Below are 57,671 nucleotides of genomic sequence, written 5' to 3'. Positions count from 1 at the left end.
AGGGTCACGGAGCATACCGTAATTAAGGGTAACAATATCCGAGTTGTCTGCCGCCATATTCATACCAGCCATACTTTTATCATTTGCCATCTGCATAGCTGGCATAGCACTTTTTTTATCGTCGGCCTGTGGTTTATCCGCCCCGGTTATTTCAGGATACATTACGGCATTCATGTCCATGGTTTGGTTCTGCATCTTCATGCCATCCATTTGTACCATGTTACCGCTCATGTCCATCATGTCATTCATCATTTTCATACCGGCGAAGTATTTCAGTTTCGGCATTTTTTCTGCATAAACCTTTTCCCCCTTGCCTAACCAAAGTGAAGCTGATTTGGTGCGGTCTTCAGGAGTAACCAAAAACTCATAACTTTTGCTGTCCGGAATAGTAACTACTACATCATAGGTTTCAGAGGGTGCAATAATCAGTCTGTCCACTTCAACCGGATCAACGTCATTACCATCAGAGGCAACCACTGTAACTTTACCACCGGCATATTTAAGCCAGAAGTAGGAAGTGGCGCCGCCATTAGCTATACGCAGCCTTACCTTATCCCCGGCTTTATATTGGGGCTGTTCATTTTGATCTTTACCGTTGATCAGAAATTTATCATAGTAAACATCGCTCACGTCCATCGCATTCATGTGCTTCCACTCATTAGCTACTTTAGTTTTAAAATGGCCTGCTTTGATCGCCTCCAGATAACTTTGGGTAGTGCCTTTTTGGATAGCGAACCAGTCGGATGCGGCGTGTAAACTACGGTCAACCTCTTTAGGGTTCATGTTTGTCCATTCGCTTAACACCACCGGTAAGGTTGGGATATTCCATTCTTTCCGCTTATTCATGATAAAAGCACCGTACATACCGATCTGCTCCTGCAATCCGGTATGGCTATGGTACCAGTGGGTGCCATGTTGTTTGATCGGAAACTTGTATAAGTGCGTTTCACCCGGCATGATCGGCATTTGTGTCAGATTAGGTACGCCGTCATAACGGTTGGGTAAATAAAGCCCATGCCAGTGCAGGGATGTTTCTTCTTTTAGTTTATTATGCACATAGATCTCGGCGGTATCGCCTTCAGTGAAGGTCAGGGTTGGCATGGGAATGCTGCCATTCACCGCAATTGCCCTTTTTGGCTTACCCGCATAGTTGACGATAGTATCTGCTATATAGAGATCATAACGAACAGTGCGTGGCGGCACATTATTGACCAGTGTTTTGATGGGGCCTAACTTTGCTTTTGCGGTTTTCATATCAGTGGCCATTTCACCGGCGTCATCCATTTTCATCCCGTCCATTTTCATCCCGCCCATATCACCTGCTTTTTTACCGGTATCTTTAGACATATGCATACCATCCGGCTTTTCAGTGGGTGACTTTTTCTGATCCATTTTCATCCCGTCCATCTTCATTCCACTCATATCATCCGCTTTCTTTCCGGGTGCTTTCGAGGGCGTACCCGCCGCCTTTTTCGCCATAGCTTTAGGTTTTTCTTGAACCAGTTTCATACCGCATTTAGGGCAATTACCCGGCTTGGTCGAATGGATTTCCGGGTGCATGGGACAGGTATAGGTGACTGGTTGTTTTTTTTGCATACCAGCCATATTTTGCATATCGTTTTGAGCGAATGCGACCTGCTTAAAGCAAAGCATCATCGCTACAAATAGTACTTTTTTCATCTTTAATTTTTTAGTAAGGGGCTATCGCTGTTCTGTTTAACCCAATTCATGAGTGTTGCTTTATCTTTTGTTGAAAGAATGGCAGTCCTGTGAATTAGACTATAGGAAGATAATGGCATCGAGCCTTCGTCTAAACTTTCACCGATAGCCCTTAATTTACTTCTTTGTTTCCTGGAGGAATAGGTCCCAAACTCATTAAAATTCAGTTCTTCCTTCCCCTTGCTGACGTGCCTGTCCATCATCAGCCTGATTGGCTGGAGCCAGGAATACAGCGGATATTCGGTATGATTGCTATGGCAGTCATAACATGACGTTTTAAGAATGTCACCAACGTTTACCGGAACTGCATACACCTTGCTGATGTCATTTGCAGGCATAGCTTCGCTTTCATTATGATCGCGGGGGATGAATTGGATAATGATCAATAGAACCACAATTACAGTTAGCGAAATCTTAATTACACGTTTCATAACGGCTATTTTAATTCTTCCTGGATGGTACCACAGGTTGACATACCTGAACCCATATAGGGGTTTTTGATTTCCTTTGTCTCACTCAGCCAGATGGCACCCTTTTTATCATTATACATAGGGCAGTGATCTACAAACAAAGGTTGTGCTGCGCCGAATAGTTTAACCAGGTCATACATATCCTTGCTTAACATATCAAAATGCTCCCGCTGGTGAGGTAGCTTACCGCCACTCATCCCGATATGCTCTGCCATTTCTTTCGCATCATCAGCGATGTCAGTAAAGGATTTCTTTTGCGTTGGTGTTAATACCGATTGATCAAGTTTTGCAAAACTCGTTAATAGCGCTTTTCCAGTGGTAGCCGCATCCGTGCTATTATCTTTGGTCAGCGCGTTTTTTAGTTGTAAATAGTTTCCCACCATTTCTTTAACAGAAGCAGTAGTTTTGGGATCAACGCCTCCTTTTGCAGTAGTTAATTTAGCATCGGCCGGTGCAGCATTTGTTGAAGCGGCCGTGTCCTTTGTGCTGTTAGCAGCTGATTTATTCGTGTTATTACAGGCGATCATTGAAAATGAAGCCAGGCTGATCAATGAAACAATGATTAGATTTTTCATGGTATGATTATAAATTTATTGACCACCATGTACAAAATGAAAGCACAGGGTGATCGAGTTATAAAGAAATAATTAGTTGACTTATTTGTTCAGGGTTTCGGTAACCTTACCGCAAGTAAGCATTTGGCTGCCGTAGTAAGGGTTTTTGATCGCGTCCTCAGAAGATAACCAATAGCTCTTTTTCATCGGGCAATAAGCATAATAAACAGGCTTATCGGTTAATTTTACAGCTTTAGCCAGTTTAAAAAAGTTAGCTGAAAAATTAGCGAAATGCTCTCGCTGATGGGCGATATCCTTACTCTCGGAAATATGCCTGACATCGAACGCCAACCTTTCTTGTGCGGCCATAAAAGTGGACATATCCGCTGCGGCAAGCGATTTCATATCCACGCCGTTAACCGCTTTTAAAAAATCTCCGGCATGGGTAGCAGCATCGGCACTGTTTGATTTGATCAAAGCATCTTTAATATCGTAATAAGATGCCAATAAAGGTGTAAGCGAGGTTGACTTAGTATCCTGCGCAAAAAGTAGTTGGGTAGAAACAGTTGCCATCAGGACAACCAATAAAAATATCTTTTTCATGATCTGAATTAATTATTAATGTAATAGGAAAATTGGAACATGGCAGAGCCATATAGTTCTGGTGATCTATTAATTAATCAAATCTGAAAGCTTTTTAGCGCGATACGGATAGGATATGTGGGAGGCCGTCGTCGTCCGTCAATCGATACGAATCGATTGGTTTGACTAACCGAAATGGGCTTTAAAAGGAATTGGTGATAAGTACCAATGTAAGTAAAGGGTGCCAGTAAAATAATGTGGCTTGACTGTGGAGTTACCTTGGCTAAAGTATTAAAATTGTTAACTGATCCCTGACAACATGGATCGTTATTAGAGATAGCGGTTTGATTCGATAATGGTTCTCCATGAACCAAAGGCTGGGATAATTTGCGATGTTCATGATGATGTTCGGTAGCTTCATCGCCATTGTGGTGATGATCGGTAACTTCAGCACTTGTATCATGGTGTTCTGTAGTTTCCTCCTGTTCATGAATAGACATACGTATAGCGCAAGCAAACCCGGTAACGGTGTTTAGCATGAATATGAATAATAATAAAAGCGCTTTACTTTTCATCTTCAATACAAAGTTAAACAACAGACCCTTAAATTGTTTTACATAATTTCGTTTTATATTTATATCCTATTGCGACAACTTATTAAACGACTGTACGGGCTATCTTTTGCATGATGGAATGATCATCACCAAATTTACATAAGGCATCACAGTGTTGCCGCAGATCGCTAAAGCATATATACTTCATTTGCATATTTCCTTGCCTGATTGACGGACGCGACAGCTGCATGATCACATCTTTCTCCCGCTGGTCCGGAACCACGAGGTATAAAACCTCTTCTTTGTTGTTCACGCTGCAACTTAGATCTGTCAGCCTTAAAATACCGGAATAGATACTGGTACTCTTTTCCACCTCAAAAGCAGCGATGACTTTAGCCGTTCCCTTTTCAAACCATAGCACATCTATTAATTTAACGGTATTCAATACTTCTTTTTCCAATGCCAGGTCCGGAAAGTCTGCCAGTGAAATAAAAGTAAACTTGTTGCCACTCCATGATTTGGAACGGTCATTTGAAGCCGCGATCACATCATATCCAAGGGAATGGCCGATTTTCAACAAATGGTACTGCATTTCATTATGCAAGTGCTCGTCCTCCGTTTCAACCCGTTTGTCTTTATGCCGCTTTGCAATCAACTTTTCAAGCCTTGTCCGTTCCGTTTCCGAAAGGTATTCATCTTTACCTAACAACAACTTTTGTGTGCCGACCTCGAATAACAAGCCTGCGAATGCACCCGTGTCTAAAGACAATTCATTGCAATGCTTGCGGTTCATATCCATGATAACTTCCCTGATCTTGAGGTATTCGCTCCAACTCCCCAATTTCTTTTTGTCTTTGAAAAGATAATTAAACCCATTGATGATTGCCGTATTAAATGGAGGCATCAAAGTTGGATGTAAAAAATAAAGGATACTGGCCACAGCAGGCCCCAAACCTTTAATCTTTAAAGCATCCAGTTTTTCAATTTCCCTAATGAGCTGTTCTTCATTTTTTGCGTTGATACAGTTCTCTAAAAATTGGCCGAAGGCTATCTTGTTAGTCTGGTTCTCATAAATATCAGGTATCCGTAATTTGGGTTTCCAATAAAAAGGATGCGATGCCCCTTCAAAAACCTGTTTTTGCTCTGTAATACAACTTAAAACAAATTCAAGTGATGTTCCTTTAAAATCGTTCCCAAATCGTTTGGTCTTAATATCATCGATAACTTGTAACACTCCCCTACGGATAGAGCGAAATGCTTTTAACCGTTCTTCGTTATTGATGAACCAGGTGTTATAAACTGATTCCTGATCGTTTTTGTATTGTGTGATGATGGATTGTAAATGTTCACTCATGAATAAAAAATATGTATATCTGCATCAAACAGACTCCTAAATTAGCCAAGTTCAAACAAGCTTTATCAATTTGATCAAAATAAACCAATTCGTATAAAGCCCTATACCATATTGCTCTTTTTTACATCAGAATTAACGGTTACTGGCACCGGTAATAACTGTAGCAAGATATTACAGATAGCGTAGTAATAGAATTATCTGTCATTTGTAGCTCAGTTATAGTTCAATTATCAGATTCCATTGTTATTCGAGAAAGTTAGGAGGAATATCGCCTTGGTTAAACCACTCTTTTATATCTTTTTCAATGATTTTAACTACTTGCTTGACTTCTGCTTCTTCGAAAGTCTTACCGTCGTAATGCCATTCGTGAAAACTTTCATTGAGAAAGTAGACACTACCTGCAAAACACATATACGCGTCCATATCCATATTAGCAGGTGGGGAAATTGCGCCTTTCAAAATTATATGGAATAAGTGAAAAACACCGGTTATACAGATACCCGAACTCTTTTTTGGTTCTGTCTCCGGAACAATCTTAATTGTTCTTTTTGCACCAAACTCATTTTGGATGCTATAAATAATATCCTCTTTCATTGCTGTAAGATTTTTATTGTCTGAAGAAGTGACCCCTACATTAAAATTATATAAGGGCTGTTATAATAAAAAAGTAAGCGACACCCGTTTCTTGAATTAAGAAATTTGGCGCGTTAAAATTGCGGGCGGTTACCATCACTTTTTTCTGAAAAATCCATGATAATATTGATTGCCGTATAAACAACTTATTACTTCGGGTTTATCTTTTAAAAATTCATCGCAAGCCATTTTAACTCCGGGATGGGCATCAAAACCGGCTTCATTAACGGCTTCATCATAATAATCCATTAAAATGCAAACTGCACCTTTTTGCATTCTGGGATATACTGCTTCAAGGCAATAGGTTATAACGCTTTTATGTTGCTGCGGATCGCCACCAAAACCACAGTCAATATGTACAAATGAAATCTGTGATGGTAACTGGCCGGGTATCGTATCCTCGAATAACCCTTTGTGTAAAATCGGCAGTGACAGTCCTGCACTTTTAAAGTTCTGAATAAGTTGTTCTTCTACGCTTCCTTTTATGGTGTATTTCGATTCGAAAGTGTCATAAAGGTGAAGCGCTTTACCGGATTGATTTTGTTCAAGTACCTTTTGGAACAACATGGCGCATTGCCCTGTAAAAGTGCCGAGTTCTATGACATCCCCTGTTATTTCAGCGCTCAACACGTTGTCTAATAGATGATAATAGTTAATTCGCTGTTCAATGGTGTTCATATCAACGATGGTGTCAACAGGACTTACCGTGTAACCGGTTTTCATATATCTAAGTACTTTATTGGCGAAAGCTATAAGTGATGACTTTCCTTTTAATTTTCCAAAAGGTGGACGAGTAATAAAATAGTTGCTCATGTAATGTGAGATTAGGATAAACTTTATACTTGATTTATATGCAAAGTATTATCTTACAGACATTTAAATAATTTGATATAACTATGTCCAGATCAGATGGCGGAGCTATATAGCATCGCTAATCCGATTGAACATCCATATTCAAAATTGGCTAATAGAATAATACGGGAAATGGTGATATTAGAAATGCATCGCATGAGCGATATGGGAATAGCATTCCAGGGCCGCAGATTTGCAGCAAATTAAATCAGATAAGAAGAGTCCTATTGGAAATATAAAGAGGGCTGCTGCGTGGGAAAGGTGGCCCGGTGGATCTTGGCCAACTAACGTTGGCGGTGATCTTTAAGGGTATATAGGAAAAGCCCTCCGTATGAAAAAGAACAATGGCTAAAGCTGTTGGTGAAAAAATAAAATGGGTGGTAATTTTTGCGTTTTCCTTCACTACATAGGTGCCATGATGATAGCAGCAGTTACAATCACCTGTCGCGCAGTCTTCATCACTTTCACTTTCGTTGTGCGGATGGTCCTTACCTGTAACATGAGCTTCCTGCTTATTTTCCAGTTGGGTTGCAAGGTAATCGGTGGTGCAATGAAGCAGACAAGCGTATCCACCTGTTGAAAGCAACAAGTAAAATGATGTCATGATTAAGGCACAAATTCTCTTCATGTAAGCACGCTGACTAAAGATCTAACGATAATATATATTTATCAAAACATATTGCGGATGATCGGGATAATCAAAAAACAATTGATGGTATAAAAACAATGTTCAACGGTGGCTGTCGAACAATGTTACTTCATCCTGGCTAAAATTGCTTTCATCTCGGCGATCTCTTTCTCCTGGGTTTTAATAATACCATCTGCGAGCTTTCTGACTTCCGGATCTTTGATATTGGCATTTTTGCTGGTCATTATAGCGATAGAATGGTGCGGGATCATTCCCTTCATGTACTGCACATCGCTCACCAGCGTTTGCGTTCTGACGCCGACAAGTGAAAGAATGAAAACTACCATACTTGATAAAATAATGACCAAATTTAGTTTTCGATTTTTATACATCATGCGCATCATCGCTAACATTAACAATGCCATTGACGCTACCATCATTAACGTCATGTAAAGTCGTGTCATGCTTAAATAAATATGATCGGCTTGGTCAACATTTAAAAACATCACGCCATACATGATGATAAACGACAAGGCCAGCATCCATACAAATGTTTTGTAATTTCCCTTTTCCATGGTTAAAGCTTTATTATTAGACCTGAAGCCTAATGCGTTTGTTTCCGTGTAGCTTAAATTTTGTCAATCGCTTTTCTGTTCATTTTTTCAGAAGCCTTGAACTGACTGGGTGTTAAACCAGTTGTAGCCTTGAACTGGGCGGATAGATGCGCACTGCTGCTGTAACCCATTTTCCAGGTGATCTCGTTTAAATTTAACTGTCCATATTCCAGCAGTTCTTTAACTTTTTCTATCTTTTGCTGGATAATGAATTTTTCAATCGTTGTGTCTTCCGCATCAGAGAACATCCGGCTGAGGTAAGCATAGTCCTTATTAAGGCCGTCCGATATATACTGCGAAAAATTCAAATGGGAATCGGCCAGGTCGCTATGGTGTACTTTTTCAATGACCAGGCTTTTAATACGTTCCACCATTTGATCCTTCTCATTGTCCAGTAATTCAAAGCCTAACAATTTAAGCTGCGATGCGATCAGGCTCAATTGGTCAGCGTCCGGTTCGGGCTGAACAGTAGCGGCACCTAAGTTAACCTCGCCAACGTCCAGCCCAATATTTTGTAGCTGTTGCCTGACCACCATAATGCAGCGGTCACAAACCATATTTTTGATGTGCAGTATCATCTGTTTATTTAAACAATATTACGATTAAATTTTTTCAGCATGATATCCTTTGATCTTTAAAGCGCCGATCACCTCATCTGATGTTAGTCCGTCACTGGATTCAACAGTTAGTATCTTGTCCGGGTTAGCAGTATCTACGTTCCATTTAGCTACGCCATCAAGTGTATCTAAGGTTGTTGTAACCGCTGCGATACATCCGCCACATTTGATATTGGTTTTGAATTTTAAAGTTTCCATGTTTATGATTTATTGTTTGTTTATAAATTAATTGAGTTTTGCCCATTTTAGCCGCAAGCTGTTGCTCACCACCGAAACAGAACTTAACGCCATTGCCGCGCCTGCGATCATCGGGTTTAATAGAAAGCCGTTCACCGGATATAAGATACCCGCTGCAAGCGGAATGCCTACGAGGTTATAGATAAAGGCCCAGAACAAGTTTTGCCGGATGGTTTGTACCGTAAGCCTGGACAACCGCAGTGCTTTTGGCACCTTTAGCAGGTCGGAAGACACTAAAGTTATTCCGGCCACATCCATGGCGATATCAGAGCCTCTTCCCATCGCGATAGAAACGTCCGCCTGTGCCAGCGCCTGACTGTCATTGATGCCATCACCGATCATAGCAACGGTTTTTCCCTGTGCCTGCAAAGCTTTGACAAAGTCGGCTTTCCCGGATGGTAAAACATCTGCCTGGTAATGGTCAATGCCTGCTTCTTTAGCAACAGCCGCAGCCGTAACCTGGTTATCCCCGGTTAGCATATAAACCGCAATGCCCTGATCTTTCAAGGCTGACACCGCTTTGGCAGAACCCGTTTTGATTTGGTCTGCGATAGCCGCAATAGCCAGTACCTGCCTGTCATCGCCAAAGTATATCACCGTCTTTGCCTGTGACAACATGCCTTCGATGCGTGATTGCAAATCAGCCGGGATAATCATTCCGCTTTCTTCAACCAGCTTATGACTGCCTGCCTGGTAGTTCCTGCCCTGATATTGTGCTTTAACGCCCCGGCCGGTTAGGCTTTCAAAGCCGGTGATCTGTACGGAGCTGCGTTGTTCTATTTGCAGATATTCGACAATGGCACCCGCTAAAGGGTGTTCAGATTGCTTTTCTATTTCCCTGAATATGTACTTGTTGCTTTCGATCTCTGTCAGCTTACTCGTCCAGATCAGGTCTGTCACTACCGGATTTCCTTCGGTGAGTGTGCCCGTTTTGTCCAGGATAATCGCATTTACTTTATGCCCTTGTTCCAGTGCTTCTGCATCTTTAATCAGGATACCGTTTTCAGCACCCTTGCCGATACCTACCATCAGCGCCGTCGGCGTAGCCAGTCCTAACGCGCATGGGCAAGCAATCACCAGCACCGTAACCATTGCCAGTAAGCCTTGTGTAAAAGCATATTGACCGCCAAAAAAGAGCCAGATCACTAAAGTTACCAGCGCAATTCCGATCACAATGGGCACAAATATACCGGCTATTTTATCCACCAATTTTTGCACCGGTGCTTTGGAGCCTTGCGCATCCTGCACCAATTGAATGATCTGCGCCAATAGCGTTGCACCACCTACTTTTTCAGCAGTAAAATGAAAACTGCCTTTTTGATTGATCGTACCCGCAAATACCCGATCCCCGGCTTTCTTTTCAACCGCAACGGGTTCTCCCGAGATCATGCTTTCGTCTACAAACGAATGGCCATCGTAAAGCAACCCATCCACGGGTATCTTTTCACCTGACCGTACCAAGATTTGATCACCGATCTGAACGTCAGCAATAAGGGTTTCTTTCTCACCGTTAAGTGTGATCAAAAGGACGGTTTTAGGCTGTAGCCCGATCAGCTTCCTGATAGCAGAGGAAGTATTGGATTTTGCCCGTTCTTCTAATAATTTGCCGAGCAGAATAAAGACAATCACGACGGCTGCCGCTTCATAGTAAACATGCGGGTGCAGTCCTCGGCTATGCCAGAATTGAGGGTACAGGGTGTTGAAAACACTAAATAAAAAAGCGATCCCCGTAGAGAGTGCCACAAGGGTATCCATATTTGCCCTGCCGTGGCGCGCCTGCTTCCAGGCTCCGACAAAGAAGTTCCGGCCAAAAAGAAATAATACCGGGGCAGTTAAGGCGAGCATGATATAGTTGGCATACGGCAGGTCCATGAAGAACATACCGATCATGACTACCGGAATGGTCAGCATAGCTGACCAGGTCAATTTAGTTTTTAATTGCTGATAATGGTTTTGCTGCACTTCTTCCTGCAAAGCTTTACCGTTGTCGGTATCTAAAATAAGGTCGTAGCCTATAGACTGAACCGCTTTTTGAAAGTCGGAAGGCTTTATGATCTGGGGATGAAAAGCTACTTTAACAGACTGGCTGGCATAGTTCACTTCGGCCTTATCAACGCCTTGTTGTGCGCTGATCATCGATTCAACGCTTGCTGAACAGCCGGCACAGGTCATGCCGGTAACCGGGAAAGTAAGCGTTTGTGTATCTGGTTGCATGATTTATTTTTTACAATACAAATTTACGCCATGAACACAGCCCTGCTTTACAGGATTCTGTTTAAGATTTATAGAATACCGTTATTTCAAGAAGATTTAAGGCAAATTTCCTTATTATTGAATATTGGTTTATAGTATCAACTAATGTCTAAACACATTATTTAATCGAAGCATATGGACAATTATTTCCTCGTTAAAAAACCTTACGCTGTAAAAGAAAAGAAGCGCTCCGCTTTAATTGAGTTTGTAAATAAGGGATTGCGGTTTATGCAAACCGGTTATCAGGTAAAGCAGCTGGATACCAACATTGACATGAACACGGCTGAGCAAAGGATCAATTATTACCATTTACTGGATTCGGTGATTTTTAACGGAGTGTCCGGCGATGTTGTTGAATTAGGCTGTTTTACCGGCCAATGCGCACTGATTTTTGAAAAGGTGATCGAACTGAATGCCTCTGATAAACAATTGCATCTTTACGACAGCTTTTTCGCATCGTTTAAAGTTAAAGGGAGTGTTGAAGAAGAACTGAAAGCCAATTTTAATAAGGCCAAATTAAAACAGCCTATTGTGCATAAGGGGGACTTTGGAACGACCCTGCCAAATGAGCTGCCCAAAGAAATTGCCTTTGTGCATATCGACTGTGGGTTTGGCGGCGATAAACTTGAACATAAGGCGGTAATGCTGCATTGCTTTGAAAGTATCTATCCCCGGATGTCAAAAAATTCGATCTGTATCATGATGGACTATTTTGATTCGGCAACCGGTGTGGAAGGCCTTGATATTAACCCTGGCGTAAAGTTAGCCTACGATGAATTTTTTGCCGATAAGCCGGAGAAGATCGTTTGCCTTTGGGGAAATCAATATAATCATGCTTACTTCCGTAAGGTTTAATCCATTCATTACATCCGGCGGCATTTGATTTGGTTGTTTTGTTCCCAAACGAAAAGGCTGACGGCCGAGTTAACAGGCACAGCTTTTAGGTATCCGCCTGTTCCGACCATCCTTGGTGTTTTTTGAGGGAACTCGATCATATTCAGGGTGTCGCTGTTCTGGTAAGTGATCAGCGGATTTGTTCTACTGCCTGAAATACTACAGGTTCTTCCTTTGGCCAGATAGGTTTCCGGTTTATTCGGGGTAGCATAATAGATGTTCCCCTTTCGCTGCCATACCGTCTGCACCGCGTTGGCCGGGGTGATACGCAAGCCCCCGCCATCCATTGGGCAGCCGTTCAGTTTCCAGGTATCCAATCCCATCTTTTGGGCTGCTGAAAACGTTTGCCCCATGTTGGCTGAGCGTGTTACATACAGATCCCGCAAACCACTCAGCCAGTTCCGGAACATGATAGCGACTGAAGGGCCCTGTACCGCTATGCTGGGTTTACAGCACTCACAAACATGCTGATCGGGTGAGTGATATACCATCACATTTTTAGACCAGTTAACAGTTTTCCCCGACAAGGATGCAAAATAGATCTGGTTTTGTTTGCCGGTCCGAATGTCAAGCCATGCAGCATAAAAATGATCCTGGCTGTCAGCAGCAATGCTCATCAGTCCTTCAGGTGCTGATCCGGAACGGTCATTAATTACACCCATTTTTTTCCATTGATCTGTTCCATGGTTCAGTCGAAACCAGTGTATTGCTCCGCTTTTATCTATTGCCGAGATTACAGAATAGTTTTTTGAACTGGCTAATTGCGGCCCCCGGGACATGCCGAGGTGCATCTCCGGAACTTTGGCCACAAGGACGGGTTGACCGAAATGTAATCCATGATCCCTGGATGTAGCGCAAAATATTTGCTCACCTGATCCAAATACAACTCTTATCGTTCCTTTATTGTCCACGCTGACCTGAGGTTGCTGTCCCTCTCCGATTGAATTCAAGTCATCCGACAGCGAACTTAAGGTAAGTATCATCATGAACGATAAAAGAAAGAGGGCCATTTTTCTCATTGTATGAAAATATAAGTTTTGGAAAGTTACAATATTAAACTTAAACGATTATACGCAGATAGAAATACGCCAGGCAAAGATAATCAGGAGTTTACTTTAATTGAAACAGGAATTTATTAGCTCGCATTATAATAAAAGATAAATAGATCAATTATCAGTGTTTAAAATGATAAGATATTGAAGCTACGCAAGGCCGCGGCCAGCTAATTAGGACTACACGCGTAAATGGGTTGCGGAAAAAGTAGTGTTCCTATTGCGCAACAAACAAAAGCATTTAAAGACTAATGATTTTTTTTGCTCTTTTAGTAAATAACAAAGCAATTCCTAAAAGGAAGAATGAGACGACCCCACCATATAAAAAATCCTTGCCCGGATAATGGCTGCCCATAAAGCCCGCTATAGGATAAGCGACGGCCCACCAAAGGTGCGAAAAGGCAAAGTGCGATCCATAAACCTTGCCCTGTTCATTTTCGGCAATATTTTCACCGATCAGGGTTTCTGACGGCATTTCAGTCAGGCTTTGTCCTAATCCGGCAAAGAGCCATAATACCAGCATTAACGGGTACCCAACGAAATTGGTGATAGATATGGTGATCGCCAACACCGTCGCGCCAATGATCAATGATAACCTGCGTGATTTGGTTTTATCTAAACTGCCGGCCACAAATGCTGCTATACTGGCACCGATCCCAAATGCCGCCATCACCCAGCCGTAATGCTTATCGTCTAAATGTAAGCCGCTCTTAATATGTCCTACGGTATTCACCAATATTTGTGCTCCCGCAATCGCGGAAACAAATTCTATGAGCAATGCAAAGCGGATCAGCGGATTTTTAAATAATAGCCGTATCCCTTTGATCGCGTCATGCCAGGCGGTGAATGCCTTTTCATTTTTCTTTATGGCGTGTTGTAATTTGGCTGCCGGAAGCATCAATATCAGAATAGCGGCGATAACGAACGAAACTGCATCAATAAAAAAGATATCTCTTGCGCCAAACCACACCGCAAGTATCCCCGCTAAACCGGGCCCCAATACGCCTAAGATCTGAAACGTTGCTGTAGACAAGCCTACTGCCTGCCTGTAATTAGCATGATCTACCACTTGCGGTATAACTGCGCGATAGGTAGGCGTAAAAAAGGCATTAAATATGTTAAGTAAAAAAACGAGCACATAGATCTGCCACTCCTGATCGACAAAAGGCAAACACGCAACAATCGCCATTCGGATAAAGTGAGTCACGTATAGAATAATTTTTCGACTCATGCGGTCAGCCAAAACGCCCGCGAAGGGCGAAAAGATAATAAAGGCAGTAACCCGCAGGGTTAGCGCTGTCGCTAAAATAACAGCTGATCTTTCTTTACCAAACTGATAGGATAATAAAGCCAGTCCAACCCAGGTAAAAGCGTCACCCAGTAAACTAATGGATTCAGCAAAGTATAATAGTGAAAATATCCGATTTTTTAAGACCTGAAAAGATTCTTTTAGCGCGTTTAGCAATGACCTGGACCTAACTGCTTTATTCATTATTTTACCTGGGATCTTTTGGATAAAGGCAGCCGGATTTATATCAGCTTCCTGCTAACGGATAACCTTTACCGATCCAATTGGTTTGCAGGTTAACGGGAAGGTTTAACAACTTAACACTGGTAAACCCCATTTTCTTTAACTCCTGGAAAGCCGGCCTGATGTTAGGGCATTTAGAAAAAGGGCAGCAACCGCAATAAATAACGATCCCTGTATTTTTAGGCAGCGTGGCCACCATACTTTTTAACGCTTTCAGATTTTCTGATTTACCAGCCGCACCAATATGTTTAGCTCCTTTAATATCTTCAACCGCACCTATATTTATTATTAACGGAAGGGTAACCGTGTTTGCTTTGATACTGGCAGCAAGTGCAGCAGGCTCTATTAGTTCACTGTCTGTCCAGGGATAATTATTCAGAACGGCAGGTAAAGCTCCCGGGGATGTCTGCGCTTTAGCTGTTGACACCCATAGCGCTGCTATGATAAGACAAAAAAGTGTTAGGCGTATTTTATTTTTCATTTAGGTGAAATTATGATGACCTTTATTACCGAGATCGGATTTTATTCATGAAAGATAATCAAAAAGCACACTGGGATAATGTTTATTCCAATAAAACTTCTGAAGAGGTAAGCTGGACACAGGCAGTGCCCCAAACATCTTTGGATTTTATTCACGGGTTTAAGCTATCTAAAAGTTCGAGTATCATTGATATTGGTGGGGGCGATAGTAAACTGGTAGATTTCCTTTTACAGGAGGGTTTTCAGAATATTACTGTTTTGGATATCTCCGAAGCCGCGATCAACAAAGCAAAAGCCAGGCTTGGCGAACAAAGCAAATTGGTTAGGTGGGTAGTTTCTGATATTACCGAATTCAAAACAGACGAACATTTTGACCTGTGGCACGACCGTGCCACTTTCCATTTCCTGACCCGGGAAAGCCAGGTAGCAACTTACCTGAAAATAGCAGGCAATTCAATCAGTAGCTATATGGTTGTAGGTACATTTTCAGAAAACGGGCCGGAAAAATGCAGTGGCCTGCCCATAAAACAATATACAGAAGATCAATTAAGATCCCGGCTACAAAAAGACTTTGAAAAGATCAGATGTATTAATGAAGATCATATCACGCCTTTTCAAACCAAACAAAACTTCCTCTTCTGCAGCTTTAAAAAGCAAGGTGTCAATTAACAAATTTAGACCACTGTTATTAATGTCCGGTTGTTTAGAGGCTCCAACCAACCGATAGGCTCCAAATTATGCTCTATGCTTTTTAGTTCCGCCTCAAACGCCGCAGCACCCTCCTCCGCAACGGCTACCAGCAGGCCGCCGCTTGTTTGCGGATCAGCCAGGATATATTTCTGTTCTTCGGTCAACTGCCCAATTTTGCTTCCATAGCTTTTCCAGTTACGCTCAGTACCGCCCGGAAAGCATTTTTGTTCTAAGTAGCCCGCTAACGATGGGATCACCGGGACTTTATTAAACTCAATGATCGCCGCTAAACCACTGCCCTCGCACATTTCTGAAAGATGGCCTAATAAACCAAAGCCGGTAACGTCAGTCATGGCTTTTACATGATCCATTCGGCCAAATACTTCGCCCAACTTGTTTAAAGTGGTCATGCTCCTTAATGCAATCGCTGCATCTTCCGGTAACAGCACACCCCGCTTTTGAGCAGTTGATAAGATGCCTACACCCAAAGCTTTTGTGAGGTATAACCGGCAACCCGCAGTGGCTGTTGAATTTTGTTTAAGCTGTGAAATATTCACTATACCATTAACCGCTAAACCAAATACCGGCTCGGGGCAATCAATACTATGGCCCCCTGCTAATGTTATACCTGCTTCGGCGCAAATAGCGCGGGAGCCCTCCAATACTTTTTGAGCGACTTCCGGCAGCAGTTTATCAATCGGCCAGCCCAAAATAGCAATGGCTAATACCGGTTTACCGCCCATAGCATAAACATCGCTGATCGCGTTAGCAGAAGCGATACGCCCGAAGTCATAGGCATCATCCACTATCGGCATAAAAAAGTCTGTCGTAGAGATTAAGGCCGTACCGTTACCCAGATCTAAAACCGCTGCGTCGTCTCTTTTATCATTACCAACCAACAACCTCGTATCCGGAATTGCAGCGATAGGGCTGTGCAGTATCTTGTCGAGAATTGCGGGGCTGATCTTACAGCCGCAACCTGCACCGTGTGAATATTGAGTAAGTTTTATGGTTTGATTATCCATTAGTAATATGCGTATTGACTGTAAAATTTAATAGGTGATAGGCCTGGTTAGCGATAGCGGAATCGTTTAATTCTAATGAAAAGACCTTCTCCGGGTTTCGCTTATTTAAACCGGTACGATAGGTTTTATCATAATAAACCAGCACTATCTTCACAAAATCTCTCATGCGGCCTTCCATAATGGCTTCAATAGCGTATTTGGTTTGTTCGGGGCCAAGCCGTTTTCGGATATGTTCGGTAGATTCCATCAGGAAGTTTTTATCTAAAGACCCGTATTCAGCAGCCAAACTGTTAACACGCAGCTGCAAATTAACCTTTATATCAATCATCGGAGCACCCCGCATTTGGTGCCAGAATGAATTGGGTATAGAACGTTTGCCTATGGTTAAGCTTTCATCTTCTACCCAAATTCTTTGATGATTATCCAATCCTTTTAGCTTATCGGCCAGGTTGTTTTCAAATTGTTCCTGTGTTGGCTGCACCATTTTATTCATGCTGCCATAGGATGAACCCTGATGCTGTGCCAGATCTTCCAGGTCTATCACTTGTTCGCCCATTGCTTTGAGCTGTTGCAATAGCTTTGTTTTACCTGAACCGGTCATCCCACCCAGAATTTGAAGCTGATAGGTTTTCTCAAATTGCTGATGCACCCAGCCGCGATATTTTTTGTAGCCACCTTGTATCAGATAGACATCGAAGCCGTAGAGATCAAGCGCCCAGGCCATTGCCCCGCTGCGCATACCGCCGCGCCAGCAATGGACTCCTATCTTTTTGTCCGGTGCAATAATCAAAGCCTCTTTAATAAAGCCCGACCATTTAGAACCCGTGAGATCAAAGCCTAAAAGGATAGCTTCTTCACGGCCGACTTGCTTGTAGGTCGTACCTACGCTGACCCTTTCTTCATTACTGAACAGCGGAAGGTTGAATGCGCCCGGCACATGCCCGTGTTCAAATTCAGCCGGTGTGCGTACATCAACCAAAGGGACGATGTTACGGAGAAGCAGGAAATCATTAACTAAAATCGGCTTGGTCATTCAAAGCAAAGATACGTTACAAATCAAATAACGGAGGCGGCTAACTAAGGAAAGCAACTAACGCTTATATTTTTCATTTTTATAGCTGTTTTTAGTGCAAATGATTATCTATTGGTTCCCCTTTAATCCGTCCGTTAACTTAGCCTGTATGAGGCAGCCCGCTATGTCTTGTTTTGAGTATTTAAGGGGCCGGGCTGATCCGCTGTATCTTCAGTAGAAGGATGCGGCTGCCATCCCTGCTGCATCTACCCACGCCCTCTCATCAGGCTCCTCCATTTGCCTTGCTGCATTCCTTCGCCAGATTCCGGGCCGCACAGCAAGAGCCTGCCTGCCGTATGCCCCGCCCGCTTTCCCGAATAAGACCGTACGCTCCGCTTAACCTGGCTTATTCCTCCCGCTCATCCGGCAGGCAGGCACTTGCTACCCCCTGGAATAAATTGCTCCGGTTTTATTTTGACATGGATTTATTTGCCTTGATAAACCAGGGAGGTGATGCGGGGCATTTGTTGATTTAATTTTTACGCGAACGGGTAAAAAGCGCAGCTAAATTGTTGACCGTTTTCTTTTTTGGAGGATGCCAAAAGCTTACGGCATAATGAATAAGCTCGTACCTCACCTATTCAGCCTCCGGCACTTATTCCGTTTCCTTTTGTCTTGCTGCGGTCAACATGTGCGGCTTTCTTTTTCCCCTTTTTCTTTTAAAAATATTAATCAGGACAGGCGGGGCGAAGAAAGATGCGAAACAGATTTATTCACTCAACAAACAAGACATGGCAAACTGGTGCAGTAACACGGTAGAATTTATTGGCGAACACAGCCAATTTGAGTATTTGGAAGTGCTTTTTACAGCGATGGCTGCAAAAGAAAAAAAAGAATGCAAAGGGCAGTTACCCGCCTTTGTAAACGAAAAAGATACAGGATACCTTTTTGAAACCCGATGGGAAGGGGGCATCCTGTATTACGAAACGAAATGGTCACCCAATTTTGGGGTAATGAAGCACATAGCTGAACATTTCCGCATAGGCTTTATTCACCGCTACGCCGAACCGGGAAATATGGTCTATGGCGAAGCCTCCTACAAAGACGGTGTATTTACGGATGTTTTCTTACAACCTGTAGACTACGACCTGTGCGGATTTGATGAAGATACGGACACCTATACTTTTGAAGGCAATACTTACGAAAGTAACGACGAGATACTGGAAATCCTTTTGGAAAGGAAAAAGGAGGCTCAGGCATTGCAGGATTTGAACAACAACGAATACTAATATCCCATCACTTTAAAATCAAATAACATGACACGTGCTAACATACACATCACCCTAAGCAACGGCAGAAAACTCAAATGTGTTGCCGACAGCAGCTGCGCACCTGAACAGGGTTATATCGTGGAAGATTTAATACTCCCGCTATTGGCGTTAGCCGATAGCACAGCCGAATTAAAGCTGTTAACGGAACATTGTACAATGGGTGAACAGCGGGTAAACGCCACATACCGGTATGAGATTAATTTGCTGAAAAAGCGGGTTTCATTCTTTGAAGAAAAGTATGACTTCGGTAAGGACAAGTTTGAGCGGAGTGATGATATTACCCAACGCTACAACGACTACCTATACCTGATAAAGACCTGAAAACAAGTATTTAAACAGAATTACAAATCATTAAAATCAATAACATGACCACTAACTTTTTTGAAATCATAGCCGGGATGAACCTCCCCGGCAACTGGAAAATCACCATCCAAACAGAAGACAATATGGAATTTACCGTATCCGCCTTGTTTACCGCCTTACAATGCGGGGATCATGCTGCTAAAGCTATCCCGCCCATGCTGCTTAAAGGCGCGGCATCCGAACTGAACGATGGCTTTTTTGAAACCATAACCGCCCCTGTACAACAAACCGCAGGTTTGTACACGAATATGGAAAGCTACCTCAAGGGTTTGGAGGCTGCTAAATTGGCATCCAAACAGGAGCAGGACAACATGGAAAAAGCAAAAAAACAAGCTTCTGCCAGTAAAGATAACGGCGACATTATCGTTCCCGATGCCAAAATCAGTAAAGAGGAAAAAAAGAAAGCTTACGATGATGCCATGCAGGAAGTAGCGGAACTGATTAAAAAACTAAAGTTCAGCGATGCCTTGAACATCCTGCCATCCGTAACCGATTACCCGCATAAGGAAGGCGAGTTGAAGAAAAAGACCGACTACCTGAAAACGCAAATAGCACTTTACGAAAAAGCCCTTATCAATTTTAACGCAGAATAAACCATATCACCATGTTATTAACCAGCATATTACCACGGGTGTTTTTACACAAAGAAAACGGGCAGGAAGTCCGTTTAACCGACCCCAATAAAAAGTTCAGCCCCGAAGCGGTGCTGAACTTTTACTCGGGAACTTATCCCATTCTCACCACTGCCAAAATAAACGGCCCGGAAATTAAAAAGGATGAGATACAATACTGCTTCGTTTCCACCATCGGCACGAAAGGCTAAACAGATGAAAATAATAAACAGCAACGGCAGGGTACAACCGCCTAAAACTTCAAAACAATGCAAACTCTATCAGCAACTACAGGCATTCAGCAAGGACTTAGACCGCTTACCCGATGCACGAGAAGTCAGCCGGAACAAGCCCCGGTCAGCCCCTGCGGATTTACTGCCGATGGTTTTTTGAACCACCGCTTTTTACCGCTATACGAACCCGCTGCGGAACTGCCAGAGATCAAGGATTTGGAAACGGGGGTGTTTAACTCCCTTTCCATCTTTGAAAAACAATACGATATAAAAGTAATGGATGTCAGCGACAAGCCCCATCCCTACAATATCTTACTGGCTTACTGGAATGCGGAGCAACAGGTTTGTAAAGGCAAAAGCCATACAGAACTGTGCATCATCAGCGATGATGCCGACAAAGTTAAACTGGCGACCAAAGAATATGTGTCCACAGGCCATACCCTTTACTATATCCCTATACTGCCTCTTTACCGCTTGTTGAAAAGCGGTAAAGATAAACGGAGTGCAGAACTGTTAATGTCCGTTTGCGCTTACCTCTATCATATCACCGGTATACCTTATTACCGGGATGAGGACAGTTTTCTGTTTTACCACTACGAAATACTGGAGGACTGGATTGAGAATGACGTAGACCAAATGGATGAGCGGGATGTTAATTCAGAACGGTCAGCCCTGTATTCTGCAAACTATTACGGCGACATCATGCAGCGCAAGCTGCATAACCAATACCACCTCGAACATTTTGCGGAACGGGTGCAGCAATACCGTGCGCATACCGATTTTGAGGAGGGGTGCCTGAAACTGGCGAAAGATGCCTTAGACCTTTGGTCATCCTTTCCGAATGGCATTTTATTCCGTCACGTTAATGATAGTTTTCCCGAAAAGGAAGACAGCAACGGCGAAGATAATGATGATGGGTACTATGATGAAATGGATAGTACCATCCGCTTATCCGAAATTGTCCACTTTATAGCGGAGAATGAGGGTAGCCTGTATGACAGCCTTTCCGAAATGGTCAATAGCGAGTTCAACGAAAAGAGCAGCACCCAGGAGCCCGTATTGATCAGGGTTTATGACGAACAACTGGCCGGCAACACGGACACCCTTGATTTTGAACGCCGTCTTTTTGAACTCATTGATAATCTATGTATCCTCTTAAATGATTTACCATGAAGAACCTGACCCATGTCTTTGGCTCGCTCTACCATCCCCAAAAAGCCTTACTGATCTATCAACAGGAAAATAGCGGTAAACAGGTGTATATTGAAAGCTACGATATAGACCCCCAAGGTTACCCCATCAATGCTCATCCGCTTTCGGTAACCGAAGGGGCTGCTTTGGCGAAAGCCTTGCATACGAATCAAAGTAAGCATACCGCTTTTCTAAAACCTGCGGGTTTGTTACCGAAGAACCTGCTGTATCTTGATACCGAAAGAAACGGTTATGCGATCTGGCATACACCCAAACAAAACAGGAAGCTGTTTTTTAAAGCGGGATTAGGTATTAATAACGGCTTCGCCCACATCCCCGCTTTAATATGGAAAGCGACGAAGCAAGGGCTTGCCATTTATGCGCTGATCGATGATAAGGATGTTAATTTAGATACCGAACTTTATCATGCCCCTTTCTTTAATACCTACCATGATGGCAGGGTGTGCATGGGCAATGTCGCCATATCTATCAGTAAGAACTGTGGTTTGGAAGATTTTATAGCGCAATGGGAGCAGGCCTTTTTTGACAGTTATTTCAGCCACATAATGCAAAACCATAACCCCGTCAAAGGGAACATGGTGCAGCTGTGGCAAAGCCTTATCGATACTGAAAAGCAATTTCCCCTCAAATCCTTAATACCTCATCAAAAAACACTTAAACACCTCATCCGATGAACATCCTGACCGCTATTCATATCACCGACAATTACCTCATCAACCCGACCAATCCCATTACCGTCAACCTCATCGGTGCAGGGGGTACAGGGAGCAACATGGTCATGGCTTTAGCTAAAATGAACCACGCCCTGACGGCATTAGGGCACCCCGGCTTACAGGTTTACCTCTATGATAATGACCGGGTGAGCGAAGCGAACCAGGGCAGGCAGCTATTTGCGGATAGTGAACTCGGTATGTTTAAATCCGTTGCGCTCATTAACCGTATCAACCGCTTTTTTGGCACGAACTGGAAAGCGGTAACGGAACTATTCCATCAAACAGCGTTGCGTACATTTCCCAATAATGGTAAGGCTAACCTGTATATCTCTTGTGTGGATAAAGTAGCGGCCCGTATGGACATAGCGGAGATATTAAAAGGGTTCTCTGGTGACTCCCGCTATGAGCGCAATAAACCGCTTTACTGGATGGACTGCGGGAACAGGAAAGATACCGGGCAGGTGATCCTATCCACGATTGAAGCGGTTAAGCAGCCGGAATCTGAACAGTACCAAACCGTAGCTAAACTACCGATGGTAACGGATGAATTTAAAGGCTTACTGGAAACCTCGGAATTGGATGACGATACCCCAAGTTGTTCCGTAGCGGAAGCGCTCACTAAACAGGACTTGTTTATCAATTCTACGTTAGCTAACCTCGGCGCATCGCTGCTTTGGTCACTATTCCGTGAAGGGATGCTGTACAACAGGGGTTTCTTCCTCAACCTGAAAGAATTCAGGACACAGCCCTTGAAAGTAGGTTGAGTGGGGTTTAGACAACGAGCTTTGGGGAGCGCCTATAATGCCCCGCGGCAACGGCTTTGCCGTTGCCCTTCACCACCTGTTTATTGTTTTGATAGGGGATCAAACAGGCGGTGCTTTAAAAAATGCGGAAGGGAATTATAAATTTAGGCGGCAAAACTCGGATAAAATGGTAACCCAACTCCCTCGCACCGATTACCGCAAAGTCCAAAAAAATTATCAAGATAGTTGGCATCATTATTTAAAGAATGGGAGCCTTATTTTAACAGGCTATAATCAATACATTTGTATCTAATGTAAGATAGCTCTTTTTAAGTGCTCTTTTTTTAACAGATAGTTCTACCTTTAAATAGTAGTAAGATATTTGCCCCATATAAATTTGATGGAAGAAATTAAACCAATCACTAATAAAGTACCATTTAAAGTATCAGCAAGAACTGCCAGGTTGATAGGCAGGGAGAATATTGCTACATCAAAAGGTGCTATTATTGAGTTGGTTAAAAATGGTTACGATGCGGACAGTAAGGTTAGCATTGTATTCTTTGACAATAAACATTCCAGCTTCCAAGCGGAAATCTCAGAGGACCATTTTACGGAACTTGAACTGATGGAAGTCCCTACGGAACTACTTTTAAGAGTCTATCAAAAAACAGACGAAGGATATAAAGTCCGAAATGACATAGGTGACGGTGTAAAAGCCGAATTTAGAAAACATATTTCAAAACTGAACATACCAGCGAGTTTGACGCCGAAGAATGGCTGACTGAAAATGCTGAAGAAGGCAAGAAATATATATTAGTCCCAGTTTACAGCGCTTAACGAGTATAATTTGTTTAGTTATTTATTATCTATAACCTTAATAATATTACGTGTTAATCTCTGAAATAAAGTGGCATCCTGTGTAATAATCTCGGCATCGGCAATCATGCCTTGCTTTAACGTTACAGTTTTTTTTAAATCGGATGCAATATTAGATTTAAATTCAACTTTCGATATAAATATGCTGTCGCGATAAGGCACATCGGAGATATAGGATATTTTTCCTTGCAACATTCCATACTCTTCAAAAGGATAGCTTTTTAATTTTACCAAAACTTCCTGCCCTTTTTTGACTTTACCCAAGTTATTTTGCGGCACAATCATCTCGCCAAAAAACTGCCCGGGACCTGCGTTTATGTAAAAAACAACTTGCCCGGCGGTAACTATCTGGTTTCGCTGAATAATACCCGCGAAAGAAACTTTACCGGCTTGTGAGGCCGACAACACATAATTGCTTTTCCAATTCTTAACTTGGTCAATCAAGCTATTGAGCGCCTGCAACAATTTAGAGCACTCTTTGTTCGCCTGGTCGTCCAACTCTAAAATTCTCATCCGTTTGGCTAATAAATTGCTGCTTGAGGTTATCATCTCGGCATCACTATGCAACAACGATGCCTTTCGGCATAAGTATTTACGTTCCTGAGTGCGAAGTTTGGCGGACATTTTTACTTTTTGTTGCTCCTGCTTGTTTAACAATAAGATATCTTTCTGAAGGAAAGCGCGTTTCCTAATTAACAAGCCATTTTCGATAAATGAACGATAGGTTAAATAGGCTTTAGCAAAAGACAGATAGGCCCCCTGTAATTCACCTAATTCGCAGTTACTGGAATTATCAAAAAATATCCGATCAATTGCTTGGCCATTGTTTAGCCGCGCCTGTACTTTTTCTAGTTGAATGAGCAACTGCAAAACTTTGTCATGGCTGGCTGTACTTTCCAAATAAGCCAATGGCTGGTTGGCTTTAATTTCTTCATTGTTAATAACTAATAATTTAACCAGTTTACCACTTACTTTTGACACAACTTGTTTAGGCATATCTGACGAAGCAATTTTAAGCTGTGTTTCAACAATGTCCGGATATTTTATAAGCGCAGATAAACCAAACAATAAAATGAAAATATAAAGAAATAGAGTTATTCCCCATCGGAGTATCCATGACGGTACAGATGTAATGATATCCTGCAACTCGTCGGTGTGTCGTTGATGGGATGTTGTGTTATTTGTGTTCGATTTTAAGGGCATAATGCGAAATCTAAATGTTCTAAGAAGGGCAGAAAATAAATCACGACCCTAACTCCAACTGGTTTTTTACTAACTGATAGTATTCGCCTTTTAAGGCTGTGAGTTCTTTGTGTGTTCCCTGCTCTGCTACCCTTCCCTTGTCTAGAAGTATTATATTGTCGGCATTACTTACGGTGCTTAACCGGTGTGCAACAATCACTACGGTACGCCCCGTAAAAAAATCTTTCATGTTATCCATTACCACACGCTCGTTGTTAGCATCCAACGCATTGGTGGCTTCATCAAAAAATAAATATTGCGGGTTCTTGTAAACGGCGCGGGCAATTAGTAAGCGTTGCCGTTGCCCTTGGCTTATGCCGTTACCCTCGGCACCGATCTTAGTGTTTAATCCCAATGGTAACGCACCTATAAAATCTTGAATATTAGCCACTTGTATGGCATGGAATAGTTTTTCCCTGTCGGGATACTCATCGCCTACAGCAATGTTCTTCTCTATCGAATCAGAGAAAACAAACCCATCTTGCATTACAACACCGCAATTCTCTCGCCATGTTTTAAATTTAATATGTTCCAGCGACTGTTCACCTATTTTGATCTCTCCTTTAGCCGGTTCGTAAAAGCGCAACAAAAGTTTTAGGATCGTAGTTTTTCCACTGCCACTCATGCCTACTATTGCCGTGGTTTTGCCTTGAGGAATTGACACATTGATATTTTGCAAAACGGGCTCGTTACCTGCTCCAGGATAAGTAAATGATACATTATTTAGGCTTATGGTTAAATTTTGTGGCAATGTTTCATTAAATTCTTTTTCTATCGGTTCCTCATCTGCCATCAGGTGAATTTCGTTCAGGCGTTCTAAACTTATTTTAGCATCCTGAAACCCTTGAATAAATGTCAAAAATTGCTGTATGGGACTATTTAATTGACCAATAATATACTGAACCGCAATCATGGCACCCAAAGTAAGATGCCCCTCGATGACTGCTTTGGCACTTAAAAAGGTAATAAGCAAATTGGTAGATTCGCTAATAAATGTAGACCCGCCATGCTGGTATTGAGTTAGAGCCAGATTTTTCACATTAAATTTAAACAATCTGGCTTGAAGATGCTCCCACTCCCAGCGTTTTTGCTGTTCGCAGTTATTAAGCTTAATCTCCTGCATACCATTCACTAATTGAACAATGCTACTTTGATTCTTTGATGAAATGTCAAAACTTTTATAATTTAACTCGCGGCGGCGTTTTAGAAATTTAGTTATCCATCCGATATAAAGCGCGCTACTGGTAATAAAAATAATGAAGATAGAAGTATTATAGTAAGCCAATACCAAAGAAAAAACCGCTAGGTTAAACATTGAAAAAAAAGTGCTTAATGCCGATCCCGTCAGAAACGATTCTATCCGGCGCTGATCATTCATGCGCTGCATGATATCACCTGTCATTTTGGTGTCAAAAAAACTGATGGGTAACTTCATGAGTTTGATCAGGAAATCGGTAAGAATAGAAATATTCACTCTGGTACTGATATGTAAAAGTATCCACGACCGAATAAATTCAACACTAATCCTGCCAATGATTAGGGCCGCTTGCGCAATAATTACAATATAGATGAAATCTATATTACGTGTGTTAATACCAATATCCACTACCGATTGGGTGAGGAATGGCGCAACCAATTGCAAAATAGTTCCCAAACCTAATCCAAAACATAGTTGTATTACCAATTGGCGATAAGTAACCAAATAACGCAACAAAAACTTCCAGTTCACTTCGCTGCTTTTGTCGTCTTGCTGTTCATAAAAGTAAGGCGTTATACTTAACAACAACGCCATACCCTCTTGACTTCCAGACGCAGAAACCCATGCCCGATTAAACTCAGGTTCTGTAAGGATAAACAATCCGCTTCCGGGGTCTGCTATGTGATATTTGCCTTTTCGTATCTTGTACAGCACCACGAAATGATTCTGATGCCAGTGTAAGATACAAGGCAACTCGGCCTTGTTCAGTTCTGCTAAAGAAAGTTTTGCACCCAGTCCACGGAAACCTATCTTCTCTGCGGCATCGTTTAAACCCAGCATCGATACTCCCTCGCGGTTAATCTGGGCAAGCTGTCTAATGGTCTCGACACTGATTCGACGGCCATAATGACGGACAATCATTCTTAAACAGGTAGGCCCACAATCCATTGCATCGGGCTGCTTATAAAAATGAAAAGACATAGGCAAATAGGGAATTCAATTAGTGAATCAATTTGGTTGGTGTAATCTTAAACATATCGGGTATTATATCAGGTATTTTTTTGGGTATAAACACCTTTTTAAAGTAAATCAGATGATAAAGCAATACTTCGAATTTGTTTTTGTAAATCATTTGGCCATTTACCCAGCTTAATTTCCCCGGAAGCCCTTCAATTATAAAGAGGTCAAAAAAAACCCGCAAGCCATCAATAGCCTCCATTTTTTTTACGACATGCATCATGCTTTCTATTTCAGTATTGATTTCTAAATAAGATTTTCCTTCAGAAAAATCTTCATGAGCAAAATTAGTTTCGTCAAAACAATAGTGATGATCTGTTGTAAATACCTTAACGTAATCTCTACTTTGCTCGTAGAGATGGTTAACTTTAAAAACATTCCGGTAAAGCAAAAAACACCCTGTTAACCAATCGGGCCGCACACTTATTAAATCGTAAAGAGAGAACAAATCTTCAGTTATAAAGCCTCGTATGTCGCCCAAAATTATATCAAGGTCACAATGTCCCCAAAATGTATAAGGAGTTAAAAAGTCAGCAAATATTTTACCATAGGCGGGCTTGAAATCGCATAATTTGTAACCAAAAGAAATCTTAATGGGGAGTTGCATGCACTCGCTTGCTCTTAAACTAAATTCATCGAGCGTGGTGAGTACAGCTTGGATATTTCCGCCAGCGAAGGGAATAATAGACCGATCATCAGTTATCACCAAAAAATCAATTGATGTGTTTTTGCGAGCGGAATGAATGAAATAAGGAGTGTACCAGGGAAGTTTCCCAAAATAACAGACAATTAAAGCGAGACTGGTTTGCTCCATTTTAGCGGACTATACGTAGATAATAAATAACATGGCCATGCTTAACAGGCCCACAGGCAATGCAACTTGGGTAGAGTACCAACGTATGCACCGACCCATAAATAATCGGATTGACCGCTGCCTTCTATTTTTAGTTTTTAGCCCTTCCCAACTGAGCGCAATTTTGATCATTACTAAAAATTAATTTTTCGGTTTTCGTAATTTAAAAAGTTCCTGCCATTAATGCGGTGTGATACGGTAAGCTGCATTTGTTAAAAGATAAATGTTCCTTTCCGAAGTATTTCTCACGCCCATGATTTTTTTTGTCGCTCTTATTGAACAGCGATTTACTAAAATTAAGGCAGAGAATATATTTAGATTAAAAACTGGTTTATGATTCCTGTTAGTAAAACTAATCAATTACTTTATATTTAACCAAGTCGAAATTAGCTATTAGGACTTAGTTAATTAAATGCAAGAGCCTGGTTACAAAACGTTGTGATAAAATGATTAACCAATCTATAGTCGTTTCTCTATAAGCAACCGGGAGTGAGCGGCCTAATATCCATTTCATCGCTTCCAGTTTTTTTTGACTGCTCCAAATTATAAGCAATCTCAATAAAGCTTTAATTGTTAATGTTTACCTCAGCTTTAATCGTTTTAGGGTAATTACAGTACGCCTGAGAAAACAGTCCAGCCCGATATTTTGCTGCAATTATCTATGCTTGTTAGTGCTAAAGTAATGTGCCTTGTAAAAAAATTGGCGAATTGATTTTTTTATTTATAATTTACAAATTCAATAACCAAAAAACCGCCAATCTCACTATTAAGTATATTTCCAGTCACTTGCCTATCTAGCATAATCGTTGAATTACTTTTTATGTCGACAATAAATCACTTTGCAAGGGAAGAAAGAGTCTATTTTTATAAGACGCCGAAATGACATGGCAATTACTCAATTTTTATATTCTAACACCGTATTATAAAGCAAAAAGAATGGAATTATGACAGGATCGACCTCGCTAACTAGGAATGAAATAAAAAAAAGTCATAAACACTGACGTAGTGGCGAATATCGCAAATACTGCGCGGTTGTCGGACCCTGTTTTTGTATTAAGTCATTAAGTGTACTTAAGGTTATCTTTAAGCCGTCCGAGTGAAGAAACCTGACGAATCTCCAGTTAATATTTACAGCCGGGATGTATTGTTTCGGCAAATTTAAAATTTCCGAATGAAGAAAAACATCACTGTTCCGCTTCCCCTTAATATAGAACAAAAGCACATTAGTCTATATTTCGACAACTGCACTTATGTCTTCACACCGGAGCGGACGAGGATAAGAACCTGGGTGTTTGTCACAAACACAGGATTTTGTATGAATAACAGGGGCCTTATTAAAGACTGCCATCACCAATTTCCACACCAACTTACCAATTATCAAAACGAAGCCGCTCAATATTATTACAATGTCGTAGATGATCCGGGCCAGTTAATTGAGCTCGACGATCAGCGCACTTACCTCCTAATTCACCATCCTTGGTTTAATTATTTTCACTGGATTACTGAATCTATTTTCAGGCTTTGGTCAGTCCGAAAAAAAAATAATGATCTGGTTTTAATATTGCCAGAATCTTATCAACACGTCGATTTTATCATGGGTTCCTTGGCTCCATTCGAATTAAAAAATATATATTTTATTCCTTCAGGTAAAAGTTTGATGGTCAAAACGCTTTGTTTGCCCCCAGTTAAGCGAATCTGTGATTCATTTGATGCCCGACAGTTGAAAAGTGTGCGAAAGTTTTATACAGAATACGTGTTGCAAATAAATGATAGCGTTGAACTGCCTGGTGAAAAACTTTATATCAGTCGGGAATTAGCAAGTAGAAGAAAGATTACTAATGAAAAAGCTATTCAGGAGGTTGTTACTAAATATGGTTTTACCGTTTTTTACCCTGAGCGATTCAGCTTTTTAAAACAAGTGGCAATTTTTGCCAAAATTAAATTCTTAATTGGCACCCACGGCTCTGGTCTGACTAATATCCTCTTTATGCCAGAGAACAGTTCAGTTTTAGAATTACATAAAAACAAAACCAATGAATTAGATCATCCTAGCCCGCTATTTTGGTATATGTCGAACGGATTGAAAATTAACTATTTTCATCAGCTTTGCGAAACGGACGGGCCGGAGGATTATTTCGAAGGTAATTATTTAGTTGACACTGTGCTTTTGGAAAAGAACTTAAAATTGATGCTTAATTATGAAGAAAGTACTACTGCTTACAGATGTTAATTTTGAGGAATTGTCGTCTGGTAACCGTGCTCGCATTTATGCTCTCGTTAATTACTTATCAACGCATGTACAACTAACTGTGGTAAACACTGGCCCAGCAGATCAAAACGTCGAAAGCAGGTTGAGCGCATTGTTTGCCAGTGAATTTTTTACACTCGAAAAAACAAAATACCTAAGTTCAACAGGATATGGGCGTAGGCTAAAAACATTTTTGAAAGACCGTCGTTTTGACGCAATTATTGTCGAATACATTCACTGCAGCTATTTTCTTAATTTTTTTAAATATGAGGTTACCTTAATCCTTGATGCGCACGATATTGTTAGTGAACGTACTAAAGCATTCAAGAAATTTAATCATGCTGGTGCACTTTATGAACTTCCCCTTAGTGTTGAAAAAGATATTTTCAGTCTGTATGATCGCGTTATCGTGCTTTGCCCGGACGACGTTGTTAAAGTTACGTCAATGGCTGGATCTGGAAAAGCGCTATTATGTCCGCATCCTGTGAATATAGTCACACATCCAATTAGAAAAGAAGTAAATAACATAGCTTTTGTAGGAAGTGCTTACCTACCAAACGTTGATGCAGTAAACTGGTTTCTAAAAAACTGTTGGCCTACAATCACTGCTAAGTATAATGCGCAGTTTCATATTTATGGTACGGTTTGTAGCAATGTTGATTTTGCCGGGCAATTAAACGTTATCCCAAAAGGATTTAACGGTGATATAAACGAAATATACCATGACGCAGATATTATCATCAATCCGGTGCGTTTTGGTGCGGGGATAAAGATTAAAAACATTGAAGCCTTGGCGCACGGGAGGCCCCTGGTTACAACATTACATGGAGCTCGTGGCATTGAAAACAGCACAGGTGAAGCTTTTCTAATAGCAGATAACGCAGCAGATTTTACTCAAGCAATTGAAACATTGCTAATTGATGCCACGCTTCGCAAAAAACTTAGCGAAAATGCGCATAGGCTCATTAGCCGTTCCTTTTCGGAGGACAATTGTTTTACTCCTTTAATTAAATTAATCGAAAATATATAGTTAAGGACTTTCCGTTATACTTTAAAGGGAATTTAATTTATCAAATAAATAATTTTGTAATTATTAATTAATTTCGTAAAAATAATTAATAATTAGTAGTGAAAAATCATAATTATTTCACGAGATATTTAACTATCAACAAAATTTATATTTACTTTTAAAGTACCAAACCGAATTACCAAAAACCTAATACGTACTGTTTAGAATAGGCCTTACATGATCACCTTGACCAAAGAAAATAATGCTGATGCGGCAGTATACAAGCTGCTTAAATATCTGTCGATAAATATTGACCCGGCAATCATTTGTGAAGAATTGGAGAAACACCCCGATTACCCCTCTCTGCTAGCTGTTAGTGATATACTTACGGCACTCAAAATTGAAAATAACGCTTTACGTGTGGATTACGATGAATTGATTGACGTTCCCTGTCCATTTATGGCTCATTCTATTTTAGATGGCGAATCATTAATTGTGGTAACTAAATTAAACAAGGATTTTGTTACCTTTTCAAACGAAACAGTAAATAGACGAAGAGTAAGCTCCGAAGACTTCAGAAAGCAATTCAACGGAATTGTCCTTATAGCCAAACCAGGCGAAAATTACCCACCTGTTGGAGCCGGTCTTTCGGCCTGGGCTGACGGGCTTAAAATGCCGGCAATAACTACGGGCACCGTAATTATATTTCTTTCATCCTTGTATTACCATACCGATTATCTAAGTGTTCTCAACTGGCGGCTTATCTTATTGACGCTTTTTAAATTTGCGGGGCTGATCACATCGATATTACTACTGATTCAATCTATTGACAGTAATAATCCATTGATACAGATGATTTGCCAGACAAATGGAAAAACTAATTGCAACGCAATTCTTTCATCGAAGGCGGCGAAGGTGTTTGGCGTCGAATGGCTGAGTTGGAGCGAGGTTGGATTCTTTTATTTTGCTAGCACAACTTTATTAATTTTAATTGGTGGCAATTCTCAAGTTATAATGAAAATCCTCTTAATTTTAAACATTGTCAGCTTACCCTATACGTTTTATTCAATTTATTACCAAGCGCGAATAGCTAAACAATGGTGCATCCTTTGTTGTACAGTACAGGCTTTATTGTGGCTGGAATTAATTTTTCTGGTTAGTTATCAAAATTCTATTCGCCTTGCGTTTGCCGAAGATCGCGGTATCGTATTTAGCTCTGTTTATGTTTGTTTAACACTGCCTATGATATTATGGGGAATATTGAAACCACTCTTTTTAAAGGCAGAAAGTTTAAAGCCCTTAAAGCGACAATTGCGCAAGTTTAAGTACAATACTTTTTTATTTAATAAAATGCTTACTTCCCAGCCTAAATTTAACCAGCCTGATGAAGAGTGGAGTATAGTGTTAGGTAACAGAGAAGCTAATAATGTAATTACGATGGTGAGCAATCCCTATTGCCCGCCATGTTCGATTACGCATATGCTGCTTCATCAATTACTTGAAGGAAATGACAACCTTCAGGTACGCATTATTTTTGCACTTGGGAATCGTGGTAACGATATTTCAACAAGTGTTAGCAGGCATCTGGTTGCTTTAAGCGACGTGCCTGGACCAAACAAACTAAAGACGGCACTAAACGACTGGTACGAACAAAAACAAAAAGATTATACATCCTGGGCAAAAGCATATCCTGTTGCATTAAGCGGTATGGAAATTAAAAAAATCGACAAACAGAATGATTGGTGTGAAAAGGCGAAGGTGACCGCGACTCCTACAATTTTACTCAACGGTTATCTTTTGCCTGAATTATACCGGGTTTCAGATTTGAAATATATGCTTGAATAAGCACAAACAATACTTCTCGAGAAAGTAGGGAGCATGGCCCTTATTAAACATGACGGCGGCAGGACGAACCTGGTACTAGTAATAAATTTTTTATGAATTTAGAAAAATTAAACCTTAAAAGCATTAAGAATGTACTAAGCAGGGGCGAAATGAGAAAAATTATGGCTGGGAGCGGCCCTCCAGGAGGCGGAGGCGGCCCAGGCCAACAATGCGGACAAGGGTGTTATGTATCGGCTGGTTCAGGAGGTTGTCCACTATGCGGCCCATGCGTACCTCTTTTTGGCGGAAATGTTGGCACTTGCTCTGCATTCTGATAGGTAAATAGGTTAAATATCCAATCACTTACCTATTATTTTTTTCTACTACATCGCATTACTTGCTTATTAACATTACTAAAGTAGTGCATTTTAAAAACTGCTTTTTTACCAAAAAAGCAGTTTTTAATTAACTTATCAAACTGTTTGACCGATAATCAGAGGTTAGACAATGTTAATTAAAAGGATATAAAATGTTGTTATTCTTGCTAAATAGAAGAATCCCTTACTCCATTAATAAACTATATGAGAATTTTGTATAAAGTTTTGAATAGATTTATTATTCCCAATTTAATATCAATTAAAAAAAAGGTTGTTGTTCTTTTATTTCTTTTGGTCAGTCAAACAATCGCCATTGGCCAGATAAGGCAATTACATGAAGAACTTTTAGGGGTTAAAGCGTCAAACGATAGCTTAAATAAATTAAATCCAAGAGAAAAAATTTACCTGCAATTTGACAAACCATATTATGGACTTGGCGATACAATATGGTTTAAGGCGTACTTGTTAAATTCTTTTTTAACGGCTTCCGAGAAAAGCGGCATAATTAATATCGATATAGCAAATCAAGAAAATAAGGTTTTAAAACGGTATAAAATTGCTGCACAAAATGGTTTGGGATGGGGGAACTTGAAACTCGATGAAAATAAAGGCTTTACCTCTGGTACTTATACCATTACAGCCTATACTAACTGGATGCGTAATTTTGGGCAAAATTATTTTTTTAGCAAATCCTTTTACATAACAGGTAGCGATGAAAACGGCTGGCTAATAGAGAAGCGAGTGGAAGGACCGACCAAAATTGATGATAGTGTCAAAGTTAAACTATTACTTCATGATATAAACAAAAAGCCGGTTGCAAATAAAATTTTAAAATTGCAAGTTTTAGCTGGCGACAACAACCTATACAAACAAGCTATTCAGACGAATGATCTCGGTTTGTTGAATTTAAAGTTTAAATTACCGGGTAAAGCTGCCAATTTAAGTATAATGGCTGAATCGTTTCCGACAGGTAAAAAGGCGGTTATACCGCTTGAGTTAAATTTATCGCAGAATATCGACCTTCAATTTATGCCTGAAGGCGGTTACCTTGTTGGTGGATTACCTGCACATGTTGGCTTTAAGGCTATCGGGGAAGATGGAAAAGGTGTTGATATTTCAGGGATTATTACAAATCATGAGGGAAAAAAAGTCGCCGTATTCAACGCTCTTCGTTATGGCATTGGTAGCTTTGACTTAGCAGTACAAAAGGGCGAAATCTATACTGCAAAAGCCACTCTCCCAGGCAATATCATTAAAGAATACCCGCTACCTTTGATAAAGGGTACGGGGACGATTGTAACGGTAAAAAACGAGTTGCTAAGCGATTCATTAGAAGTATCTATTTTCGCTACAAGTGATTTCGCTAACCTGGGCAACGATTATTTCTTGATTGGTAAAGCGCGTGGCGTGATATGTTATGCTGCTACCTTTAACTTTATTAGAGGCAATGTTATCAAGAAAAAGATAGCAAAAAGCTTATTTCCTGATGGAATAACGAAATTGGTTATGTTGACTACTAATCAACGACCTTTAAATGAACGAATGACATATATTGGGAACCATGACAATCTTCATATACGGCTAAAAACCAACTTAACAAATTACGCTCCCCATGACAGTGTAGCATTAAATATAAAAGTAACTGATGACGTGGGTAATCCGATTGCAGGGAACTTTTCAATGGCTGTAACCGACGACGCAGAGGTTAAAACAGACACGATGAAAGATGGTAATATGTTAACTCAAATGTTGTTGACAGCCGATTTACAAGGGCGTATTGAGCAACCTAATTATTATCTTTCATCTAAAACTGCTGAGTCATGGCAAGCATTGGACAATTTATTAATTACACAAGGATGGATAGGATATAATTGGGAACAGTATTTCAATTCAAAAACTATCATATTTAAACCGGTGAATGGATTTGGGGTTAAAGGGCGCGTTTTGAACGGGTTCAATAAACCTGTAAGACAAACAAACGTTCTCTTATTTTCGAAGTCTCCAACTATCCTAATGAGTACCACAACAAACAATAATGGCGAATTCTATTTTGATAACTTTCCACGTATTGACACCCCAATTTTTGTTTTAAAAGCGGTAAACAAAAGTGGTAAAAGTTTTAATGTTGATATTGTTATTGATAATGAAGGCTCTCCTGAAATTATTAAATTAAAACGGCCATTAGTGGCGCCATGGTATCTGAATACCGATACTACTTTAATCAGTTACGCAAAAGTCAGCAATATGGTGACGCAGCACGACTATATGAAACCAGGAACTCGTGCGTTAAGCGAAGTGAAGATATTGGGTATGAAAATTATAAAAGGGTCTCAAAATTTAAACGGATCAGGAAACGCTGACTTTGCATTAAATGAAAGAGACTTAGAAAAAGCACTAAAAAAGAGTTGGTTACAACTCTTCGAAGAAAAGATCAAAGGATTTCAGGAAATGAACCTTCCCCCACACTATCCTTTATCATATTATATGAATTTCAAAGAAGTGATTTTCCTGGTAGATGGAGTCGTATTGACCAGCGTATATCAATCAATGGATTTCCCAGCCTTAAAAAATTATTTGCAATCGCATACTGCGGAAGACATCAAAGGTATTGAAGTGATGTCCTCAAGTAAATTTGTCGGAAAGTATTCGTCCAGGTTTTACCCATATGCAAGCCCCGATAATCTTGCCTTCGTTGAAATTACAACACGCTCAGGCCACGGCCCGATTATCGATAATACCCCGGGGATGTATCTTTATAAACCTTTGCCACTAAGCTGGCCAGCACAATTTTACAAACCGAAGTTCAAAGTTAACGATGTTATTAAGGATACACCCGACTTTAGGCCAACTATAAATTGGGAGCCAAATATTTTTACCGATATAAATGGAGAAGCTAAGGTATGGTTTTATGCAGGTGATAAACCTACCACTTATACAGTAATCATCGAAGGAACCAATATGAATGGCGGTATAGGTTATGAAAGAGGGAAAATCTGTATTGAAACTAAAAATAAGTAATTTCTTAAAATAAAACATCTTCTTTTTTCTGAAGGGCAGCCGTCAATCATTGGAATTGCCCAATGCCAATATTGATGATGAAAAGGAAGAACTGCAAAAGCAATTAAAAAATATCCATCCAAAGTCTAATAATTCATTTGCATATCCAGCGACAGTAGTTAAATGATGGATAACTAAATCAATATCGTGATTATCTAAGGTTAATAGGTAGTTTGGATTATCTTGAGCTATAAAATAATATTTTGCGGATTCGATCAAGTAATAATCATAATGATGTGGGTAATTATGATGGAACCCCTTTTACCAAGCCCTTGTCATTCAGGCAAAATCCAGAATATACAATAAAAATATTTTTTAATATGTAACTTTCTAAATCTGTGTTCGAATGTTAACGCTTATTACTTTTTTTAAGGTTAAGCGGAAAATTAACCTCTACATTTTTTTCATTTTGATAAATAATTTTTTAAGGGACTAATAGGACTCTTTTTCATGCAATTGATATTTCACTTTTAAACATATCGTTCCAAAAAAACAATGCCTGAATATTGACGTCTTGACTTTTTCTATCCAAACTTCTAAAGTTTATCTGCCAAGGTTTCACCTCTCCCCAAAAATGAATGATAAAAATATCGGTTTCCAATTTTTTCTTACTATAATTGAAATAACAAATGCTGTTAGTATATTCTTTTAAGAATATAAAAGGGACATTGAATCTTGGATTCAAATGCAAGGTTTTATTCATTGGCCACTCTTTATAAAACGATTGCAAAAAACCTTGATCCCCGCCGTTAGATTGAAGTACATTCTTAAGTTCAAGCATTTCCTCAAAAAGTGCTTGATCCGGGCTCACTACTAACATCCCAGAATTCAAATTTACCCAATCCGTAACTACTATATTTCCTGCAGCCACAGCTGACATGTGAGGCCTATCAAACAAACATTCAATATTATTACAAACAAGCAAATCAGCGTCAAGAAAAATAATCTTCTTAAATTCCGTTAAATTGAAAATATTTAATTTGTTGTATGTGTAATTAAACTTTGTATCAAAATCAAATGTCTTGGGGTTTTTGATTTCATCTACCTGTTTAACCCAAAAACTTTCGCTAACCAAAAAATGTACTACGTCAATAGATACCTCCGATGTGTAGAGCACTAAAAGTTTAGTATGATTACCAAAGGCGGTTAAAGATTTTCTTAACGCAACTACCCCTGGTAAAAAGTCATCGGTGGCAAGATAAGTGACAAAAGCATTTTTCACAGTTTACAGGTTTATTTTCAAATTTATAAGGATATTCCAAAATCGCAATTAATCGGTAAACTTAGGTTCAGGATTCTGCCTATAGTTAAGTTCGGATCAACTTTAAGTGATACTAAAGTTAATTTAAATGTAATGTTTATTTATAATTTATTCACAAATCCCTATATAACTCGCGAAAAATTGTTCTTTACATGTTGCTTTTTTTTTGACATTTTTGGTCAATCGCCAAAAATACAATACAATGTTGGCTGTTTCTTAATTAAATTGAAAATACTCAACAAAGTATAACTCACGAATACAGCAATGTAGCTATTTTACGAAATTTCGAGCAGCTATCGGGATTGTCAGGTTATTGTATAATAGTTTCACTTTTCAAAACACATATTTGTCAAACATTGAAACTAACTCTATGCCCGACAAATTTTCCACTATTTATAAACAAGATAGCAGCAAAATGACCTAAAAAGACAATTTTTTGTTGAAGATTTTTAATGATAATCAGTGTCACAATACTTCTGTATCAATAAGTCGAGTTGCCAAAACCAATGATTAAAGATTTACGGTGGCGTAACTTGAATTTTCTTAATCAACATGCTATTAGCCCCTAGGAGTCCGAACCCCCTTTAGGCAACTTGTAAATCATTTAAAATCTTCAATTGCTCTACCAAGTGGTCCGGGTAGCGCGGTTCGTTGCCTCCCCGCTCCCCCACAGATCCGTGCGAGCGGCTTTCCCGCACACGGTTCCTCTGTACTACGGCTTTGCTAATCAATAACTGTGATAAATCCTTGGTTTCTCAAGGGTTATCCATTCGTCCGTGAGCTTTGTGATCTACTCCCTGTCCAGATCCGCTTGCCTCCTCGACGGTTCAGCCATTTGTGGAGCATCCGCTTTGTCTGTTGGTAATAGGAGCTAATTCTTCTCGCGTTGAATGTGATACCATAGTAGCCATAATGGCCTCTCAATTTTTGATTCAGTTTGGCGATGAGCACCGGTATTGAGTGCTTATGCCTGTTCAGCTTGATCCATTCGTGCATCCGTTTCAGCGAAGCATTCAGCTTCTTACTGCTCGTTTTGCGCATCAAAACCCGTTTTCCCTTCCGGCTCTTGCCAAGGTAATGGGTAAAGCCTAAAAAGTCGAACGTTTGCTTTTCTTCTCCCCGCTGTCCCGGCTCGCTCAAGTCTATAAGTCTTGTCTTTCCCGTGTGCAGCGTCAGGCCATACTTCGCCATTCGTTTAGGTAGTACTTCCATTACACGCAGCGCATCTTCCCTGCTCATAAAACCTAGCAGGTAATCATCTGCAAAACGGATAATAAAGCTTTCCCCTTTCAACATCGGTTGTATTTGCTCTGTGAACCAATCGTCGAGCACATAATGAAGGAAGATGTTACTGATCAGTGGGGAAACCGATGCGCCTTGTGGCGATCCTTCTTCCGGATAGCTGACCTGTCCATTTTCCATTATGCCCGCTTGAGCCATTTGTCAATCATCTTCCTTATCACGCCATCTTTTATCCTGTGGTCAAGAAATTCCCGTAAACACTGGTGGTCTATGCTCCCAAAATAGTTTTGCAGGTCCGCGTCTATTATATAGCGCTTACCTTTAAAGCTTACTTCGCTGAAGTGTGCCGCCAATGCCTGATGCTGTGATTTACCCGGTCTAAACCCATACGATGTAGGAATGAATATTTGCTCATATACCGGCGTTAGAATTTTGGTCACTGCACTTTGCAGCAATTTATCTTCTACCGTGGGCAATCCGAGCGGCCTGAGTTTGCCATCACCTTTAGGTATAAATACCCTCCGAATGTAGGGCGCCCGGTAGTTCCCGCTCTTGAATGCCGTCAGTAGCTGAGGTATTCGTTCCTTGCGTTGTTCATAGTAATCGTACTATGTCTGGTCATCCACCCCAGCTGCGCCCTTTTTATTAAGGCCTGCTAGGCAGGTTCCAGCAGCGGCTCATCGATAAGATCATGCAGGTTTGTCAAGGCCTCATTCGGATATTTCCTTGCCCTTTCCGCTATCTGAATTTCTACTGTTAACATTTGTTTCATGTCTCTGTGTACACTTAATGTTTCTAAAATACAGCTCCGTAAAACAGGCATCCCCCTTCCTTACTAAGTGGCTTTCATGGAGCTGATTTCCCACCGTTCTATCAGTACTATGGGAATGCTAAGACTGCCTCCGCCCTTTTCCTTCCCTTCGCTTCCGCTCGGTCCGGATACCTTTTTTTCGATACCGCCTTTTCTTAGCACTTTGGAGGGTGGTGATATTTACCCTGCAAGCTCGGATTGTTTGGGTTAGGGCATCCTTGACCTAATTTCGTAAGGAGATGGTAGGCTCTTCTGTGTTGCCGTACAACCCCTGTCTGCCTCTGACATACCCTTCGACCCCGGCCGAATCGCCCCGGCTCGTCTGATAACGCCGGTTTGATGTTGTCCTGGTGTTCGAAAGAACCAAGACTTCGACATTGAGACATGTTTCGAGGCTCAGTCGCATACCTTTAGCAGTCGCTGTCTACGCTTCGCGCCAGCATTACTGCTGACTACGCAAGACTCGCTTCCAATGGTTGACTAGACCTTGTTGATCGGGATTGGTTACCCGACGGGTTGTTTCGAGGTGTTTCATTGCCAAAATCCCCACCTCACGGCCTTTGCACAGCGCGATTCGAAAAAAGTCCAATAGGGATCAAGTTAGCTTAGCGAACCCTATTGGATTTTTTTCGAACCATTTCTTAGAAGAATTGAAGAAATTGGGTACATTAAATTGTTAGTGGTACACCAGACGATCATTTCTTTTTTATTAAATTTTTGGTTTTACCACAATATCAATATAGTTTACCCAAAGTGCTGCTTTATCCAAAGTTGCTTCAAATCCGTCCGTCATAAATTGCTTGTTGTAAATCACTTTTCCTTTAAATCTTTGCTTGCCATTTATGGTTACAGCAACAGGTTTCTTAAAATCGACCATCTCAGGCGACAAGTAAATTCGTATTGCACCAACATCTGATGTCTCTATGTTAAATATATTGTTGCTATAAGCTGCCTTTACCGCACCCGAGCGTTTGCGGTAAACAAAGCCATTCATCATCGTATCTACTATGTGGGCTTTGGCTTCTTTGTCCAGCACCACCCATTTGTTTATTCTAAAGTTAATAGGCTTTTGCCAGGCAGCTTTTGCAGCTGTAGTTGTATCTAAAGCCGTTATGCTGAGCCAGTCGCAGCGGCCGTATTTTACATCATCGCATTCCCAAGAAATATTGGGGCGGAAAGGATTGCGCTTACGCATCGTCAAGTCGGCAAACAATAACTTATAGGCTGGTTCCGATTCATTAAACTGCGGGAACCAATGCGGGAAACCGTTGTAGCGATGATCCTGGTAATCTGCATGGAGGCCTTTCATCACTTTGTCGAGCGAATCGTGTGCAGCTGGTGGGTAATAATAATCCTGGTCGACCGATACATTAAACCACGACCGGTTGAGCAAATTCCTGATATAAGTGCCGCCTGTGGCCACCCGTGGCCTGGTGTTAAAACCGTAAAAGCCCGTAAATAATGATGGCTGTTTTATAGCGTAAGAGAACGAACCTGTCGCGCCGTTAGAGTGTCCTGAGATAAAAACCCTGTTATCATCCACGTTAATTACCTGCTTGATTTGCTTAAGCATAGCGGGAATTATATAAAAGCCATTGTCCGGATACATCCAGTTATAATCTCGGTTACCCATGGGGTATACCATTATTACTTTATTGATGGTGGCGTATTTGGTGTAATATCTGTTCCAGCCACTAGTGTCCCTTGCATCGGCATAATCCGGGTAACCGGTATTACTGCTTACCGCGCCGTGCAGAAAAAACAATAGCCGATAGCTTTTATGCGCATCATAATCCTTCGGCAGTACTATCAGGAAGGCCGTATGTAGGCTATCTGTAATTTTAAATTGTAAGGATATTGTCTCATGCTTTAGTTGCGGGTATTTATTGTAGGCTTTGATACGATTGTAAGTTTCAATTGCGCTACCCTTATCCAGGTCGAGTTTATTCAATAAGCCTTCTTTTTCTAAAAGGGCTTGGAAGGCTACTATCGAATCTGCCTTATTTTTTTCCTCCGCTTTAATAGTATTTTCCTTAGCGATCACAGCTGCTAAAATGTTTTTGTAACGCTCATCATCTTTCACCAAGTCGAAAGCCCTTTCCTTTATCAGCCGGTTACTGAAAATGGGATAATCGTTCTCGTAATTATTTTTTACATATATTTTGATGGCCGCTATAGTGCGTTCTTTGTCGGCAGCCATTGCCCATGCTTTGGCTGATTTATAAGCAATCATATTTGACCGGCTTTCTACCTTAGCCAAAAACAGGTCGTAGTTTTGGGCGGCGCAGAGATAGTTCTTCGTTTTGAAGCAAGAATCGCCCATTGCAATATAATCCTGCGCCTTTGCTGAAATGAAGAGGAATGCAAATAGCATTAGCAATAATGTTTTTTTCATATAATTTAATTTGGTTTTGCTAAAATGAGGGATAAATGCCAACAAAGTTTCAGCGGGTTAGCCATCGATACACAAGGAGCCTATTTTTAGTGACCAATGCCTTAATATTACTGACAAACGCTATTGCCCTAACCGCCGCAAGGGCATATATTTAGCCTATGGAGCGTAAGCGGATTGTATTAGTACATATAGCATTTTGGGCGGTACTCATAACCGGGGCTTTTTTGAGGGGATATTTTTCCGGTAAAATGTTAGGCTTGCCGCTTATTACCTTCCTGATCACTTCTATTAGTTACTATATATTATCAGCTATTTGCTTTTATTGCAGTTACTTTTGGGTTGCCCCTCGGCTAATTTTAAAGCGGCAATATTTACATGCGTTGCTGCTTACTGCTTTAATATGGGGGATAGTTATTTTCGCACGATATGCTTTGGAGTTTTGGTTCCTCAAGCCGGTAATTCACTTTGATAATTATCATGATGAAACTCCAACGGTAAATTATTACATCAGTAACATATTTTTCTATTACTTCCCCAGCTACTTTATATATGGACTGATGTATTTTTTTGCAGAGAACTGGTACAAGAGCGGCCAACGCCAGCAGGAATTGCAACAGGAAAAGTTAAGTACCGAACTAGCCTTCCTGCGTTCGCAAATTAACCCCCATTTTTTGTTTAATACCATTAACGATATTTATTCACTTACCTACCAAAAGTCGGAACAAGCACCCGAGGCGCTGCTGAAGCTATCAGTAATGCTGCGCTATATGCTTCGCGAAGGCAACGAGGATTTTATGCCATTAAACCGCGAAGTGGAATATTTAGAAAATGTGATTGCCTTGCAGCGGATAAGTGCCAAAGGTATGGCGTACGTTAAGTTTACGCAGGAGGGGTATTTGGGCGATCAGCCCATAGCATCACTGCTCTTTATCGCCTTCGTAGAGAATGCTTTTAAACATGGCATTTGGAATGACCCGCAGCACCCGATAGAGATATATCTGCATTCAAATAATGCAGAGATAATTTTTAGTTTAAGTAATAAAAAAAGTCAGGGGCAGAAAGATAATACGGGGGGTATTGGTTTAAGTAACGTACAACGGCGCCTTAAATTGATGTATCCCGAAAGGCACCAATTAACCATAACTAATAATGCCCACCTTTACAAAGTAAACCTTATTTTAAAACAGAACTGATGCGCTTAAAATGTTTGGTTGTTGACGATAAGCCGCTGGCGATAGATATCCTCGCGGATTATATTCAGAAAATCCCATTCTTGGAGCTTTTAGCTACTACCACTAATCCTATCGAAGGCCTAAGTATTATCCTAGAGCAAAATATCGACCTGGTTTTCCTGGACATTCAAATGCCTGAATTAAGCGGTTTACAATTCATCAAAATAGCCGGTAAACAAAGCAAAATTATTTTAACCACCGCCTACAGCGAATATGCCCTGGATGGCTATGAGCATGATGTAATAGATTATCTGCTTAAACCAATCGCCTTCGACAGGTTTTACCGCGCTGCTGGTAAGGCTTTGCAGGCGTTCTCAACATATGATGCAAGTAAAGTAGAACCTGAGCTAACCCCGTTAACCGTTCAGCCGGAAAATGCGACTTATCTGTTTGTGAAAGCAGAGCATCGCATCCAACGGGTAAATCTGGATGAAATCTTGTATGTTGAAGGCTTACAAAATTATATCTGCATACAATTGTCTACTGAGCGGATTATGAGCCTGCAAACCATGAAGCGAATAGAAGAGCAACTGCCGCGTATGGATTTTATAAGGGTGCATAAATCATTTATCGTTGCGCTAAAGCATATCACTTACATCGAACGCAGCCGTATTGTTATAGGCGAAACAATGATTTCTGTGGGGGATAGTTACCGTGAAGGATTTTATAAATTGATAGATAAATAACGTGTAACAAATATTAGATTTAACAGAAAGTGATTTACACAGCTTATATAAACTTTTATATGATAAATTGCTATTAAATGTTCAGACTTACTTTTCAACTGCACTATGGCAAAAGTAGCTACAGTGCGGTATTAACTAATCACTAATTTTTAAGAATTAGAGCATTTGCAAGTCTATCAGATGGTTCGAGCCCAGCCTCAGGAGCCAGAATGGGCAAGCACGAAAAATCGGTCGCTTGCCCTTCTTTTTTGCTCGCTATTTTTCTGTTAATCAAGTAGATACAAGAATATAATTCACTTGTAAAAGCGGTTCGATGTTGCAATTCCTCGAAAGTGAATTTTTGGGGGTACATCGAACCAATTAATTCCCGCTTTTCAGAAGTTGTTGATTTTGAATAGATTCTGTCCAGCTGCGTTAATTTGGTAATTGCCCTCCTCAGTATCGGTTCTATGTTTTCAGCTTTAGAATTAACTGCTGCCGCCTCTGCCAACTTCGCTTCCAATACGTTTATCTTATATTCATTTTCAGACTTGATGGTCTTGTAATCCGCGCCGTCAATGTCCCCGTTCAGAAGTAACTCCCTTGCTTTAGCAATACGGCCGTTCAGGTCGTTGATCTCTTTAAGGAGTTCCGAGCGGGAGATCAACTGCGTTGTGTTTTGGCTTTTGTAAGTATCAGCGATAACTTCCGTAAACAACTCTGCATAATTTTCATTGATTGTAAATTCCTCTATTACCTCGTCAAATGCTTTGTTAACGTCCTCAGCCTTATATCTGCATCCACAGGCAGATGAGCAATGGTAATAGTAGTAATAACCATTACGGCCTTTAGATGCGCTGCCACATAGTACACGGCTGCACTTAGAACACCTGATAAAGCCTCTTAGCGGCAACATATCCGGCGAAAGGACTTTGGTCTTCTCTGCTTTCTTTTTGCCGCTCAAGACGTCCTGTACATCATAAAAAAGGCTTTCAGAGATAATGCCTTCATGCAAGCCATTGACAGTGTGCGCTGCTTCATCCTTATATTTAACGATCAGGATCTTTCCGCAATAAACCGGGTTGCGGATAGCGACATAAAAGTTATTGCGTTTACATCTCAAACCCATCTCCGCAGCTTTTTCATAAACCTGCTGAATGGAGTAAATACCCTTAGCCACTTCTTTAAATGCCCATTGAATGATCTTAGCCTGTGGCGGATCAATGGCAATGAATTTCTTGCCGGTGATATCATGCCTGTTCACATAACCCATTGGTGCGTGTGATACCCAACGCCCTTCTTTCCTGGCACGTCTCAAGCCATAAAAAGTATTCAATGCCCTGCGGTCGTTCTCAATTTCGGGTGCGGTCAGGTAGATGGCCAGCATCATCTTATTTTCAGGAACCTCCATATCTAAAGGCTGCTCGATCGCCTGCGGTTCCACACCCAATATCTTAAGGGTATTAATCATTTGGTAAGCATCGGGTGCATTACGGCTGAACCTGTCCCACTTGGTGAACAGTACCAGGTCAACTTTGCCCCGTTGCTTTCTAAGGTTAAGCAACAAGCCCTGCCATTGCGGCCTGATAAAGGTTTTGGCAGAGTGGTCTTCAAAAATGGTTTTTCTGATACTGATGTTGTTGATCTCGCAATAACGCCTTAAAACCTCTTCCTGGCTTCTTTGGGAATAACCCTTGTCGGCTTGTTCATCGGTACTTACACGGATGTATATATCTGCAACTTTCATTTTTTAATCTCCTGATTTACAATCAATTTAGCTAAAAAATACATGATTTCCAAGACTTCTTCCGCTTTTTTTTCACTTATTTCCACACCCCTTTTCTTCAATATTTCTATTGCTCTTTGAGTAGTGATATTTCGCTTCCGTCCCGAGTTGTTAACCATGCCGCTGAGATTAAGCGGCAAAATCGCGTCATCGGGCGGCCTTACTTGACAAGCATTTCGGTACTACCGAATAATAAAGTTTGGTTACGGCTTAAACATAGGTAGTCGTTGCTCCGCTTAAACAACCGGGAGTGCTAAGCCGCTAAATTGTCAAGGGTGGCGCAACACCCCAAACAACAATCGCTATTTACATGCCCTTTACGATTTAGGGGCTGGGCTAACTTTGTGGGTGCGGTGTAATGCAACGATAGGGAATCACCCCAGCTTTCTTTATTAGTTTAGCTTATAATTTAAAAGCTGTAGTTATAGGCGTTGTCACTGTTATTCTTTTCAGTCAGCTTTCGGGTTTGCAGGTGTAACGAGGTAGGAGTTATTCCTGCGTTCGCAGCGAGGCTGGCGGCGAATGAATATAGCGTGCATACGCGTGATGTAATGAGCCGCTTGCCGCAGCTGCATATTTCCAAAGAATAATTTACAAGCTACTTGTAAGCACATGTTGCTCATAAACTCTTTCAGCCACAGTTAACAATTGTTTGACTGTATCTAACAATGCGCTTACATTGCTGCGCCCGGCTTCATATCCGTCCTTATACCTCACATTCACATAAGCATGTTTCAGTTCATTAAACAGCATCAGATTCCCCGGTTCATGCATCTTAAAAACGATAACAAGATCAGCCGTAAACATTTCGGTAATGGCGAGTAGTCTCGATAAATTGTGATTGTTAATATCATAGTTCAGTACTGACCTTACCAAGGCGACCAAAATACATTCCGCGCATTGATGCAGGCAAAAGAGCGCAGCGTTATCGGCTCCTTGTTGTAAATGATATTTTGCACCGTTATAAAAGTCTAATCCCAACCAGTGCCAGTGCTGCCATTGCGATGATGTTGTATTATGTTGAACGGCAGATAAAGGCAGAGCGGCAGGCAATAGTAACTCGCCGGACAAATAAACAGCCGGACAGCTTAAAGCGGTATTAAAAAACACGTTGCTACGCTTTAATCCCGTGAACAAGGCAGAGGCATGATGTACTAATGCTACGACGTTTGCTGTTTCCCTGCAACTGTCTTCTATCATACCTGCAAGGCTTTGTGCCAATTGTTGTTCCTCATTATCGGTAATCACCAGCAGGTATATTTTATTATTTGGTGCAGCACCCAAATGAATCACTGCCTGTACAGAGCTAACTTTATGAATGATGATAGATATAAGCTTGCTGATCAGCACGGCCTGCCCATCCGGCATATTGCGGTTTAGCTGATATAATTTAACAGCATAAATCTCCCGTTCAACTTGGGAAAGATTAGCGGATAACGAAAATGGCACCCTGCCCATAGGAGCATCGCATTTTAATGACGGCTTTGCTGATAACCGCTGAAAAATAAACCATGCAGCCCCAAATAGCTTTTCCAGGTTTTCGTTTACGGTCAGCAGGTCTAAAGGCTCTATAAATTCACGGGCGGGTTTGCTTGACAGGCCATGCTCCAGCCAGTCGTAAAGCATCGCACGGTATTGAGGCAAAGTGTATTGGCTAAAGAAATCATCCAATAGTAAATACGGATTCTGCTGTTGTTCTTTGCTTAGCGATACCGGGTAATAACTCCATTCCCTTTGCTCAAACGAAAGATCAATAGCCGCTACCATAACGTTAGGTTTGTCGGGCATATCTTTAATAAGATATGCTGCTTCGACCAAAGAAATTGTTAACTTATGAAAGTAAAGCAATCCCGATGGGCTACCTTTTTCATCCCGGTAAAAGTCCGGCTTCAATATGGTGAAACACCAATTCTGTAACGTTTCCAAATGTCCCGGCAAACTATCGTGATCAAAAAAGGTCGTGATAACGCTTAGTGGATTATTAACCTGCTCGGGTGTCAGGTTGATGGGATAAAAATCCCAGTGGTTAAATTCTTCAGCCTGCATAAAATTTCGTTTTCACCTGTCGGCATTGGCAGGTGTTCAAAATAAGTACACAATGCAGCCGTACCGAACCATAGCAAATTGTATTTTACAATGGCACTGTTGTTTGTTACATTTACATTTTATAATACTTTAGACCTATGAACGAACCTACTATACATATCGGCAGAAAGATCAGTAAAATCCGGGAATTGCGCGGAATGAAGCAGGAAGCTCTTGCCGCCGAACTGGGTATAAGCCAGCAAGCTATATCTAAAATTGAGCAGAGTGCTGAGGTGGAAGATAGTGCATTAGAAAAAATTGCCGGTGTTTTAGGCGTTACAGCAGAAGCAATAAAAACCTTTAGTGAAGAAGCTATGGTCAATTACTTTAATACTTTTAACGATACAAGTTCAGGATTCAATTATCATTGTACTTTTAATCCAATTGACAAAATTGTAGAGTTATACAATGAAAAGGTAGTTCTTCTTGAGCGGCTGCTTCAGGCTGAAAAAGAGAAGAACGATATGCTAAAACAAAAATAGGTTTATTTACCTTTTAGGTAAATAATTCACCCCTTTCTGATAGTTATATAGGGTACACCTGTTCGGGTGTCCCTTTTTTATTGCCATATAAAGCTTCCTTAAAATTGTTGCTTTTCGCATTACGGATTGCAGCGGCATTCTACGCACAAGATACAGCGCAAAGCTGTTCCGCGGGCAATACCAAGTAAAAGCATTATCTACTACCTGCCTCTTTTTCTCCTTCTTCTTTTTGCATCATCCTCGTTGTCGCTTATTTGGATACCACTATTACCGCCAAACCGATTATCGCGATGATCAGCGGTATTGCCAGCCAGTAGATCAGCATCCTGATCTGTTTCCAGTGGCCTTTCTCCATTACCGCCATCTTCGTTTTCAGCTGGGCTGTATTCTGGTAGACCTGTTCCAACGTTTGGAGAAACCAAGCCAGTTCCTGATCCGGGTTGTTCTTTGGTGGCGGTGTATGTTCCTGCGGAGGTTTGCGCTCCGTATTTTGCTGTTGTCCGGCTGTTTGCCTCGCTAATAGCTGCGCTGTCTCTAACTTGTTCATAGTTGATTATTCTAATAAGTTCTGCCCATTTGTACCTATTACCTAAAGCCTGGCCTTTCGCTTTGAAACCGTTGTGGAAATAACTGATGCCTGATACCCTGCCCGTAGTGGCCTGGTTAAAAAGAAAGTTGATTCCCATATCCTCGCCTATGCTAATCATATCCTGTAAGGTCAACCCCGGTCGATTCAATAAACTGTTCATCAATTCCTGCAACACCATTCTTTCAGATGCCTTGCCGGTTCTTGCGATCATTTCTATCTCATCCTTTGTTGGTGCTTTTTTTAAAACGCTGCTGCTCGGTTCAACAGCTACCAAATCGTACTGCTGTTCAAGTTTGCGGATAACCGCTTCACTTTTTTTGTAATTGTTACTGTCCGATACTACACTACCATCAAAGCCGATCCGGTTAACTAATAGGTGTATATGAGGGTGATCCGCATCGTGGTGGCGAAAGATCATGTATTGATTATTGGTAAAGCCCTGTGCTTTTAAATAATCGTTAGCAATGTTTACCAACGTTTTATTATCCAAATTTTCGTCTTTTGGAAAGTTAAGGCTGGTGTGGTAAACATACCTGTTGAGGTTGGGCTTCAAACTTCTAAGTAAATGCACTTCCTTCTCGACTTGTATAGCATCCAATGAGGAAAAGTTGGTTTCCAAAAGTTCTGCCCTAAACCGTTTATCAGGATGTGCCATCTTCTTTAAGTTATAACTCAAGGCACCCATAAAGCTTTTACCGATCTTCTGAATTGCTATCATGGAGTAAAACTTTAATGATGAGGTGTTGCTGTTCCTGCAATTGCAATAGAATCTTCCTGATCTCAAACGGCAGTTTTCCGGCGTTGACCTGCTTTGCTATTTGGTTGACATTTACGCCGATTTTCTTCAGTTCCAAATAAACGCCTAAGTCAACACGCGCAATCTTCGCTTCGGGAAAGCGTCCTGTCAGTAGCTTTGTGCGTAACAGCTTGTAAACCTCGACCCCGGAAATTTCAGCGGCGGCCATAAATTTCTGCTGCTCTTTTTCGTTGAGCCTGATCACGTACCTGTAAATTCGTTTTTGTTCTTGAACAACCTTCGGCCTTGCCATATCTAAATGTTTAGATAGCAAATGTCCGGTCAGAAAAAAGAGGTATTACACAAGCTTTTCGGTACTACCGAAAAATAAATTTTGAGTGCCTCTAAATAAATTGGGGCAAATACCTAACGGGTAAATAATGTTCATCCAAACTGTTACCTTGTTATATGCAGAACGAAGTGAAAGCTTATCGGGCCTGGGTGCCCCAGCAAGCGTTTGAAGGCACTTCAAACATGGCTTGCTTTAAACTATTGGATGAAAAAAATGCATAAGGCCAAGTATTTACTGACTCCCTTGATAATTTGTTGTTTAAGCAAAGTAATTTTTGCAACTTTGTTGCAATGGCAAAAAAAAATAGACTGGTTAGGACATTAACAGCATTCATTTTATTGCTATTATTTAGTTCACTCCCTTTTGTTGAATTGCTGCATAGGCATACCGATTTGCCCGCCAAAGCGAAAACTGCCGTTGTCATATATTCAAAATGTGCTATTTGCGATTTTATCTATTACAAGTCGTCTGCGGCAGTGAATTATAATAATCTAATATCAACAGCGATTTTTCCGCCGGTTGTCATATTCAACAGCCTTGACTTAAGTCCGGATCTAATATTAAGAGATCCCAGTCTCTTCCGTAATAAAGGTCCACCTTTTATATCTTAATAACCGGTTTAGATAACCCGCCTATTAATGGGGATTGTACGTACACCCCCGCCCTTATTGATTTAGCTATTCAAATTCTTTTATGATAAGGACTATTATCATTTGCATCATTTTTTTGCCAAATTTTTGCTTTGCACAATTCAAAAAAAATGCTTCGGATACAGCGAAACAATTGAATGAGGTTATTGTGCGAAGTAAAATCGATGAGGCCTTAACTCAAGGCCCTGGCAATGTTTCTGTTATAAATACACGCCTATTTTATAATACCAACTTAACACCCGTTCAGCTCTTAAGAGGTACTTCGGGCATTAAAGTTAAACAGGATGGTGGCTACGGCTCAAGACTCGATTTTTTTATTAATGGCAGTACAGGTAAACAGCTTAAATTCTTTATTGATGGTCTTCCCATTAATACGCTTGGAGAATCAACCGGGATCAATAACCTGCCGGTAGAGCAGATAGAACGCATAGAAATATATAAAGGAGTTATCCCTGTAGACCTTGGTGCTGACGTTTTGGCGGGAGCGGTAAACATCATTTCACGAAAGGAAAAAACCGATTATCTCGAAGCGTCTTATGCCATTAGTTCATTCGATACGCACCGCATCAATTTATCCGGTCGCAAGTTGTGGACTAAAAACTTTTACACCAGTATCCAGGCGTATGGGGGCTATTCTAAAAACAATTATGGTATTGATGCCGATAATATCCGGGCAGACGGCAAGATAGAATTGATCCACGTAAAAAGGTGTCATGATCGTTACGAAAACTACATTGTTAAAGCCGAAGCGGCGATAGTAAATTCCTCTTTTGCCGACCTGCTTAGCCTTTCCCTTAACAGTAGTGGCTTTGATAAACAACTGCAAAATAACTTGACCATGACACAGCCATATGCTTATGCCGCTTACCGGGAAAGTTTAACAGGCGGTATATTGAAGTACCAAAAGATCGATTTATTAAAGCACTTAAATGTCGGGGCGGCAGTATCCTTTAACCGGTTAGATGGACTATTTATAGATACGGCGAGGCGCATAACTGTTTGGAATGGATCAACCATAAAAAATGATGACGGAACTGAATATTACCGTTCAAAAGGTGCCGAGATAGGGCGCACAAGTTATTTAAGCACTTACACCAATACGCTTAACCAAAAGCTAACTGCGGCTTATTGGTTTAATAGTAGTAATAAATTAATTTTCAGTAATACCTTACAGCATTATAAACGGTCTGCAAAAGATACGTTAGCACAAAGGATCAACAACGGACTCGATTTGTACAATTCGCCTTCGTCGCAATGGAAAGATGTTGCGGGATTGGGCTACGACGGTAATCTTTTAATCCATGGACTGAAATTAAGTACGGCCTTTAAATATTTTTATACACGCCAGGCAGGGTCTTATATCAATTTTGACCGAAGCTTTACAGCTCATAATAGTACCAGCAAACCCGGTTATAATATTGCGCTGGCGTATTCGCTAAATCCCTTTTTTATAGCCAAAGCATCTTATGAGCATGCCATACGACTGCCAGATGCAGAAGAGGCATTTGGGGATCTGATACTGGTTAACCCGAACCCGGATCTGAAAGCAGAGGAAAGCAACAATTTTAATTTAAATATCCTTTACAACGCGGGAAAGTTACATGCGGAGGCGACAGGATTTTACCGCAATGTAGATCATTTGATATTTTTAGTACCCAACAGCCAAGGAAGTGCAAAATCTTATAATCTGCTCAAGGCTGGTATCAAGGGCATCGAATCAAACATTGCCTATCAGGCGACTCGGTCGTTTACCGTCAACATTAACGCTACTTACCAGGATTTGAGGAGCCGGTCCGACATCGAGGGCCTCGGTATTCCTAACGACAGGTACAAAGGCCAGCGGATCCCAAATATTCCATATTTACTGGGAAATGCAGGTTTAACTTATCGCGTCATCAGGAAAAATGTTAATAGCCTGTCGCCGCAATTCTGGTATAATGTTAATTATACCCATTCCTATTACCTGTACTGGGCAAACGACGGTTACCAGCCCGACAAAATTACTATACCTAAGCAAATGTTACAAAATGCCGGCATCACATTCCCGCTTAAACGCCTCACCTTCTCAATCGAGGCATATAATCTGGCCAACGCCAAAACTTACGACAATTTTAAAGCGCAGCTTCCGGGCAGGTCTGTTAGTCTTAAGCTGCGCTATTATCTTTTAACAGAAAATAAAAAATCATAATTCACAATTACTCATGAAAAAAAATTACGTTTTAACACTATTGACAGTAACCGCTCTATTAATGCAGGCCTGTAAAAAAGATCAAAAAACTCAACCCAAAACCCCGGATGCGGCTTCAACTTATGCATTGAGCGTTACCGGCGGTAGTTATCCCACTCAAACTACATATATGTTCGGCAATGTAGGTTTCCCAACAGGAACACTTGGTACAAGCAATGCGGCCGAATCGCCGAGTACAGCACTGGTTTTTCATAATGGTAAAAATATGTACCAGTGTAACTTTGGGGCGCCTGCTACATTGCACAAGTTTGAGTTTGATGCAAATGGAAAAGCAAAGGAAGTTGGCTCGTTTGCCGTAGCTGGTTTAAAGACCATTGGCGCAGTTGATTTTATCAGCGAAACAGATGCTTTTGCAACAGTTGCCGGTTATGGACTGGTGGGTAAGCTGGTAAGATTTAACCCTTCTACAATGACAATAACCAGCACCATCGACCTGAGTAGCGTCCAAAAGACCGGCTCTACTGAGGTTTACTATCAGGGACTGATTCATCGCGACAATTACCTGTATATGGGCGTTAATTACCAGGATAAAAAAGGCAATAACTTAGAAGACAAAGTGTTTATAACCCTTATAGATATAACAACAGGCAAGGTAGCGAAGCAGATAGAAGATAACCGCAGCAGCGAAATGTGGAACAGCGGTACCGAATCATCATTTCAGCCAAATGTGATGATAAAAGATGCCGCCGGTGATATTTATGTGATGGGTTATGCCAATAACAATAAGCCAAGCGGTATTTTGAGGATAAAGAAAGGTAGTACTGACTTTGACACCTCTTACTTTTTTGATCTGAACAGTACAACAGGTAAGCCATGCATCGGTATTCTATATTTCAGTGCCGGGCAAGTGTTTACTGTGCGTTATGATGATGCGGTTGCCTATCCGTTTGACCTGGATGCCAGCTACAACTCTGTAGCTACCTGCCAGTATTATAAAATAGACCTTAACGCAAAAACCACATCAGGTAGCATCGCGCCCGGAATGCCTAAATTTTTCGGCAACGCTGCTTTTGCAGTGAAATTTGACGACAACAAGCTGTATTTCAATTGTGCAGGTGCTGATGCATCATCCAATGCCATTTACTCCTACCAGTTGAGCAACGGTGCTGTGAGCAAAGAATTTGGCCTGGCATCGGGAGCATGTAACGCATTTGCAAAATTAAATTAGTGCTAACCCCGGCGGTTACTTGCCGTTAATCTTTTGATATGAACGCTATCTGGTTATTAACAAGGCATCAGTTTACAGAATGGAGACGGAGCAAGCTGCTGTATGTTTTCGTGTTTACCTTTGCCTGCCTATGGATTTTTTGCTTATATACAGGTTTGTTGGCCTACCGGTCTGTTGCTGCGATGCGTGAAAATGCGGGCCGGGAAAGCCGCGGGCAATGGCTTAACCAGGACAGAAAACACCCGCACATTGCCGCCCATTTTGGCAATTTTGCGTTTAAGCAGGTAAACCCGTTAAGTATTTTTGATAACGGGACCGATGCTTACACCGGCACTTATGTGTACATGGAAGCCCACCGGCAAAATGATGTGTTGTTTAGTCCTGCACAAAGCACATCCAGCTTGGTGAGGTTTGGGAGTTTCAATATTGCCCTGCTTTTGCAGGTGTTTGTTCCGTTATTCCTTATCGTTCTCACATTTAACACAATCATATCAGAACGGATAAGCGGCACGCTTGCTTTGCTTAAAAGCAGCGGAATCTCATCACGGCAATTGGCTGTTGGGAAAGTATTTGCACCATGGCTGCTGGTTGCAATGGTTGTTGCCTTATTTTATATGCTCTCGGCTATCGTTTTAGTGGTAGAAAGGGTGGATTTCGTATCTCAGGATGTGTTAAAAACCGCTGCTATCTTCTGCTTTTATCTTGCATATTACTTTGTCGTAACTGTTCTGGGCGTATACGTATCAACAGTTGCCGGTTCGGTAAAACAAAGCCTTATTGTATTGCTGAGCGGTTGGGTATTTGCCTGTATTCTGGTTCCTAAACTGGTAGCAAATGTAGCTACTGGTCTTTATCCACTACCCTCCAATACTGAGTTCAAAACAGTCGTGATGAAAGATATTGTAAACGGGATAGACGGGCATAATACCAGCGACAAGCGCGCGCTTGCCTTAACAAAACAGATGCTAAAAAAATACAAAGTTGACAGCACCAGTAAATTGCCCATAAACATTGAGGGCATTATTATGATGGAAGGGGAAAAATATAGCAGCAAGGTTTATAATGATCACTTTGACCAATTGAGCCGCGTGCTATTAAAGCAGCAGAAGGTATTTGCGTTTACAAGTTTGCTTGATCCTCTTTTAGGGATCAAAAACTTGTCGATGGGTTTGAGCAACACCGATTATTTTAACGACCGCGCATTTAGATTGGACGCGGAAAGTTACCGGATGAATTTTGTGCAAACGATGAACCGGGATATGGCCCTGCATTCGAAAGAAGATGGCTTTACAACTTACAAAATTGGCCGGGAACTATTCAATTCCATCCCACAATTTTCTTACCGGTCATTGAATGCAGCGCAATCTCTCAAAAACTATGTGCCAGAAATAATGAGCCTGCTGTTGCTCACGGTATTATCAGGATTGATGGTAAAACGTATCGCTTACAAATTATAACCACTTATGCTTAAAACCGTATTTATTTTTGAATGTAAAAAGCTGGCCGCAAGCAGATCGTTTTATTTCATCGTTATATGCTTGCTACTTACCGCCATTTATTCGCTTTATAACGGACGTAAGTTCATCAGCGGGCAGCAGAAAAATATTCAATTAGCTATTGCAAGAGAGAATATCATTTTTGATGAAGTAGTATCAAGGATACAGCATCCTGATACCGCAACTGCGGATGCAAAATGGGCCTATAGCCACCTTACAGATCCCGGCTGGATTATTACGTCGCCCAATAAAAGATGGACATCGTGGTGGCAACCTACACAGCTGAGTTTTTTATCGATAGGAAACCGCGATGTATATCCCTACTACCACGAGTTGGAGCCATATAGCTTTTATATGCGCTTTTTCAAAAATGAAATTAGCAGCCCTTTTAAACTGCTATACGGCAATTTTGATCTGGCGTTTGTTATCACGCTGCTGTTCCCGCTTTTTATCATCGGCTTTACATTCGATGTTTATGCGGTGGAGCAGGAAAGCGGGACTTACGCACTTTTAAACACAGTAACAAGGGCCGACAAAATTATCCTTTGTAAGTTGCTGTTCTATCTCGCGCTTACCCTGGCGATGATTAATATAATTTTGCTCGTCAGCCTGCTGTTTGGTAATAGCATCACTATCAAGCAATGGTTTAGCTATGCCACAACAGCTAATCTTTATATTCTTACATGGTTTTTTATCGTTTATCTGGTCGGCCTATTAAAGAGGTCGTCGGTGCTGAATGCCATCATCCTGATTAGTTGCTGGATATTTCTCTCTGTCGGCTTGCCGGCTATATTTAACGCTGTAGCCAACGCAAGTTATCCCGTAAACGCAGAAGCTTTCAGCAAATACATCCGTAGGGTACAAATGAGTGATAACCCTGCCGTGAAAAGATCATTACTCAAAGAATTCTATCATTACTACCCGCAGTATGCAAATACGGATACCATTGGACCCTCTTATTCCAATAAATTATATACAGCTTACGGCAACTTGAACGACCGGCATGCAGATCCTCTGTTAAACGAATATTTTAAGCAAATGCAGCAACGAGAGGATTTTTTAAACGCTTGTAATTTTTTCAACCCGGTAACGCGCTGCCAGCAGCGTTTCAATACGCTAAGCGGTACTGATCTGCAGAGTTACATAACGTACGTAAAGCAGGTACGCCAGTATGTACAGGGGCTTAAAGAAAACCTCACTCAAAAATGTTTTGACGGTGTGCCGCTCAAGGTAAGCGAATTACAGCACCGCCTTTCTTTCGATCAATTCAATAAATCATTAAAAAATAAATGACAACCCCATGCTACAGGCAATAAACCTTACTAAGCAATATAATCAGCAAACAGCGCTCAGTAACCTAAATCTTTCGATTAAAGCGGGCGAGGTGTTCTGCCTTTTGGGTCAAAACGGAGCAGGCAAAACAACTACCATCAACCTATTCCTGGGTTTTATCCAGCCTTCGTCTGGAAAAGCTTTAGTGAGTGGAACAGAGGTAGCAGCCAACCAGCAAACACGGAAGCATCTGGCTTACATCCCGGAAGTTGTGATGCTTTATGGTAACCTTACCGCTGTTGAAAATCTTGATTTTTTTAGCCGCCTGGCAGGTTTCAAGTATACCAGCGGAACCCTTTCAGGCTTTTTAAGCCAATGCGGCTTGCAGGCAGACGCACATAATAAGCGCTTGAGCGGATTCAGTTTGATATTCCGGGGATGTTGACCACCTGATTCCGTGGCAAAGTGACCAGGCGATTAGCTGGCGAACGATAGCAGCGAGAGCTGTAAAAGCGTTTTCAAAGTTAGTTATTAAAAGTGGTT

Annotated in this window: 53 protein-coding genes (1 of these 53 running past the window's edge); 22 read left to right on the top strand and 31 right to left on the bottom strand. The window is 41.0% G+C overall.

Going from position 1 to position 57,671, the window contains the following annotated elements:
- From EPL05_RS19650 to EPL05_RS19590, 13 genes are all read right to left on the bottom strand, one after another.
- Positions 1-1,680, bottom strand: the 5' portion of a protein-coding gene (locus tag EPL05_RS19650; RefSeq protein ID WP_128535707.1) for a multicopper oxidase domain-containing protein. Its footprint begins 996 nt before the window's first position; only the first 1,680 of its 2,676 coding nucleotides appear in the window; it begins with the start codon at positions 1,678-1,680; the stop codon falls past the left edge of the window.
- A 2-nt stretch (positions 1,681-1,682) separates the two neighbouring features.
- Complete coding sequence (locus EPL05_RS19645) at positions 1,683-2,150, bottom strand: heme-binding domain-containing protein (protein ID WP_128535706.1); 468 nt, start codon at positions 2,148-2,150, stop codon at positions 1,683-1,685.
- Between the two features lie 5 nt (positions 2,151-2,155).
- Positions 2,156-2,764 (bottom strand): DUF3347 domain-containing protein, encoded by a 609-nt coding sequence (locus EPL05_RS19640; RefSeq protein WP_128535705.1) that lies wholly within the window; start codon positions 2,762-2,764, stop codon positions 2,156-2,158.
- Positions 2,765-2,845: 81 nt separating this feature from the next.
- The gene (locus EPL05_RS19635; protein WP_128535704.1) at positions 2,846-3,346 is read right to left on the bottom strand and encodes a DUF3347 domain-containing protein; all 501 of its coding nucleotides are present in this window, start codon (positions 3,344-3,346) and stop codon (positions 2,846-2,848) included.
- 77 nt (positions 3,347-3,423) lie between these two features.
- Positions 3,424-3,900: a hypothetical protein gene (locus EPL05_RS19630; protein WP_128535703.1), complete on the bottom strand. Its 477-nt coding sequence runs from the start codon at positions 3,898-3,900 to the stop codon at positions 3,424-3,426.
- A gap of 82 nt (positions 3,901-3,982) precedes the next feature.
- Positions 3,983-5,233 carry a hypothetical protein gene (locus tag EPL05_RS19625; RefSeq protein ID WP_128535702.1) on the bottom strand — a complete coding sequence of 417 codons (1,251 nt, stop codon included), beginning with the start codon at positions 5,231-5,233 and terminating at the stop codon, positions 3,983-3,985.
- A 243-nt stretch (positions 5,234-5,476) separates the two neighbouring features.
- Complete coding sequence (locus EPL05_RS19620) at positions 5,477-5,827, bottom strand: hypothetical protein (protein WP_128535701.1); 351 nt, start codon at positions 5,825-5,827, stop codon at positions 5,477-5,479.
- Between the two features lie 135 nt (positions 5,828-5,962).
- Positions 5,963-6,679, bottom strand: a complete 717-nt coding sequence (locus EPL05_RS19615) for a TylF/MycF/NovP-related O-methyltransferase (RefSeq protein ID WP_128535700.1) — start codon at positions 6,677-6,679, stop codon at positions 5,963-5,965.
- A gap of 247 nt (positions 6,680-6,926) precedes the next feature.
- Positions 6,927-7,322, bottom strand: coding sequence for a hypothetical protein (locus tag EPL05_RS19610; protein ID WP_128535699.1), 396 nt, complete (start codon positions 7,320-7,322; stop codon positions 6,927-6,929).
- Positions 7,323-7,471: 149 nt separating this feature from the next.
- Positions 7,472-7,921, bottom strand: a complete 450-nt coding sequence (locus tag EPL05_RS19605) for a DUF305 domain-containing protein (RefSeq protein WP_128535698.1) — start codon at positions 7,919-7,921, stop codon at positions 7,472-7,474.
- A 53-nt stretch (positions 7,922-7,974) separates the two neighbouring features.
- Positions 7,975-8,538 carry a helix-turn-helix domain-containing protein gene (locus EPL05_RS19600; protein WP_128535697.1) on the bottom strand — a complete coding sequence of 188 codons (564 nt, stop codon included), beginning with the start codon at positions 8,536-8,538 and terminating at the stop codon, positions 7,975-7,977.
- A gap of 24 nt (positions 8,539-8,562) precedes the next feature.
- A complete protein-coding gene (locus EPL05_RS19595) occupies positions 8,563-8,775 on the bottom strand; it encodes a heavy-metal-associated domain-containing protein (protein WP_128535696.1) in 213 nt (70 codons plus the stop codon).
- Positions 8,776-8,802: 27 nt separating this feature from the next.
- Positions 8,803-11,028 (bottom strand): heavy metal translocating P-type ATPase, encoded by a 2,226-nt coding sequence (locus tag EPL05_RS19590; RefSeq protein WP_128535695.1) that lies wholly within the window; start codon positions 11,026-11,028, stop codon positions 8,803-8,805.
- A gap of 174 nt (positions 11,029-11,202) precedes the next feature.
- Here EPL05_RS19590 and EPL05_RS19585 point away from each other — a divergent pair, with 174 nt between their 5' ends.
- Positions 11,203-11,922 (top strand): TylF/MycF/NovP-related O-methyltransferase, encoded by a 720-nt coding sequence (locus tag EPL05_RS19585; protein ID WP_128535694.1) that lies wholly within the window; start codon positions 11,203-11,205, stop codon positions 11,920-11,922.
- 8 nt (positions 11,923-11,930) lie between these two features.
- Here the strand turns inward: EPL05_RS19585 and EPL05_RS19580 are convergent, their stop codons facing one another.
- The 3 genes from EPL05_RS19580 to EPL05_RS19570 form a co-directional block, all read right to left on the bottom strand.
- A complete protein-coding gene (locus tag EPL05_RS19580; RefSeq protein ID WP_128535693.1) occupies positions 11,931-12,980 on the bottom strand; it encodes a hypothetical protein in 1,050 nt (349 codons plus the stop codon).
- 274 nt (positions 12,981-13,254) lie between these two features.
- The gene (locus tag EPL05_RS19575) at positions 13,255-14,505 is read right to left on the bottom strand and encodes an MFS transporter (protein ID WP_128535692.1); all 1,251 of its coding nucleotides are present in this window, start codon (positions 14,503-14,505) and stop codon (positions 13,255-13,257) included.
- 43 nt (positions 14,506-14,548) lie between these two features.
- The gene (locus EPL05_RS19570) at positions 14,549-15,025 is read right to left on the bottom strand and encodes a rhodanese-like domain-containing protein (RefSeq protein ID WP_128535691.1); all 477 of its coding nucleotides are present in this window, start codon (positions 15,023-15,025) and stop codon (positions 14,549-14,551) included.
- A gap of 47 nt (positions 15,026-15,072) precedes the next feature.
- Here EPL05_RS19570 and EPL05_RS19565 point away from each other — a divergent pair, with 47 nt between their 5' ends.
- The gene (locus tag EPL05_RS19565) at positions 15,073-15,693 is read left to right on the top strand and encodes a class I SAM-dependent methyltransferase (RefSeq protein ID WP_128535690.1); all 621 of its coding nucleotides are present in this window, start codon (positions 15,073-15,075) and stop codon (positions 15,691-15,693) included.
- 5 nt (positions 15,694-15,698) lie between these two features.
- Here EPL05_RS19565 and selD read toward each other — a convergent pair whose 3' ends face one another.
- Both selD and mnmH read right to left on the bottom strand, forming a co-directional pair.
- Positions 15,699-16,739 carry a selenide, water dikinase SelD gene (gene selD, locus EPL05_RS19560; protein WP_128535689.1) on the bottom strand — a complete coding sequence of 347 codons (1,041 nt, stop codon included), beginning with the start codon at positions 16,737-16,739 and terminating at the stop codon, positions 15,699-15,701.
- Positions 16,732-17,772 carry a tRNA 2-selenouridine(34) synthase MnmH gene (gene mnmH, locus EPL05_RS19555; protein ID WP_128535688.1) on the bottom strand — a complete coding sequence of 347 codons (1,041 nt, stop codon included), beginning with the start codon at positions 17,770-17,772 and terminating at the stop codon, positions 16,732-16,734. Before mnmH ends, selD begins: the two co-directional genes overlap by 8 nt.
- A 770-nt stretch (positions 17,773-18,542) precedes the next feature.
- Here mnmH and EPL05_RS19550 point away from each other — a divergent pair.
- The 8 genes from EPL05_RS19550 to EPL05_RS19515 all read left to right on the top strand — a co-directional run bounded on the left by EPL05_RS19550 (position 18,543) and on the right by EPL05_RS19515 (position 23,738).
- Positions 18,543-19,040 carry a DUF1281 family ferredoxin-like fold protein gene (locus tag EPL05_RS19550; protein WP_128535687.1) on the top strand — a complete coding sequence of 166 codons (498 nt, stop codon included), beginning with the start codon at positions 18,543-18,545 and terminating at the stop codon, positions 19,038-19,040.
- A gap of 27 nt (positions 19,041-19,067) precedes the next feature.
- Entirely contained in the window at positions 19,068-19,403 is a 336-nt protein-coding gene (locus EPL05_RS19545; protein WP_128535686.1) for a penicillin-binding protein, read from the top strand.
- A gap of 44 nt (positions 19,404-19,447) precedes the next feature.
- Complete coding sequence (locus EPL05_RS19540) at positions 19,448-20,038, top strand: hypothetical protein (RefSeq protein WP_128535685.1); 591 nt, start codon at positions 19,448-19,450, stop codon at positions 20,036-20,038.
- Between the two features lie 11 nt (positions 20,039-20,049).
- Complete coding sequence (locus tag EPL05_RS19535) at positions 20,050-20,268, top strand: PRTRC system protein C (RefSeq protein ID WP_128535684.1); 219 nt, start codon at positions 20,050-20,052, stop codon at positions 20,266-20,268.
- Positions 20,269-20,325: 57 nt separating this feature from the next.
- A complete protein-coding gene (locus EPL05_RS19530) occupies positions 20,326-21,462 on the top strand; it encodes a hypothetical protein (protein ID WP_128535683.1) in 1,137 nt (378 codons plus the stop codon).
- On the top strand, positions 21,459-22,175 hold the full coding sequence (locus EPL05_RS19525) for a PRTRC system protein B (protein ID WP_128535682.1): 717 nt from the start codon (positions 21,459-21,461) through the stop codon (positions 22,173-22,175). The genes EPL05_RS19530 and EPL05_RS19525 overlap by 4 nt, the downstream gene beginning before the upstream one ends.
- Complete coding sequence (locus tag EPL05_RS19520) at positions 22,172-22,978, top strand: PRTRC system ThiF family protein (RefSeq protein ID WP_128535681.1); 807 nt, start codon at positions 22,172-22,174, stop codon at positions 22,976-22,978. The genes EPL05_RS19525 and EPL05_RS19520 overlap by 4 nt, the downstream gene beginning before the upstream one ends.
- A gap of 379 nt (positions 22,979-23,357) precedes the next feature.
- Entirely contained in the window at positions 23,358-23,738 is a 381-nt protein-coding gene (locus EPL05_RS19515; RefSeq protein WP_128535680.1) for a hypothetical protein, read from the top strand.
- A 74-nt stretch (positions 23,739-23,812) separates the two neighbouring features.
- Here EPL05_RS19515 and EPL05_RS19510 read toward each other — a convergent pair whose 3' ends face one another.
- The 3 genes from EPL05_RS19510 to EPL05_RS19500 all read right to left on the bottom strand — a co-directional run bounded on the left by EPL05_RS19510 (position 23,813) and on the right by EPL05_RS19500 (position 28,104).
- Positions 23,813-24,901: an HlyD family secretion protein gene (locus EPL05_RS19510; RefSeq protein ID WP_243837332.1), complete on the bottom strand. Its 1,089-nt coding sequence runs from the start codon at positions 24,899-24,901 to the stop codon at positions 23,813-23,815.
- Between the two features lie 175 nt (positions 24,902-25,076).
- Positions 25,077-27,254: a peptidase domain-containing ABC transporter gene (locus EPL05_RS19505; RefSeq protein WP_128535678.1), complete on the bottom strand. Its 2,178-nt coding sequence runs from the start codon at positions 27,252-27,254 to the stop codon at positions 25,077-25,079.
- A 19-nt stretch (positions 27,255-27,273) separates the two neighbouring features.
- Positions 27,274-28,104, bottom strand: coding sequence for a DUF6625 family protein (locus EPL05_RS19500; RefSeq protein WP_128535677.1), 831 nt, complete (start codon positions 28,102-28,104; stop codon positions 27,274-27,276).
- A gap of 1,210 nt (positions 28,105-29,314) precedes the next feature.
- On the opposite strand from EPL05_RS19500, the gene EPL05_RS19495 reads away from it, so the two are divergent.
- The 3 genes from EPL05_RS19495 (at position 29,315) to EPL05_RS19485 (ending at position 33,245) form a co-directional block, all read left to right on the top strand.
- Positions 29,315-30,373, top strand: coding sequence for a glycosyltransferase family 61 protein (locus tag EPL05_RS19495; RefSeq protein WP_128535676.1), 1,059 nt, complete (start codon positions 29,315-29,317; stop codon positions 30,371-30,373).
- Positions 30,342-31,421 (top strand): glycosyltransferase family 4 protein, encoded by a 1,080-nt coding sequence (locus tag EPL05_RS19490; RefSeq protein ID WP_128535675.1) that lies wholly within the window; start codon positions 30,342-30,344, stop codon positions 31,419-31,421. Before EPL05_RS19495 ends, EPL05_RS19490 begins: the two co-directional genes overlap by 32 nt.
- A 216-nt stretch (positions 31,422-31,637) precedes the next feature.
- Positions 31,638-33,245, top strand: coding sequence for a vitamin K epoxide reductase family protein (locus EPL05_RS19485; protein WP_128535674.1), 1,608 nt, complete (start codon positions 31,638-31,640; stop codon positions 33,243-33,245).
- 159 nt (positions 33,246-33,404) lie between these two features.
- Here the strand turns inward: EPL05_RS19485 and EPL05_RS24095 are convergent, their stop codons facing one another.
- Positions 33,405-33,554 carry a hypothetical protein gene (locus tag EPL05_RS24095; protein WP_166727758.1) on the bottom strand — a complete coding sequence of 50 codons (150 nt, stop codon included), beginning with the start codon at positions 33,552-33,554 and terminating at the stop codon, positions 33,405-33,407.
- Positions 33,555-33,805: 251 nt separating this feature from the next.
- Here EPL05_RS24095 and EPL05_RS19480 point away from each other — a divergent pair, with 251 nt between their 5' ends.
- The gene (locus EPL05_RS19480; RefSeq protein WP_128535673.1) at positions 33,806-36,619 is read left to right on the top strand and encodes a hypothetical protein; all 2,814 of its coding nucleotides are present in this window, start codon (positions 33,806-33,808) and stop codon (positions 36,617-36,619) included.
- A gap of 487 nt (positions 36,620-37,106) precedes the next feature.
- Here the strand turns inward: EPL05_RS19480 and EPL05_RS19475 are convergent, their stop codons facing one another.
- The 4 genes from EPL05_RS19475 to EPL05_RS19465 all read right to left on the bottom strand — a co-directional run bounded on the left by EPL05_RS19475 (position 37,107) and on the right by EPL05_RS19465 (position 42,367).
- Positions 37,107-37,880, bottom strand: coding sequence for a glycosyltransferase (locus tag EPL05_RS19475; RefSeq protein ID WP_128535672.1), 774 nt, complete (start codon positions 37,878-37,880; stop codon positions 37,107-37,109).
- An 801-nt stretch (positions 37,881-38,681) separates the two neighbouring features.
- A complete protein-coding gene (locus EPL05_RS24515) occupies positions 38,682-39,341 on the bottom strand; it encodes a reverse transcriptase domain-containing protein (RefSeq protein ID WP_208394792.1) in 660 nt (219 codons plus the stop codon).
- Positions 39,341-39,673 carry a reverse transcriptase domain-containing protein gene (locus EPL05_RS24510; protein ID WP_262708204.1) on the bottom strand — a complete coding sequence of 111 codons (333 nt, stop codon included), beginning with the start codon at positions 39,671-39,673 and terminating at the stop codon, positions 39,341-39,343. Before EPL05_RS24510 ends, EPL05_RS24515 begins: the two co-directional genes overlap by 1 nt.
- 1,008 nt (positions 39,674-40,681) lie before the next feature.
- The gene (locus EPL05_RS19465) at positions 40,682-42,367 is read right to left on the bottom strand and encodes an alpha/beta hydrolase-fold protein (protein ID WP_128535671.1); all 1,686 of its coding nucleotides are present in this window, start codon (positions 42,365-42,367) and stop codon (positions 40,682-40,684) included.
- Between the two features lie 158 nt (positions 42,368-42,525).
- Here EPL05_RS19465 and EPL05_RS19460 point away from each other — a divergent pair, with 158 nt between their 5' ends.
- Both EPL05_RS19460 and EPL05_RS19455 read left to right on the top strand, forming a co-directional pair.
- On the top strand, positions 42,526-43,560 hold the full coding sequence (locus tag EPL05_RS19460) for a sensor histidine kinase (RefSeq protein WP_128535670.1): 1,035 nt from the start codon (positions 42,526-42,528) through the stop codon (positions 43,558-43,560).
- Entirely contained in the window at positions 43,560-44,285 is a 726-nt protein-coding gene (locus tag EPL05_RS19455) for a LytR/AlgR family response regulator transcription factor (RefSeq protein ID WP_128535669.1), read from the top strand. The genes EPL05_RS19460 and EPL05_RS19455 overlap by 1 nt, the downstream gene beginning before the upstream one ends.
- Before the next feature lie 142 nt (positions 44,286-44,427).
- Here the strand turns inward: EPL05_RS19455 and EPL05_RS19450 are convergent, their stop codons facing one another.
- Together EPL05_RS19450 and EPL05_RS19445 are read right to left on the bottom strand one after the other, a co-directional pair.
- Entirely contained in the window at positions 44,428-46,011 is a 1,584-nt protein-coding gene (locus EPL05_RS19450) for a recombinase family protein (protein ID WP_128535668.1), read from the bottom strand.
- Between the two features lie 630 nt (positions 46,012-46,641).
- Entirely contained in the window at positions 46,642-48,096 is a 1,455-nt protein-coding gene (locus tag EPL05_RS19445) for a HEPN domain-containing protein (RefSeq protein ID WP_128535667.1), read from the bottom strand.
- A gap of 137 nt (positions 48,097-48,233) precedes the next feature.
- Here EPL05_RS19445 and EPL05_RS19440 point away from each other — a divergent pair, with 137 nt between their 5' ends.
- Positions 48,234-48,617: a helix-turn-helix domain-containing protein gene (locus tag EPL05_RS19440; protein WP_128535666.1), complete on the top strand. Its 384-nt coding sequence runs from the start codon at positions 48,234-48,236 to the stop codon at positions 48,615-48,617.
- A gap of 200 nt (positions 48,618-48,817) precedes the next feature.
- On the opposite strand, the gene EPL05_RS19435 is transcribed toward EPL05_RS19440, so the two are convergent.
- The 3 genes from EPL05_RS19435 to EPL05_RS19425 form a co-directional block, all read right to left on the bottom strand.
- Positions 48,818-49,924: a relaxase/mobilization nuclease domain-containing protein gene (locus EPL05_RS19435; protein ID WP_128535665.1), complete on the bottom strand. Its 1,107-nt coding sequence runs from the start codon at positions 49,922-49,924 to the stop codon at positions 48,818-48,820.
- Positions 49,899-50,255 carry a plasmid mobilization relaxosome protein MobC gene (gene mobC / locus EPL05_RS19430; protein WP_128535664.1) on the bottom strand — a complete coding sequence of 119 codons (357 nt, stop codon included), beginning with the start codon at positions 50,253-50,255 and terminating at the stop codon, positions 49,899-49,901. The genes EPL05_RS19435 and mobC overlap by 26 nt, the downstream gene beginning before the upstream one ends.
- A 175-nt stretch (positions 50,256-50,430) precedes the next feature.
- The gene (locus EPL05_RS19425) at positions 50,431-50,718 is read right to left on the bottom strand and encodes a hypothetical protein (protein WP_128535663.1); all 288 of its coding nucleotides are present in this window, start codon (positions 50,716-50,718) and stop codon (positions 50,431-50,433) included.
- Between the two features lie 374 nt (positions 50,719-51,092).
- On the opposite strand from EPL05_RS19425, the gene EPL05_RS19420 reads away from it, so the two are divergent.
- The 5 genes from EPL05_RS19420 to EPL05_RS19400 are packed head-to-tail and all read left to right on the top strand — an operon-like array spanning position 51,093 to position 57,573.
- Positions 51,093-53,132 carry a TonB-dependent receptor gene (locus EPL05_RS19420; protein ID WP_166727757.1) on the top strand — a complete coding sequence of 680 codons (2,040 nt, stop codon included), beginning with the start codon at positions 51,093-51,095 and terminating at the stop codon, positions 53,130-53,132.
- A 13-nt stretch (positions 53,133-53,145) separates the two neighbouring features.
- Positions 53,146-54,360, top strand: a complete 1,215-nt coding sequence (locus EPL05_RS19415; RefSeq protein WP_128535661.1) for a DUF4374 domain-containing protein — start codon at positions 53,146-53,148, stop codon at positions 54,358-54,360.
- Positions 54,361-54,398: 38 nt separating this feature from the next.
- Positions 54,399-55,817 (top strand): DUF3526 domain-containing protein, encoded by a 1,419-nt coding sequence (locus EPL05_RS19410; RefSeq protein WP_128535660.1) that lies wholly within the window; start codon positions 54,399-54,401, stop codon positions 55,815-55,817.
- 6 nt (positions 55,818-55,823) lie between these two features.
- Entirely contained in the window at positions 55,824-57,149 is a 1,326-nt protein-coding gene (locus EPL05_RS19405; protein ID WP_128535659.1) for a DUF3526 domain-containing protein, read from the top strand.
- Between the two features lie 7 nt (positions 57,150-57,156).
- The gene (locus tag EPL05_RS19400; protein ID WP_128535658.1) at positions 57,157-57,573 is read left to right on the top strand and encodes an ATP-binding cassette domain-containing protein; all 417 of its coding nucleotides are present in this window, start codon (positions 57,157-57,159) and stop codon (positions 57,571-57,573) included.
- Positions 57,574-57,671: the final 98 nt, after the last annotated feature.

Source organism: Mucilaginibacter gilvus, from assembly GCF_004054195.1.
GTDB lineage: Bacteria > Bacteroidota > Bacteroidia > Sphingobacteriales > Sphingobacteriaceae > Mucilaginibacter > Mucilaginibacter gilvus.
This window is presented reverse-complemented; position numbering and strand designations above follow the sequence as displayed.

Excerpts from the sequence above, each read along its gene's own strand:
- EPL05_RS19540 (WP_128535685.1), top strand. The coding sequence starts at position 19,448 with ATGACCACTAACTTTTTTGAAATCATAGCCGGGATGAACCTCCCCGGC.
- EPL05_RS19445 (WP_128535667.1), bottom strand. The coding sequence starts at position 48,096 with ATGCAGGCTGAAGAATTTAACCACTGGGATTTTTATCCCATCAACCTG.
- EPL05_RS19455 (WP_128535669.1), top strand. The coding sequence starts at position 43,560 with ATGCGCTTAAAATGTTTGGTTGTTGACGATAAGCCGCTGGCGATAGAT.
- EPL05_RS19630 (WP_128535703.1), bottom strand. The coding sequence starts at position 3,900 with ATGAAAAGTAAAGCGCTTTTATTATTATTCATATTCATGCTAAACACC.
- EPL05_RS19530 (WP_128535683.1), top strand. The coding sequence starts at position 20,326 with ATGCAAACTCTATCAGCAACTACAGGCATTCAGCAAGGACTTAGACCG.
- mnmH (WP_128535688.1), bottom strand. The coding sequence starts at position 17,772 with ATGACCAAGCCGATTTTAGTTAATGATTTCCTGCTTCTCCGTAACATC.
- EPL05_RS19450 (WP_128535668.1), bottom strand. The coding sequence starts at position 46,011 with ATGAAAGTTGCAGATATATACATCCGTGTAAGTACCGATGAACAAGCC.
- EPL05_RS19500 (WP_128535677.1), bottom strand. The coding sequence starts at position 28,104 with ATGGAGCAAACCAGTCTCGCTTTAATTGTCTGTTATTTTGGGAAACTT.
- EPL05_RS19515 (WP_128535680.1), top strand. The coding sequence starts at position 23,358 with ATGGAAGAAATTAAACCAATCACTAATAAAGTACCATTTAAAGTATCA.
- EPL05_RS19480 (WP_128535673.1), top strand. The coding sequence starts at position 33,806 with ATGAGAATTTTGTATAAAGTTTTGAATAGATTTATTATTCCCAATTTA.
- EPL05_RS19640 (WP_128535705.1), bottom strand. The coding sequence starts at position 2,764 with ATGAAAAATCTAATCATTGTTTCATTGATCAGCCTGGCTTCATTTTCA.
- EPL05_RS19590 (WP_128535695.1), bottom strand. The coding sequence starts at position 11,028 with ATGCAACCAGATACACAAACGCTTACTTTCCCGGTTACCGGCATGACC.
- EPL05_RS19575 (WP_128535692.1), bottom strand. The coding sequence starts at position 14,505 with ATGAATAAAGCAGTTAGGTCCAGGTCATTGCTAAACGCGCTAAAAGAA.
- EPL05_RS19415 (WP_128535661.1), top strand. The coding sequence starts at position 53,146 with ATGAAAAAAAATTACGTTTTAACACTATTGACAGTAACCGCTCTATTA.
- EPL05_RS19435 (WP_128535665.1), bottom strand. The coding sequence starts at position 49,924 with ATGATAGCAATTCAGAAGATCGGTAAAAGCTTTATGGGTGCCTTGAGT.
- EPL05_RS19440 (WP_128535666.1), top strand. The coding sequence starts at position 48,234 with ATGAACGAACCTACTATACATATCGGCAGAAAGATCAGTAAAATCCGG.
- EPL05_RS19520 (WP_128535681.1), top strand. The coding sequence starts at position 22,172 with ATGAACATCCTGACCGCTATTCATATCACCGACAATTACCTCATCAAC.
- EPL05_RS19535 (WP_128535684.1), top strand. The coding sequence starts at position 20,050 with ATGTTATTAACCAGCATATTACCACGGGTGTTTTTACACAAAGAAAAC.
- EPL05_RS19595 (WP_128535696.1), bottom strand. The coding sequence starts at position 8,775 with ATGGAAACTTTAAAATTCAAAACCAATATCAAATGTGGCGGATGTATC.
- EPL05_RS19605 (WP_128535698.1), bottom strand. The coding sequence starts at position 7,921 with ATGGAAAAGGGAAATTACAAAACATTTGTATGGATGCTGGCCTTGTCG.
- EPL05_RS19485 (WP_128535674.1), top strand. The coding sequence starts at position 31,638 with ATGATCACCTTGACCAAAGAAAATAATGCTGATGCGGCAGTATACAAG.
- EPL05_RS19585 (WP_128535694.1), top strand. The coding sequence starts at position 11,203 with ATGGACAATTATTTCCTCGTTAAAAAACCTTACGCTGTAAAAGAAAAG.
- EPL05_RS19405 (WP_128535659.1), top strand. The coding sequence starts at position 55,824 with ATGCTTAAAACCGTATTTATTTTTGAATGTAAAAAGCTGGCCGCAAGC.
- EPL05_RS19600 (WP_128535697.1), bottom strand. The coding sequence starts at position 8,538 with ATGATACTGCACATCAAAAATATGGTTTGTGACCGCTGCATTATGGTG.
- EPL05_RS19460 (WP_128535670.1), top strand. The coding sequence starts at position 42,526 with ATGGAGCGTAAGCGGATTGTATTAGTACATATAGCATTTTGGGCGGTA.
- EPL05_RS19545 (WP_128535686.1), top strand. The coding sequence starts at position 19,068 with ATGACACGTGCTAACATACACATCACCCTAAGCAACGGCAGAAAACTC.
- EPL05_RS24095 (WP_166727758.1), bottom strand. The coding sequence starts at position 33,554 with ATGCAGAGCAAGTGCCAACATTTCCGCCAAAAAGAGGTACGCATGGGC.
- EPL05_RS19615 (WP_128535700.1), bottom strand. The coding sequence starts at position 6,679 with ATGAGCAACTATTTTATTACTCGTCCACCTTTTGGAAAATTAAAAGGA.
- EPL05_RS19465 (WP_128535671.1), bottom strand. The coding sequence starts at position 42,367 with ATGAAAAAAACATTATTGCTAATGCTATTTGCATTCCTCTTCATTTCA.
- EPL05_RS19565 (WP_128535690.1), top strand. The coding sequence starts at position 15,073 with ATGAAAGATAATCAAAAAGCACACTGGGATAATGTTTATTCCAATAAA.
- EPL05_RS19490 (WP_128535675.1), top strand. The coding sequence starts at position 30,342 with ATGAAGAAAGTACTACTGCTTACAGATGTTAATTTTGAGGAATTGTCG.
- mobC (WP_128535664.1), bottom strand. The coding sequence starts at position 50,255 with ATGGCAAGGCCGAAGGTTGTTCAAGAACAAAAACGAATTTACAGGTAC.
- EPL05_RS19610 (WP_128535699.1), bottom strand. The coding sequence starts at position 7,322 with ATGACATCATTTTACTTGTTGCTTTCAACAGGTGGATACGCTTGTCTG.
- EPL05_RS19505 (WP_128535678.1), bottom strand. The coding sequence starts at position 27,254 with ATGTCTTTTCATTTTTATAAGCAGCCCGATGCAATGGATTGTGGGCCT.
- EPL05_RS19410 (WP_128535660.1), top strand. The coding sequence starts at position 54,399 with ATGAACGCTATCTGGTTATTAACAAGGCATCAGTTTACAGAATGGAGA.
- EPL05_RS19570 (WP_128535691.1), bottom strand. The coding sequence starts at position 15,025 with ATGAAAAATAAAATACGCCTAACACTTTTTTGTCTTATCATAGCAGCG.
- EPL05_RS19400 (WP_128535658.1), top strand. The coding sequence starts at position 57,157 with ATGCTACAGGCAATAAACCTTACTAAGCAATATAATCAGCAAACAGCG.
- EPL05_RS19495 (WP_128535676.1), top strand. The coding sequence starts at position 29,315 with ATGAAGAAAAACATCACTGTTCCGCTTCCCCTTAATATAGAACAAAAG.
- EPL05_RS19620 (WP_128535701.1), bottom strand. The coding sequence starts at position 5,827 with ATGAAAGAGGATATTATTTATAGCATCCAAAATGAGTTTGGTGCAAAA.
- EPL05_RS19625 (WP_128535702.1), bottom strand. The coding sequence starts at position 5,233 with ATGAGTGAACATTTACAATCCATCATCACACAATACAAAAACGATCAG.
- EPL05_RS19425 (WP_128535663.1), bottom strand. The coding sequence starts at position 50,718 with ATGACAACGGCAGTTTTCGCTTTGGCGGGCAAATCGGTATGCCTATGC.
- EPL05_RS24515 (WP_208394792.1), bottom strand. The coding sequence starts at position 39,341 with ATGGAAAATGGACAGGTCAGCTATCCGGAAGAAGGATCGCCACAAGGC.
- EPL05_RS19525 (WP_128535682.1), top strand. The coding sequence starts at position 21,459 with ATGAAGAACCTGACCCATGTCTTTGGCTCGCTCTACCATCCCCAAAAA.
- EPL05_RS19635 (WP_128535704.1), bottom strand. The coding sequence starts at position 3,346 with ATGAAAAAGATATTTTTATTGGTTGTCCTGATGGCAACTGTTTCTACC.
- selD (WP_128535689.1), bottom strand. The coding sequence starts at position 16,739 with ATGGATAATCAAACCATAAAACTTACTCAATATTCACACGGTGCAGGT.
- EPL05_RS19580 (WP_128535693.1), bottom strand. The coding sequence starts at position 12,980 with ATGAGAAAAATGGCCCTCTTTCTTTTATCGTTCATGATGATACTTACC.
- EPL05_RS19550 (WP_128535687.1), top strand. The coding sequence starts at position 18,543 with ATGGCAAACTGGTGCAGTAACACGGTAGAATTTATTGGCGAACACAGC.
- EPL05_RS19645 (WP_128535706.1), bottom strand. The coding sequence starts at position 2,150 with ATGAAACGTGTAATTAAGATTTCGCTAACTGTAATTGTGGTTCTATTG.